Annotated in this window: 68 protein-coding genes, 1 tRNA gene and 1 pseudogene (1 of these 70 only partly in view); 45 read left to right on the forward strand and 25 right to left on the reverse strand. The window is 64.5% G+C overall.

The genetic code is table 11. The features are described 5' to 3' along the window. The 4 genes from N7640_RS00485 to N7640_RS00500 all read left to right on the forward strand — a co-directional run. On the forward strand, nt 1–482 hold the final stretch of the coding sequence (locus tag N7640_RS00485) for a TonB-dependent receptor (protein WP_279903259.1). It extends 1,732 nt beyond the left edge of the window; 482 of the gene's 2,214 nt are visible here — the last part of the coding sequence; its start codon lies off the left edge, out of view; it ends in the stop codon at nt 480–482. A gap of 157 nt (nt 483–639) precedes the next feature. Then, nucleotides 640–1,965, forward strand: a complete 1,326-nt coding sequence (locus N7640_RS00490; RefSeq protein ID WP_279903257.1) for an LLM class flavin-dependent oxidoreductase — start codon at nt 640–642, stop codon at nt 1,963–1,965. Between the two features lie 156 nt (nt 1,966–2,121). Further along, complete coding sequence (gene mgrA / locus N7640_RS00495; RefSeq protein WP_279903255.1) at nt 2,122–3,165, forward strand: L-glyceraldehyde 3-phosphate reductase; 1,044 nt, start codon at nt 2,122–2,124, stop codon at nt 3,163–3,165. Nucleotides 3,166–3,167: 2 nt separating this feature from the next. After that, entirely contained in the window at nt 3,168–4,103 is a 936-nt protein-coding gene (locus tag N7640_RS00500) for an aliphatic sulfonate ABC transporter substrate-binding protein (RefSeq protein WP_279903253.1), read from the forward strand. A gap of 86 nt (nt 4,104–4,189) precedes the next feature. Here the strand turns inward: N7640_RS00500 and N7640_RS00505 are convergent, their stop codons facing one another. Next, complete coding sequence (locus N7640_RS00505; protein ID WP_279903251.1) at nt 4,190–5,536, reverse strand: imelysin family protein; 1,347 nt, start codon at nt 5,534–5,536, stop codon at nt 4,190–4,192. Nucleotides 5,537–5,688: 152 nt separating this feature from the next. Between N7640_RS00505 and N7640_RS00510 the strand changes: the two genes are divergently transcribed. After that, nucleotides 5,689–6,261 carry a LemA family protein gene (locus N7640_RS00510; protein WP_220815518.1) on the forward strand — a complete coding sequence of 191 codons (573 nt, stop codon included), beginning with the start codon at nt 5,689–5,691 and terminating at the stop codon, nt 6,259–6,261. Between the two features lie 2 nt (nt 6,262–6,263). Further along, nucleotides 6,264–7,187, forward strand: a complete 924-nt coding sequence (locus N7640_RS00515) for a GIDE domain-containing protein (RefSeq protein WP_279903250.1) — start codon at nt 6,264–6,266, stop codon at nt 7,185–7,187. A 113-nt stretch (nt 7,188–7,300) separates the two neighbouring features. Here the strand turns inward: N7640_RS00515 and N7640_RS00520 are convergent, their stop codons facing one another. Continuing rightward, on the reverse strand, nt 7,301–7,798 hold the full coding sequence (locus N7640_RS00520; protein ID WP_279903249.1) for an RDD family protein: 498 nt from the start codon (nt 7,796–7,798) through the stop codon (nt 7,301–7,303). Between the two features lie 124 nt (nt 7,799–7,922). Beyond that, nucleotides 7,923–8,135 carry a cold-shock protein gene (locus tag N7640_RS00525; RefSeq protein WP_021700367.1) on the reverse strand — a complete coding sequence of 71 codons (213 nt, stop codon included), beginning with the start codon at nt 8,133–8,135 and terminating at the stop codon, nt 7,923–7,925. A gap of 472 nt (nt 8,136–8,607) precedes the next feature. On the opposite strand from N7640_RS00525, the gene N7640_RS00530 reads away from it, so the two are divergent. Further along, a complete protein-coding gene (locus tag N7640_RS00530) occupies nt 8,608–9,561 on the forward strand; it encodes a site-specific integrase (RefSeq protein ID WP_279903248.1) in 954 nt (317 codons plus the stop codon). Between the two features lie 337 nt (nt 9,562–9,898). On the opposite strand, the gene N7640_RS00535 is transcribed toward N7640_RS00530, so the two are convergent. The 6 genes and pseudogenes from N7640_RS00535 to N7640_RS00560 all read right to left on the reverse strand — a co-directional run bounded on the left by N7640_RS00535 (nt 9,899) and on the right by N7640_RS00560 (nt 13,609). Next, nucleotides 9,899–10,438 carry a hypothetical protein gene (locus N7640_RS00535; protein WP_279903247.1) on the reverse strand — a complete coding sequence of 180 codons (540 nt, stop codon included), beginning with the start codon at nt 10,436–10,438 and terminating at the stop codon, nt 9,899–9,901. Between the two features lie 91 nt (nt 10,439–10,529). After that, nucleotides 10,530–11,627 carry an RNA-directed DNA polymerase gene (locus N7640_RS00540; RefSeq protein ID WP_279903246.1) on the reverse strand — a complete coding sequence of 366 codons (1,098 nt, stop codon included), beginning with the start codon at nt 11,625–11,627 and terminating at the stop codon, nt 10,530–10,532. 7 nt (nt 11,628–11,634) lie between these two features. After that, a pseudogene (locus N7640_RS00545) lies at nt 11,635–11,736 on the reverse strand (DUF1566 domain-containing protein); the annotation flags it as partial. Nucleotides 11,737–11,897: 161 nt separating this feature from the next. Beyond that, on the reverse strand, nt 11,898–12,254 hold the full coding sequence (locus tag N7640_RS00550) for a four helix bundle protein (RefSeq protein WP_279903245.1): 357 nt from the start codon (nt 12,252–12,254) through the stop codon (nt 11,898–11,900). 50 nt (nt 12,255–12,304) lie between these two features. Continuing rightward, on the reverse strand, nt 12,305–12,919 hold the full coding sequence (locus tag N7640_RS00555) for a DUF1566 domain-containing protein (RefSeq protein WP_279903244.1): 615 nt from the start codon (nt 12,917–12,919) through the stop codon (nt 12,305–12,307). Between the two features lie 87 nt (nt 12,920–13,006). Further along, on the reverse strand, nt 13,007–13,609 hold the full coding sequence (locus N7640_RS00560; RefSeq protein WP_279903243.1) for a DUF1566 domain-containing protein: 603 nt from the start codon (nt 13,607–13,609) through the stop codon (nt 13,007–13,009). Between the two features lie 118 nt (nt 13,610–13,727). Here N7640_RS00560 and N7640_RS00565 point away from each other — a divergent pair, with 118 nt between their 5' ends. Continuing rightward, nucleotides 13,728–13,976, forward strand: coding sequence for a hypothetical protein (locus tag N7640_RS00565; RefSeq protein WP_279903242.1), 249 nt, complete (start codon nt 13,728–13,730; stop codon nt 13,974–13,976). A gap of 6 nt (nt 13,977–13,982) precedes the next feature. Further along, on the forward strand, nt 13,983–14,225 hold the full coding sequence (locus tag N7640_RS00570) for a hypothetical protein (RefSeq protein WP_279903241.1): 243 nt from the start codon (nt 13,983–13,985) through the stop codon (nt 14,223–14,225). 2 nt (nt 14,226–14,227) lie between these two features. Here N7640_RS00570 and N7640_RS00575 read toward each other — a convergent pair whose 3' ends face one another. The 8 genes from N7640_RS00575 to N7640_RS00610 all read right to left on the reverse strand — a co-directional run bounded on the left by N7640_RS00575 (nt 14,228) and on the right by N7640_RS00610 (nt 17,317). Further along, nucleotides 14,228–14,410, reverse strand: coding sequence for a hypothetical protein (locus N7640_RS00575; protein WP_279903240.1), 183 nt, complete (start codon nt 14,408–14,410; stop codon nt 14,228–14,230). 49 nt (nt 14,411–14,459) lie between these two features. After that, complete coding sequence (locus N7640_RS00580; protein ID WP_279903239.1) at nt 14,460–14,846, reverse strand: hypothetical protein; 387 nt, start codon at nt 14,844–14,846, stop codon at nt 14,460–14,462. Next, nucleotides 14,843–15,157 carry a hypothetical protein gene (locus N7640_RS00585; RefSeq protein ID WP_279903237.1) on the reverse strand — a complete coding sequence of 105 codons (315 nt, stop codon included), beginning with the start codon at nt 15,155–15,157 and terminating at the stop codon, nt 14,843–14,845. Before N7640_RS00585 ends, N7640_RS00580 begins: the two co-directional genes overlap by 4 nt. Before the next feature lie 27 nt (nt 15,158–15,184). After that, nucleotides 15,185–15,502 carry a hypothetical protein gene (locus N7640_RS00590; protein ID WP_279903236.1) on the reverse strand — a complete coding sequence of 106 codons (318 nt, stop codon included), beginning with the start codon at nt 15,500–15,502 and terminating at the stop codon, nt 15,185–15,187. Next, on the reverse strand, nt 15,502–16,065 hold the full coding sequence (locus N7640_RS00595) for a hypothetical protein (RefSeq protein ID WP_279903235.1): 564 nt from the start codon (nt 16,063–16,065) through the stop codon (nt 15,502–15,504). The genes N7640_RS00590 and N7640_RS00595 overlap by 1 nt, the downstream gene beginning before the upstream one ends. Beyond that, nucleotides 16,062–16,328 carry a hypothetical protein gene (locus tag N7640_RS00600; protein ID WP_279903234.1) on the reverse strand — a complete coding sequence of 89 codons (267 nt, stop codon included), beginning with the start codon at nt 16,326–16,328 and terminating at the stop codon, nt 16,062–16,064. The genes N7640_RS00595 and N7640_RS00600 overlap by 4 nt, the downstream gene beginning before the upstream one ends. Nucleotides 16,329–16,502: 174 nt before the next feature. Continuing rightward, complete coding sequence (locus tag N7640_RS00605) at nt 16,503–16,979, reverse strand: hypothetical protein (protein ID WP_279903233.1); 477 nt, start codon at nt 16,977–16,979, stop codon at nt 16,503–16,505. Between the two features lie 23 nt (nt 16,980–17,002). Continuing rightward, nucleotides 17,003–17,317, reverse strand: coding sequence for a hypothetical protein (locus N7640_RS00610; RefSeq protein ID WP_279903232.1), 315 nt, complete (start codon nt 17,315–17,317; stop codon nt 17,003–17,005). A 30-nt stretch (nt 17,318–17,347) separates the two neighbouring features. Here N7640_RS00610 and N7640_RS00615 point away from each other — a divergent pair, with 30 nt between their 5' ends. Beyond that, the gene (locus N7640_RS00615; RefSeq protein ID WP_279903231.1) at nt 17,348–17,647 is read left to right on the forward strand and encodes a hypothetical protein; all 300 of its coding nucleotides are present in this window, start codon (nt 17,348–17,350) and stop codon (nt 17,645–17,647) included. 10 nt (nt 17,648–17,657) lie between these two features. Here N7640_RS00615 and N7640_RS00620 read toward each other — a convergent pair whose 3' ends face one another. From N7640_RS00620 to N7640_RS00635, 4 genes are all read right to left on the reverse strand, one after another. Then, nucleotides 17,658–17,864: a hypothetical protein gene (locus N7640_RS00620; protein ID WP_279903230.1), complete on the reverse strand. Its 207-nt coding sequence runs from the start codon at nt 17,862–17,864 to the stop codon at nt 17,658–17,660. Between the two features lie 328 nt (nt 17,865–18,192). Beyond that, the gene (locus N7640_RS00625; RefSeq protein ID WP_279903229.1) at nt 18,193–19,131 is read right to left on the reverse strand and encodes a hypothetical protein; all 939 of its coding nucleotides are present in this window, start codon (nt 19,129–19,131) and stop codon (nt 18,193–18,195) included. Continuing rightward, nucleotides 19,124–19,591 (reverse strand): hypothetical protein, encoded by a 468-nt coding sequence (locus tag N7640_RS00630; protein ID WP_279903228.1) that lies wholly within the window; start codon nt 19,589–19,591, stop codon nt 19,124–19,126. The genes N7640_RS00625 and N7640_RS00630 overlap by 8 nt, the downstream gene beginning before the upstream one ends. Next, on the reverse strand, nt 19,572–20,045 hold the full coding sequence (locus N7640_RS00635; protein ID WP_279903226.1) for a helix-turn-helix transcriptional regulator: 474 nt from the start codon (nt 20,043–20,045) through the stop codon (nt 19,572–19,574). The genes N7640_RS00630 and N7640_RS00635 overlap by 20 nt, the downstream gene beginning before the upstream one ends. Nucleotides 20,046–20,154: 109 nt before the next feature. Here N7640_RS00635 and N7640_RS00640 point away from each other — a divergent pair, with 109 nt between their 5' ends. The 12 genes from N7640_RS00640 to N7640_RS00695 all read left to right on the forward strand — a co-directional run bounded on the left by N7640_RS00640 (nt 20,155) and on the right by N7640_RS00695 (nt 25,666). Then, a complete protein-coding gene (locus tag N7640_RS00640) occupies nt 20,155–20,358 on the forward strand; it encodes a Cro/CI family transcriptional regulator (protein WP_279903224.1) in 204 nt (67 codons plus the stop codon). 30 nt (nt 20,359–20,388) lie between these two features. Further along, nucleotides 20,389–20,694: a hypothetical protein gene (locus tag N7640_RS00645; RefSeq protein WP_279903223.1), complete on the forward strand. Its 306-nt coding sequence runs from the start codon at nt 20,389–20,391 to the stop codon at nt 20,692–20,694. A 245-nt stretch (nt 20,695–20,939) separates the two neighbouring features. Then, complete coding sequence (locus N7640_RS00650) at nt 20,940–21,365, forward strand: phage regulatory CII family protein (RefSeq protein WP_279903222.1); 426 nt, start codon at nt 20,940–20,942, stop codon at nt 21,363–21,365. Beyond that, nucleotides 21,362–22,105 (forward strand): helix-turn-helix domain-containing protein, encoded by a 744-nt coding sequence (locus N7640_RS00655; RefSeq protein ID WP_279903220.1) that lies wholly within the window; start codon nt 21,362–21,364, stop codon nt 22,103–22,105. The genes N7640_RS00650 and N7640_RS00655 overlap by 4 nt, the downstream gene beginning before the upstream one ends. A gap of 65 nt (nt 22,106–22,170) precedes the next feature. Continuing rightward, a complete protein-coding gene (locus tag N7640_RS00660) occupies nt 22,171–22,755 on the forward strand; it encodes a replication protein P (RefSeq protein ID WP_279903218.1) in 585 nt (194 codons plus the stop codon). After that, nucleotides 22,755–22,961: a hypothetical protein gene (locus N7640_RS00665; protein ID WP_279903216.1), complete on the forward strand. Its 207-nt coding sequence runs from the start codon at nt 22,755–22,757 to the stop codon at nt 22,959–22,961. The genes N7640_RS00660 and N7640_RS00665 overlap by 1 nt, the downstream gene beginning before the upstream one ends. Next, nucleotides 22,954–23,100 (forward strand): hypothetical protein, encoded by a 147-nt coding sequence (locus N7640_RS00670; protein ID WP_279903215.1) that lies wholly within the window; start codon nt 22,954–22,956, stop codon nt 23,098–23,100. The genes N7640_RS00665 and N7640_RS00670 overlap by 8 nt, the downstream gene beginning before the upstream one ends. Then, entirely contained in the window at nt 23,093–24,094 is a 1,002-nt protein-coding gene (locus N7640_RS00675) for a site-specific integrase (protein WP_279903213.1), read from the forward strand. Before N7640_RS00670 ends, N7640_RS00675 begins: the two co-directional genes overlap by 8 nt. 85 nt (nt 24,095–24,179) lie before the next feature. Further along, nucleotides 24,180–24,458 (forward strand): hypothetical protein, encoded by a 279-nt coding sequence (locus tag N7640_RS00680; RefSeq protein WP_279903210.1) that lies wholly within the window; start codon nt 24,180–24,182, stop codon nt 24,456–24,458. Continuing rightward, the gene (locus N7640_RS00685) at nt 24,455–25,033 is read left to right on the forward strand and encodes a hypothetical protein (protein WP_279903208.1); all 579 of its coding nucleotides are present in this window, start codon (nt 24,455–24,457) and stop codon (nt 25,031–25,033) included. Before N7640_RS00680 ends, N7640_RS00685 begins: the two co-directional genes overlap by 4 nt. 153 nt (nt 25,034–25,186) lie before the next feature. Further along, nucleotides 25,187–25,357, forward strand: coding sequence for a hypothetical protein (locus N7640_RS00690; RefSeq protein ID WP_279903207.1), 171 nt, complete (start codon nt 25,187–25,189; stop codon nt 25,355–25,357). Nucleotides 25,358–25,426: 69 nt separating this feature from the next. Beyond that, nucleotides 25,427–25,666, forward strand: a complete 240-nt coding sequence (locus tag N7640_RS00695; RefSeq protein ID WP_279903206.1) for a hypothetical protein — start codon at nt 25,427–25,429, stop codon at nt 25,664–25,666. A gap of 89 nt (nt 25,667–25,755) precedes the next feature. Here the strand turns inward: N7640_RS00695 and N7640_RS00700 are convergent, their stop codons facing one another. Together N7640_RS00700 and N7640_RS00705 are read right to left on the reverse strand one after the other, a co-directional pair. Beyond that, nucleotides 25,756–26,184, reverse strand: coding sequence for a type II toxin-antitoxin system HicB family antitoxin (locus tag N7640_RS00700; protein ID WP_279903205.1), 429 nt, complete (start codon nt 26,182–26,184; stop codon nt 25,756–25,758). Nucleotides 26,185–26,234: 50 nt separating this feature from the next. Next, nucleotides 26,235–26,417 carry a type II toxin-antitoxin system HicA family toxin gene (locus N7640_RS00705; RefSeq protein ID WP_279903204.1) on the reverse strand — a complete coding sequence of 61 codons (183 nt, stop codon included), beginning with the start codon at nt 26,415–26,417 and terminating at the stop codon, nt 26,235–26,237. Between the two features lie 90 nt (nt 26,418–26,507). Between N7640_RS00705 and N7640_RS00710 the strand changes: the two genes are divergently transcribed. The 22 genes from N7640_RS00710 (at nt 26,508) to N7640_RS00815 (ending at nt 50,133) form a co-directional block, all read left to right on the forward strand. Then, the gene (locus N7640_RS00710) at nt 26,508–26,909 is read left to right on the forward strand and encodes a putative holin (RefSeq protein WP_279903203.1); all 402 of its coding nucleotides are present in this window, start codon (nt 26,508–26,510) and stop codon (nt 26,907–26,909) included. Beyond that, nucleotides 26,902–27,255, forward strand: coding sequence for a phage holin family protein (locus N7640_RS00715; RefSeq protein WP_279903201.1), 354 nt, complete (start codon nt 26,902–26,904; stop codon nt 27,253–27,255). The genes N7640_RS00710 and N7640_RS00715 overlap by 8 nt, the downstream gene beginning before the upstream one ends. 189 nt (nt 27,256–27,444) lie before the next feature. Further along, nucleotides 27,445–28,236 carry a hypothetical protein gene (locus N7640_RS00720; RefSeq protein WP_279903200.1) on the forward strand — a complete coding sequence of 264 codons (792 nt, stop codon included), beginning with the start codon at nt 27,445–27,447 and terminating at the stop codon, nt 28,234–28,236. A gap of 160 nt (nt 28,237–28,396) precedes the next feature. Further along, a complete protein-coding gene (locus N7640_RS00725; protein ID WP_279903199.1) occupies nt 28,397–28,942 on the forward strand; it encodes a terminase small subunit in 546 nt (181 codons plus the stop codon). Continuing rightward, nucleotides 28,914–30,902 carry a terminase gpA endonuclease subunit gene (locus tag N7640_RS00730; RefSeq protein WP_279903198.1) on the forward strand — a complete coding sequence of 663 codons (1,989 nt, stop codon included), beginning with the start codon at nt 28,914–28,916 and terminating at the stop codon, nt 30,900–30,902. Before N7640_RS00725 ends, N7640_RS00730 begins: the two co-directional genes overlap by 29 nt. Next, on the forward strand, nt 30,890–31,117 hold the full coding sequence (locus tag N7640_RS00735) for a primosomal replication protein PriB/PriC domain protein (RefSeq protein ID WP_279903197.1): 228 nt from the start codon (nt 30,890–30,892) through the stop codon (nt 31,115–31,117). Before N7640_RS00730 ends, N7640_RS00735 begins: the two co-directional genes overlap by 13 nt. After that, the gene (locus N7640_RS00740; protein WP_279903196.1) at nt 31,114–32,757 is read left to right on the forward strand and encodes a phage portal protein; all 1,644 of its coding nucleotides are present in this window, start codon (nt 31,114–31,116) and stop codon (nt 32,755–32,757) included. Before N7640_RS00735 ends, N7640_RS00740 begins: the two co-directional genes overlap by 4 nt. Then, a complete protein-coding gene (locus tag N7640_RS00745; RefSeq protein WP_279903195.1) occupies nt 32,732–34,858 on the forward strand; it encodes a ClpP-like prohead protease/major capsid protein fusion protein in 2,127 nt (708 codons plus the stop codon). The genes N7640_RS00740 and N7640_RS00745 overlap by 26 nt, the downstream gene beginning before the upstream one ends. A gap of 78 nt (nt 34,859–34,936) precedes the next feature. Then, nucleotides 34,937–35,251 (forward strand): capsid cement protein, encoded by a 315-nt coding sequence (locus N7640_RS00750; RefSeq protein ID WP_279903193.1) that lies wholly within the window; start codon nt 34,937–34,939, stop codon nt 35,249–35,251. A 2-nt stretch (nt 35,252–35,253) separates the two neighbouring features. Continuing rightward, entirely contained in the window at nt 35,254–35,571 is a 318-nt protein-coding gene (locus N7640_RS00755) for a hypothetical protein (RefSeq protein ID WP_279903192.1), read from the forward strand. Continuing rightward, on the forward strand, nt 35,568–36,014 hold the full coding sequence (locus N7640_RS00760; RefSeq protein ID WP_279903191.1) for a hypothetical protein: 447 nt from the start codon (nt 35,568–35,570) through the stop codon (nt 36,012–36,014). Before N7640_RS00755 ends, N7640_RS00760 begins: the two co-directional genes overlap by 4 nt. A 27-nt stretch (nt 36,015–36,041) precedes the next feature. Beyond that, nucleotides 36,042–37,058: a hypothetical protein gene (locus N7640_RS00765; RefSeq protein ID WP_279903190.1), complete on the forward strand. Its 1,017-nt coding sequence runs from the start codon at nt 36,042–36,044 to the stop codon at nt 37,056–37,058. A gap of 80 nt (nt 37,059–37,138) precedes the next feature. Then, a complete protein-coding gene (locus tag N7640_RS00770) occupies nt 37,139–37,561 on the forward strand; it encodes a hypothetical protein (protein WP_279903189.1) in 423 nt (140 codons plus the stop codon). A gap of 59 nt (nt 37,562–37,620) precedes the next feature. Further along, a complete protein-coding gene (locus tag N7640_RS00775) occupies nt 37,621–40,980 on the forward strand; it encodes a tape measure protein (RefSeq protein WP_279903188.1) in 3,360 nt (1,119 codons plus the stop codon). Next, nucleotides 40,980–41,417, forward strand: a complete 438-nt coding sequence (locus N7640_RS00780; protein ID WP_279903187.1) for a hypothetical protein — start codon at nt 40,980–40,982, stop codon at nt 41,415–41,417. The genes N7640_RS00775 and N7640_RS00780 overlap by 1 nt, the downstream gene beginning before the upstream one ends. A 58-nt stretch (nt 41,418–41,475) precedes the next feature. Next, a complete protein-coding gene (locus N7640_RS00785; RefSeq protein WP_279903186.1) occupies nt 41,476–45,048 on the forward strand; it encodes a hypothetical protein in 3,573 nt (1,190 codons plus the stop codon). After that, nucleotides 45,048–46,016 (forward strand): hypothetical protein, encoded by a 969-nt coding sequence (locus N7640_RS00790; RefSeq protein WP_279903185.1) that lies wholly within the window; start codon nt 45,048–45,050, stop codon nt 46,014–46,016. Before N7640_RS00785 ends, N7640_RS00790 begins: the two co-directional genes overlap by 1 nt. After that, nucleotides 46,016–46,801 (forward strand): hypothetical protein, encoded by a 786-nt coding sequence (locus tag N7640_RS00795; RefSeq protein WP_279903184.1) that lies wholly within the window; start codon nt 46,016–46,018, stop codon nt 46,799–46,801. Before N7640_RS00790 ends, N7640_RS00795 begins: the two co-directional genes overlap by 1 nt. A 2-nt stretch (nt 46,802–46,803) precedes the next feature. Continuing rightward, complete coding sequence (locus N7640_RS00800; RefSeq protein ID WP_279903183.1) at nt 46,804–48,591, forward strand: hypothetical protein; 1,788 nt, start codon at nt 46,804–46,806, stop codon at nt 48,589–48,591. 287 nt (nt 48,592–48,878) lie between these two features. Then, entirely contained in the window at nt 48,879–49,403 is a 525-nt protein-coding gene (locus N7640_RS00805) for a hypothetical protein (protein WP_279903181.1), read from the forward strand. After that, entirely contained in the window at nt 49,400–49,801 is a 402-nt protein-coding gene (locus N7640_RS00810) for a hypothetical protein (RefSeq protein WP_279903180.1), read from the forward strand. Before N7640_RS00805 ends, N7640_RS00810 begins: the two co-directional genes overlap by 4 nt. Before the next feature lie 68 nt (nt 49,802–49,869). Next, nucleotides 49,870–50,133, forward strand: a complete 264-nt coding sequence (locus N7640_RS00815) for a hypothetical protein (RefSeq protein WP_347815586.1) — start codon at nt 49,870–49,872, stop codon at nt 50,131–50,133. A 15-nt stretch (nt 50,134–50,148) separates the two neighbouring features. Here the strand turns inward: N7640_RS00815 and N7640_RS00820 are convergent, their stop codons facing one another. Further along, the gene (locus tag N7640_RS00820) at nt 50,149–50,619 is read right to left on the reverse strand and encodes a hypothetical protein (RefSeq protein WP_279903177.1); all 471 of its coding nucleotides are present in this window, start codon (nt 50,617–50,619) and stop codon (nt 50,149–50,151) included. Nucleotides 50,620–51,082: 463 nt separating this feature from the next. Then, nucleotides 51,083–51,167: transfer RNA gene (locus N7640_RS00825), tRNA-Leu, on the reverse strand. Between the two features lie 189 nt (nt 51,168–51,356). Between N7640_RS00825 and N7640_RS00830 the strand changes: the two genes are divergently transcribed. Further along, complete coding sequence (locus tag N7640_RS00830) at nt 51,357–53,114, forward strand: cation:proton antiporter (protein ID WP_279903176.1); 1,758 nt, start codon at nt 51,357–51,359, stop codon at nt 53,112–53,114. Nucleotides 53,115–53,145 lie beyond the last annotated feature (31 nt).

A 53,145-nucleotide genomic window follows, 5' to 3' on the forward strand; every position in this document is an offset into this window, starting at 1 on the left:
GGGGCGTGGAACTGGACGCCAGCCTGCAGGCCACCCGCCAGCTCAAGCTGTCGGCGGCGCTGGCCTACACCCAGGCGCGGGTCGACCACTTCAACTGCCCGCCCGGCGCGGCGGCCACCTGCGACATCGACGGCGGCCGCCTGCCGTTCACCCCGGACTGGAAGAGCTACGCGCGCGCCGACTACAGCATCCCGCTGGACAACGGCCTGGATGTGGAACTGAGCACCGACTACAGCTGGCAGGACGAGGTGCAGTTCAGCCTCGACCAGAACCCGGACACGGTGCAGGGCGCCTACGGCATCTGGAACGCCAGCGTCGCCCTGGCCGACTACAACGCCGGTTGGCGCGTGGCCCTGCTGGGCAAGAACCTCGCCGACAAATCCTACGCCCAGGCCCTGGCCAGCGGCGGCAGCTATATCTACCGCGCGGTGCCGCGCGACGACCAGCGCTACTTCGGCGTGCAGCTGCGCAAGGACTTCTGAGCTTGAGGCGCCGTGGTGCGCGCGGCGCACCCTACGTTGGCCCGTGCACACGACCCGTAGGGTGCGCCATGCGCACCAGGCAAACGCCGCGTGCAGAACCCGCCCGAGCCGGCGCAGAACGGCCGGGCGGCAACGTCATCGATTCAGGTATCTGTTCATGAGCCAACCCCGTCAACTCAGCCTCGGCGCCTTCCTCATGGCCACCGGGCACCACATCGCCGCCTGGCGCCACCCGGACGTGGTGCCCAACCCGCTGGACTTCGCCCAGTACCGCCGCGCCGCGCAGATCGCCGAGGCGGCCAGGTTCGACGCCCTGTTCGTCGCCGACAGCGTGGCCGCGCCGACCGATGCCATCGCCAGCCGCACGCCGCGCTCGGTGTACTTCGAGCCGCTGACCCTGCTCTCGGCGCTGGCCGCCGTCACCGAGCGCATCGGCCTGGTGAGCACGGTGACCACCAGCTACAACGAGCCGTACCACGTGGCGCGCAAGTTCGCCTCGCTGGACCATATCTCCGGCGGCCGCGCCGGCTGGAACCTGGTGACCTCGGACGCCGCCGCCGAGGCCTTCAACTTCGGCCGCGACGCGCATATTCCGCACGCCGAGCGCTACGCCCGCGCCCGCGAGTTCCACCAGGTGGTGCGCGGCCTGTGGGACAGCTGGGCCGACGACGCCTTCGTCCACGACCAGGCCGGCGGCCGCTTCTACGACCCGGCCAAGTTGCATGTGCTCGACCACCACGGCGAACACTTCCGCGTGCGCGGCCCGCTCAACGTCGCCCGCTCGCCCCAGGGCCGGCCGGTGGTGGTGCAGGCCGGCTCCTCGGAGACCGGCCGCGAGCTGGCCGCCGAGACCGCCGAAGTGGTGTTCACCGCGCAGACCTCGCTGGCCAATGCCCAGGCCTTCTATGCCGACCTCAAGGGTCGCCTGGCCAGGTACGGGCGCGGCGAGGACGAGCTGAAGATCATGCCCGGCGTGTTCGTGGTGGTCGGCGACAGCGAGGCCGAGGCCCGCGAGAAATTCGAGCAGTTTCAGGAGCTGGTCGAGCCCGAGGTGGGCGTGGCCCTGCTCGGCCGCATGCTCGGCAACTTCGACCTGTCCGGCTACCCGCTGGATGGCCCGCTGCCGGAGCTGCCGCTGACCGACAACGGCCAGCGCAGTCGCCAGGTGCTGCTCACCGAACTGGCCGGCAACGAGAACCTGACCCTGGCCCAACTCGGCCGGCGCATCGCCGGCGGGCGCGGCCACCACAGCCTGATCGGCACGCCGGCGCAGATCGCCGACGAGCTGCAGGCCTGGTTCGAAGGGCGCGGCGCCGACGGCTTCAACGTGCTGGTGCCGCACCTGCCGGCCGGCCTGGAGGACGTTGCCACCAAGGTAGTGCCCGAACTGCAGCGGCGTGGCCTGTTCCGCACCGAGTACCGCGGCCGCACCCTGCGCGAGCACCTCGGCCTGCCGTACCCAAGCAACCCCTTCTTCACCTGACGCCGAACAACCCCCTATCCCTCCGGGAGAGAGCCGGGGTGAGGGTGCCATGGGCGACTCGGAGCAGCCTGGAAGCCCCTCACCCCTACGCGGGCCGCCCCGGCCCCTCTCCCGCAGGAGAGGGGAGACCGCACACCGATACGCCAAGGATTCCCCATGACCTACATCCCCGCCGCCAACCGCTACCAGCGCATCCCCTACCGCCGCGTCGGCCGCAGCGGACTGCTGCTGCCGGCCCTGTCCCTGGGCCTGTGGCACAACTTCGGCGACGCCACGCCTATCGACACCCAGCGCGCGCTGCTGCGCACCGCCTTCGACCTGGGCATCACCCACTTCGACCTGGCCAACAACTACGGCCCGCCCTACGGCAGCGCCGAAAGCAACTTCGGCCGCCTGCTGCGCGAGGACTTCCAGGCCCACCGCGACGAACTGATCGTCTCCACCAAGGCCGGCTGGGACATGTGGCCGGGGCCGTACGGCCAGGGCGGCAGCTCGCGCAAGTACCTGCTCTCCAGCCTCGACCAGAGCCTTCAGCGCCTGGGCCTGGACTATGTGGACATCTTCTACTCGCACCGCTTCGACGCCGACACGCCGCTGGAGGAGACCGCCATCGCCCTGGCCGACATCGTGCGCCAGGGCAAGGCGCTGTACGTCGGCATCTCCTCCTACTCGGCGGGCAAGACCCGCGAGATCGCCGCGCTGCTGCGCGAGCTGAAGGTGCCGCTGCTGATCCACCAGCCGGCCTACAACCTGTTCAACCGCTGGATCGAAAAGGACCTGCTCGACGCTACCGACGAGCTGGGCGCCGGCATCATCGTGTTCACCGCCCTGGCCCAGGGCCTGCTCAGCGACAAGTACCTCGACGGCATTCCGCAGGACGCGCGGGTCAACCGCCCGGGTGGCGCCTCGTTGCGCCCGGAGCACCTGTCCGAGGCCAACATCACCCGCGCCCGCGCGCTCAACGAGATCGCCGCGCGCCGCGGGCAGAGCCTGGCCCAACTGGCGCTGGCCTGGACCCTGCGCGATCCGCGGGTCAGCTCGGCGCTGATCGGCGCCAGCCGCCCGGAGCAGATCGTCGAGAACGTCGCCGCCCTGGATAACCTGGCGTTCAGCGCCGAGGAACTGGCCGAGATCGACCGCTACGCGGTGGAAGGCGGCATCAATCTCTGGGAAAAACCGTCCACCGACTGGCAGGAGTGAAGATGAAGACCATCCGATTCGGCGTCGCCGTGCTGGCGCTGCTGGCCCTCGCCGGCGTGGCGCGGGCGGCCGAGCCCGAGGTGCTGCGCATCGGCTTCCAGAAGGGCTCCACCAGCCTGGTGCTGGCCAAGGAATACCGAATGCTGGAGCAACGTTTCCCCCAGGTGCGGGTGCAGTGGATCGAGTTCCCGGCCGGGCCGCAGATGCTCGAAGCGCTGAATATCGGCAGCCTGGACGTGGGTTCCACCGGCGACATCCCGCCGCTGTTCGCCCAGGCCGCCGGGGCCGACCTGCTGTACATCGGCGCCGAGCCGCCCAAGCCGCAGGCCGAGGTGATCCTGGTGGCCAAGGACAGCCCGATCCGGTCGGTGGCTCAGCTCAAGGGCAAGCGTGTGGCGCTGCAGAAGGGCTCCAGCGCGCATAACCTGGTGCTACGCGCGCTGGCCCGCGAGGGGCTGACGTTCGCCGACATCCAGCCGATCTACCTGCCACCGGCCGACGCCCGCGCCGCCTTCGAGCGCGGCAGCGTGGATGCCTGGGCGATCTGGGACCCGTTCTACTCGGCCATCGAGCTGGAAGGCCGCGCGCGGCTGCTGGCCAACGGCGAGGGCCTCGACCTGAGCGGGCCCTTCGTGCTGGCGGCGCGACCGTTTGCCGAGGCGTACCCGCGATTCCTGCCCGAGCTGCTCGACGAGCTGAACCACGCCGAGGTGCTGACCCGCAGCGACGAGGCCGCCAGCATCGCCCTGCTGGCGCGGGTTACCGGCCTGGGCGAGGCGGTGATCGCGCGGGCCTTCAGCCACCGCCCGCCATCGCCGATCGGCCCGCTGACGGCCGAGATCGTCGCTGCGCAGCAGCGCACCGCCGACCTGTTCTTCGAGCATCGTCTGTTGCCACGCAGGGTGGATGTGGCCGCGGCCGTGCAGCGGACGGACTGAGCCTGGGAGAGGGGAGAGGGTAAAGCGGAGGAGGGAAAAGAACGGACGGGCCTCGTGGGCCCGTCCGTTTTACTGCTGGCGACCGATCAGAACTCGTGGTCGGCGGTGTCCGGGTTCAGGTCGCTGATACCCAGCACAGCGGAAGCCTTCTCGATGGAGCCGGTCTGCTTGACCAGCGCGGCGATGGCGTCACGCACCAGTTGCTGGCCGTCCGCGTTGTCGGCGGCGATCAGCTGGTCGAAGTGCACGTTGTTCTTCTCGGCGCTGTCGACCAGGGCCTGCAGCTTGGCCTCGGTGGTTTCCAGGTCGGCCTTGAGGGCGCTGTCGGCCTGGGCGTCCAGCTTGGCGACCAGGGAGGACAGGCTCGGGCCGGTCAGGGTGGTGCCGTCGACCTTCTTGTACTCGCCCAGGTAGATGTTGCGGATGCCCTTGCCGTTGTAGAAGTGCGAGTTGTGGGTGTTGTCGCTGAAGCAGTCGTGCTCGTCTTCGGTGGAGTTGGCTTCCAGGGCGACCTTCATGCGCTCGCCGGCCAGCTCGCCGAGGGACAGGCTGCCCATGCCGAACAGCATCTTGCGCAGGCCGCTCTCGGCCGACTCGGCTTCCAGCTTGGCGCGGTAGTTGTCGGCGACGCCGGCCTTCCACTGCTCGACCATGCCGTCCAGGTCGGCGACCAGCAGGTCGGTGGCGGCCTTCAGGTAGGTGCGGCGACGCTCGTTGTTGCCGCCGGTGGCGCCTTCGCCGGTCAGGTAGTCGGTGTAGGGACGGTTGCCGGCGCCCGGGTTGGTGCCGTTCAGGTCCTGGCCCCAGAGCAGGAATTCGATGGCGTGGTAGCCGGTGGCGACGTTGGCCTCGGAACCGCCCAGCTCGTTCAGCTCGGCCAGTTTCTCGCCAGTGATCTCGGTGACGTCGATCTTGTCTTCGCCGACCTGGATGGTGGTGTTGGCGATGATGTTGGCGCTGGCGCCCGGGTTGCCCAGCGCGTGCTGGTAGTCGCCGGCCACGTAGTCGATCAGGCCTTCGTCCAGCGGCCAGGCGTTCAGCTGGCCTTCCCAGTCGTCGACCACGGCGTTGCCGAAGCGGAACACCTCGGTCTGCATGTACGGCACGCGGGCCGCCAGCCAGGCTTCCTTGGCCGCCTTCAGGGTGTCTTCGCTGGGGTTGGCGAGGAAGGCGTCGATGGCGCTCTGCAGGCTCTTGCCGGTGCTGGCGGCGTCGCTGAACACGGCCAGGGCGAGGTCGGCGTAGTGGGCGACCACGGCCTTGGCGGCGGCTTCGTCCACTTTGTTCGCAGCGGCGGTGGCCGGGGCTTCGGTGTTGGCGGCGGCCGGCGCTTGAGCTTGCGGCGCGGCGGCCTCTTTCTTGTCGTCGCCGCAGCCGGCGAGGGAAATGGCGAGGGCCAGCAGGCTGGCGGTGGCCAGGGGCATGCGAGTCATGGCGGAGTCCTTTGCTTCTAGTGTTGGAAGGCGGGAAAACCGCCCAATGATGCGAAAGATTTTCATTAATTGCAAAGCCGTTTTCCCGCGCTGCGTTGAGAGGCGGGACGCGCTGTCGCTAGAATGCCGGCAGTCCACAAGGAGCGTTGTCCATGAGCCTCACTGCCGTCGTCGTACTCGTCGTGCTGTTCCTCCTCGCCGCCTGGGCGGTGGTCCTCTACAACGGCCTGGTGCGCCTCAAACACGGGGTGAGCAAGGCCTGGTCGAACATCGACGTGCTGCTCAAGCAGCGCCACGACGAACTGCCCAAGCTGGTGGAAACCTGCAAGCAGTACATGCAGCACGAGCGCACCACTCTGGAGCGGGTGGTGGCCGCCCGTAGCGCCGTGGCCAGTGCCCGCGAGCAGCATGACGTGGGCGCCCTGGGCAAGGCCGAGAGCACCCTGCGCGCCGGCCTGGGCCAGCTGTTCGCCCTGGCCGAGAACTACCCGGACCTCAAGGCCAACGAGAGCTTCCAGCACCTGCAGCAGCGCATCTCCGGCCTGGAGAACGCCATCGCCGACCGCCGCGAGCTGTACAACGAGGCGGTCAACCTGAACAACGTGCGCATCGAGCAGTTCCCCGACGTGATCCTGGCACGCCTGTTCGCCTTCAAGGAAGCCGAACTGCTGCAGTTCAGCGAGGAAGAGAAGGCCGACGTCGACCTCAAGTCGCTGTTCAACTGAGCATGGATGTCGGTGGGCTGGCGATCAGCCTGTTCTTCAGCGTCGGCACCTGCGCCGGCGGCGGCTGGTGGTGCATCAGGCGCCTGTCCGAGGCGCGCTTCCTGCTCAACACGCCGACCTCGAAGATTCGCTCGGCGGCGCAGGGCTATGTCGAGCTTTACGGTGTGCTGCATGCCCATGACGAAGGCGAGGTGCGCGCGCCGTTGTCCGGCACGTCCTGCCTGTGGTGGCGCTTCAAGGTCGAGGAATACAGCGAGCAGGGCAAGCGCCGCTCCTGGCGCGTGCTCGAGAGCGGCACCAGCGAAGCCTGGTTGCGCCTGCGCGACGCCACCGGCGAATGCCTGATCAACCCGCGCGGCGCGGAGGTGCGGCCGGTCGTCCGCGAAACCTGGTACGGCAACGAGCGCCGGCCCATGGGCAACCCCAACGGGCCGAGCCTGGGGCTGTTCGGCATGCTGCTCGGCGGTAGCGGCCACTACCGCTACATCGAGGAGCGCCTGCACGCCGACCAGCCCCTCTACGCCATCGGCAATTTCCGCACCCTGGGCGGTGCCGAGGCCTTCGACCTGACCCAGGCGCAGGGCGAGGTGATCCGCGAGTGGAAGAGCGACTTCGCCGGCCTGCTGCAGCGCTTCGACGTCAACGGTGACGGCCAGCTGGACACTTCGGAGTGGGAGCGCATGCGCCAGTCGGCGCGGGCCGAGGCCCAGCGTCGCCACGCGGCGCGCGGCGAGGCGCCGGTGCATCACCAGCTGAGCCGGCCGGGAGAGTCCTATCCCTTCATTCTTTCCAACAGCGGGGAGGACGAACTGGCGCGGCGCTTCTACTGGCAGGCCGCCGGCGGAGCGATCGTCTGCCTGATCGGTGCTCTGGCGACCGCCTGGCTGGTCAGCAACGTGCTGATACCGGGACTGGCTGCCGCCTGAGCGTTTGCAACCCGTTCACGGAGAACATCGGCTGGTCAGACGCCCCGTGGGAGCGGCCTTGGCCGCGAGCTTTTTCTCCCAGCCCCGAAAACAGCTCGCAGCCAAAGCTGCACCTATTTCTTGTGAATGCCCTTGGGCAGCTGTACCACGCGGCTTTCCGAATAGATGTCGTGCCAGCTGCGCTTCTCCTTGTCCCACAGCGCCCAGAGGAAGCCGAGGCCGAGGAACAGCCAGGAGCCGATGGCCACCACGAAGCGCAGCAGCGCCTGCCACAGGCTGATGGCCGAGCCGTCCGCGTTCTGGATGCGCAGGCCCCAGGCCTGCATGCCGAGGGTCTGGCCGTTGTGGGTCCAGAACTTAGCGAAGAAACCGAACAGGCTGAGCAGCACCAGGCTGGCCAGCAGCGGGTCGTTGTCCAGGGCGCCCATCTCGGACAGCTCCATCAGCCGTTCGCCGCCGTAGATCAGCCGTAGCAGGCCCTGCTGATAGATCAGGCCGACCACCATCACCAGCGCGACGCACAGCAGGAAGTCGTAGAACATCGCGGCGAAGCGGCGGATCAGGCCGGCGACGGGGAAGTCGCCCTGGGGGCGCAGCATGTGCTTGGGCATGGACAGCTCGACAGGGAAGGGAACCGCGCCGGATTGTACGGTCTGGAAACGCCGGGCACAAAAATCACCGGACACAAAAAAGCCCCTGATGTCGCCATCAGGGGCTCTTTCGTAGCAGCAGCGATTAGCCCAGAACCTGGACCTTGTCGGCTTGCATGCCTTTCTGGCCTTGCACGGCTTCGAAAGTCACTTTCTGGCCTTCTTTCAGGCTACGGAAGCCACTACCTTCGATAGCGCGGAAGTGCACGAACAGATCCGGACCGCTCTCGGGGGTGATGAAGCCGAAGCCCTTCTCGTCGTTGAACCATTTGACGGTGCCGGTTTGACGATTCGACATTGTCTTATTTCCTTGAAACTAGAGTTGATGACAGCCTCCCGGATTTTCAGGCGCGAGAGGGCTGGAACTGGTTGCAGAGAGTAAGAGAAGTCGAGCGGGATGTAGCGGATCTTGGGATCTACTGCACCAGGTCACGATTCAAGGCGACCCATGCAAACACAGTTGACCCACTCTACGCTAACTCAAACTCATTTGCCAAGCCCCCTGGAACAGGCGATTCCAGGGGCCTCGCAGGCAATTTGGGAGGGATATCGTGGTGCCCCGGGAGAGACCCTAAAGCGACCCGACAGAATATTACATTTTGAGGCTTTTGCCGTTATACCGTGGTTTATAAGGGTTCCGGGCGGTGCGTATCCCGACAGCACGCGGAGCGAAGCGGGGGTTCCGTGGTAGTGTTCACGCCAAAATCACGCCAGCGAGGGTGCAGAGTTTGGCGACGTACAGGAAGAGGAGCGGAGGCTGGAGAGCCGAGGTGTTCAAGCTAGGGGTAAGGGACTCGCAGACCTGGCCGACGAAGGCGCAGGCGGTGGCTTGGGCCACACAGCGAGAGGCCGAGATTCTGGCCGAGAAGGGGGCTCGCCGGACTTCTGACTTCACTGTGATGGAAGCTCTGAAGAAGTACAAGGCGGAGGTGTCGCCGAAGAAGGCCGGTCAACGGTGGGAGGAGATCCGAATAGATCGGTTCATTGCTCAGCTTCCGTTCGTCGGCGAGAAGGTCAATGACATCGAGGCAGACCATATTTCGGCTTGGCGCGACGAGCGCCTAAAGGAAGTCTCTGATCCGAGTGTGCGCCGTGAGATGACGCTGTTGTCCAGCGTTTTCGAGTGGGCACGCAGGGAGTGGCGGTGGATCTCGGTTAACCCGGTCAAGCAGGTTCAGCGGCCCAGCAACAACAGGCCGCGAGATCGCCGAATCAGTGACGCAGAGATCGCCCTGATTGTTGATGGGCTTGGCTATGTCGAAGGTCAGCCACCGGTCACGCAGATGCAGGAGGTGGCCTATGCCTTCCTGATCGCTATCGAGACTGCAATGCGGCAGGGGGAAATCCTGGGTCTGACCAAGCGCGCGACCCGCCTTCGGGAGAGGTATGCTCGACTGGCTATGACGAAGAATGGTGATGCCCGCGATGTACCCCTGTCTCGCCGGGCGGTCGACTTGCTGCAGGTGATGGTTGATGCAGCAGGAGACCGAGAGAAGCTGTTCAGCGTCAGTTCTGCCAGCGCAGACGCATTGTTTAGGAAAGTGCGTGATCGGCTAGAGATTGAGGGGCTTCGGTTCCATGACACTCGGCATGAAGCTACGACCAGACTGGCCAGGAAGCTTGATGTCCTCGACCTAGCGCGGATGACCGGCCATCGTGACCCGCGCTCGCTGATGGTCTATTACAATGCTACCGCCTCCGAGGTCGCCAGCCGGCTGGACTAGGCCGGCTTCCTGGCTGCCCGTGGCTTAGGCAGTTTGCTTCGGTTCTGTCGCGCCCAAAGGCGCACCTCGCCAGCAAACCAGCGCCGCGTCGCCCGAGGGCCTGTGGCGCACGGCTGAAGAGGTGTTGGGAAGTCAGGGCGGACAACCACCCTCCGCTCGACCGTATCGACCGACAACTTAACGTAGGCCGCCACGTCCTCAGACGTCCATAGCTCGTCCTCTGCTGGTACTGCAGGGCGCTTGAGTTGAATTACCAACTCCTGCAGCGCCACCAGCAGTCTGGTGTCGCTCATGCTACCTAGTTCAGTGCCGCCCACTGCGGGCGCTTGCTGACCACTCATGATTGCCTCCTGGCTACTGCCTGGCACTGCGACTCTGGGTTTTCTGGCGCGCCCACCAGGTACTGCCGCCACGGCACCTTCACACCGTCGACCAGAAAGCCCCAGGAGCCTTGCTTGCGGCCGGTGATGAACAGTGTGAACACACCGCCATCGGACACGCGGCTAATGTGGTGATATTCCCCGAAGGCTAGCGTCGCCGTGTCGCCTGGTCGGCGCGTATGGGTCACCTCTTCGTCGCCTACCAGCCGGCGTTCCTCGTACCAGCCGCGCAGGATGATCGTGCGGGCGTTCCATGGGTGGTCGTGCGGGTGGCGTTCCAGATCCTCGCGGAGGATGTGGTGCACACGGACCGACCACGGCAGCCAGCTGTGGCGCGCCGTGTTGTGTTCGAGGTTGTACGGGTTGAACAGCCACCAGCGCATCATGTAGCCGTCAAGGTGGAAGTAGGGGGTGCGCTTTGAGCGGCGAATCAGCCAGCCTGCAATGCGAGGCCGAGCCAGCAGCCGCGCGAGCAGATGCCAGAATAAGCTCTTCATGGTCAGTCCTTCGGTTTTGGTGGCGGGTTGCAACGTAGGCAGGGGCATTGAGCTGCCGGCCTGCGCGTGGATCGGCAGATGATCGGGGCGGTCATTTCTCTCTCATGGGATAGGTCTTGGTTAGATGGCTGTTGACGGCGAGGCCTCGCCCCAGAGCTACCCTTGCCAGCGAGGCCCTGTCCTTGTGGCTATGGCTGGCCTGGGTGAGCAGGCCGAAATAGCTGTTGGCGGTCTCGCGCAGATCCTCGGACGGGACTTGGGAAGTGCGCCGCAGGGCCAGTGCCACGGTGCGTTTGCGGGTGGTGCGGTGCCATGGCTTGATGACATGGCCTACGAAGTCAACGCCGCGATCTACCGGCTGCAGGATTGTCTTGCGAGGGTTGAGCCTGGCGCCCAGCGCGGGAAGGAATTCCTCAATCTCTGCCTTCCAGGCGTTCAGCTGCTGGGGTGACTCATGCAGCAGCACGAAGTCGTCGACGTAGCGCACGTAGTGCTTGCAGTGCAGCCGGTGCTTCACGAACTGGTCGAGCGCATCGAGGTAGATGTTCGCGAAGAACTGCGACGACAGGTTGCCAATCGGCAGGCCAAGGTGGGACGGCTGTGCTTCGAGGCGCTTGTGCTGGGGAACTTGGTTGAAGAGGTGGCGCGGGCTGCGCACCTCATAGTCCCTCCTCGGGTCATGCCAAAGCACCTGCAGAGCGAGCGACCGCCACCAGGGTTCGGCGATCCTGTCGGTCAGCTGTTTCGCGAGCACCTGCTTGTTGATGGATACGAAGAAGTTGGCCAGGTCGCACTTCAAATAGCTCACTGGCCTGGACCAGTTCCTGGTCGCGCTGCGGATCTTCGATTCCAGGCGCTCGGCCGCATACAGCGTGCCCCTGCCAGGTATGCAGGCGCAGCTGTCTGCGATGAATGTCCGCTCTATGCCGGCGCCGATCCGGTTGTACAGGTGGTGGTGGACAATCCGATCTGTAAAGGCCGAGGCCCATACCTCGCGCGGCCTGGGTCGCGTCACCACAAAGCAGATTGAGCGGCCTGGCCGGTATGAGCCGGCGATCAGGTCGCTGTGGAGTTGAACAAGGTTCCGCTCCAGGTCTGCCTCGAACGCCAACGCGCTTGCGCCGTTGCGCTTTGAGCGTCGGCAGTCGTAATAGGCTTGGACCAGATCGCGGAACGGGTAGGGGCTCACCGTCGAATCTGCGGACGGGGCGGACGCGGAACTCGTTGTTCTTGTCGTTGTTGTTCTGGTTGCCATCTTCGAAATTCATGTTGAAGGCGTAGTTGGCGGAGCGCTGCGACCTGTCGTGCTATCTACGTCGCCCGGGCGATTGCTCATCCAGGAAACTGCGCCGGGCCTCGCCGACCGTTCCGTCGGTGGTCCCCGTGCTGCGCTTGGCGGTGGCCCGTAGGCCAGCGGCACGACCAGATTCAAATCGCACAGACCTGGCCGCCTTGACGGTCAGGTAGCGGGCGCGGTTGCTGTTGCACGTTTCCAGGCATTGGCCTGTTTGCCGATGGAGGCTGTGAGCTGGATCGCCTGCGCGTGCTGCGAGACGCTGATGAATCGCTTCTCCTTGAACAACCGGAGCAGGAATTCAATCACCTGCACTCGCTCCACCAGGGTGGCCAGGTGGGCGCGCTTGTCCCTCGCAGCATTGGCCCTGGCTATCAGCACCATGACCTCTATGCACTCGTCCCTGACCTTGGCGCCGAGCCCGGCCTTGAAGTCGCGCGGGATGTTTCGCGTCACGTCGGTGGCGAGGCTGAGCAGGTCGAAGGCGACCTTATGGATGGGCAGATCCGTGTGCATTGCCATCGGCAAACCTTCCAGAAATCCGGCCGCGAGCGGCCGGTTAAATGAGCGAATTAATCAATGAGCACGCTGCGGACGGGGCGGACGCGGAACTCGTCGCTCTTGACGCTGATGTCCTGGTAGCCACCTTCGAAATGCATGTAGAAGGCGTAGTAGGCGGAGCGCTGCGTGCTAGACCAGTACCAGCGAGGTGCGAATGCTTCCGGGGCGCCGACCTTGAAGGCCTCGACCGTGGTTTGCGCTGGCATCTCTTCGGTATAGAGCTCGCCGGCTGGCACGCTGTGGTGGTTCTCGCCGTCTCGTCCCCAGCAGTAGTTCGCATCGTCCGTCGGCTTCAGGTTGCGGTACTGCAACTCCTGCACGTCGCGGGCGGGAATTGCCCAATCGTTGAAGCCGCCGATCTCCAGGGCCAGGACGCGCTTTGCCAGCTCGCTACCTGCTGCCGCCATCGCTTCGGTGTTGGCGCGGCTGTCGGTCATGCTGCCGGCGCCGTCGATCTTCTCGCCGTGCTCGCCCCATTCACCTTCCAGCTCATGCCCGGACGGTGCAGTGATGGACGCATAGCGCTTTCCATCCTGGATGTAGAAGCCGCTGACGAAGCCGCCCGCAAAGGTCTGGCCGATCTGCGGAAGTGCTGTTGCGGGTGCTGCCTGTGCTGCTGTTTGCATGGGTGGTTCCTCTTTGCGGGCAACAAAAAAGGCGCCGTTGCGCCCTGGGTTGGTGCTGGCCAGGCGGCCAAGTGAATTACCGAATGATCAAATGAAGAATCTGCGGACGGGGCGGACGCGGAACTCGTAGTACTTGCCGTAGTAGTGCTGGTAGCCATCTTCGAAAAGCATGGTGAAGGCGGAGGTGGCGGAGCGCTGCGTGCTCGACCAGTACCAGCAATCCTTGGCGAACAGATCGGGGGCATTCAGCCAGGCCTGATACAGCTCGGCGCAGGCTGGCAGGTAGAAGTCGCGGTGGTTGTCGGCCTGGTGCTCTGCGCAGGCCGTGGCGGCCGGATGGTCGCCCTCCAAGAGGAGGGCTTGCGTGTTCGCCAGGCCGTCCCGCTTGCTGGTCGCGTCGGACTCCTTGCCGCGGCCGCCCCAGGCGCGGTCGCCAAGATCCTGGGCGCCGACAATCAGGTAATGGGCCGGGGTTCCTTCCTGCTCAGGGACGAAGCCGGCGTTGTGGCCGCCCTGCCCGGGCCAGTAATCGCCGATGCGCGGGGCATTCTGCGCGGCGGCAGTGATTGCATCGTCCGCCACCTGCTGGGTGGCTCCGACCTGTGCCAACGCTGCGGCGATAAAGGTTGTTGCGACAACGTGTGCAGGCACCTTCAGGACAAGCCCTTCGGGGGTCTTCACCGTGATCATTTCTCGCTTCATGGGAGTAGTCTCGCGGTTGAGTTGAGAGCTGCTGGATGAACGGCCGTCGCCGGCCGGGCAATGGAATGCAAGAATACTGTTCGTTTGTACAGTATTTGGTGCGACTATGAGTTCGTTCGGTTTGCCTGGCTTCAGCCCTGTTGCAGATGCAGAGCTGCGGCGAGTCTGGAATGAGAACGCCTTTCCTGAGGCGCGCCATCTTGTGCTGGAGATAGTTCGCTACCGCAGGCTGCTCGCCGAGATCGATGGTCATTACGTGCAGATTCACCGGGCGTGGCGCGACACGGTGGGCGGCGACTTGGTGGGGCTTCACCTGCTCAAGCAAGTGATGCACCGGGAGCGCCACCGTGTGTGAGCTGCCATGAAAATCCCAGGCTGCCCGGTGTGCTTCCAGCCCGTCGACGAGAAGCTGTTCCGCGATGATGGCGTCGAGGTGATGTGCCGAGAGTGCGGTCACTTCATGCTCGGCAACGAGCTGGCGGCGCGCCTGAGCTGCTTCATGTTCGATACGCGCGCTGCACATCAGAGACTGAAGGAGCGCCGCCAGCACGACCCTGTACCTGTGCTTGGGGTCGGCGACGAGGACCTGCTATTCAGGAGGTAGAGCTAGCGCCCCTGGCGCAGATCTGCCAACTTGCGGGTAAGGTCCATGGTGGTACGTCGTAGGGCGCCGGCCTCTACCGGCGTTCGTTTGCCGCCGGCGGCTTTCCGGGCGGCGCGAAGCTGGCGCGCCGCGCGCAGGCATCGCGCAAGTTCGAGAATGGTCTGGTCGAGCGTGTGGTTGCGCATGGCTGCCTCGCCTCTATGTGGGTTAGAAGAGCCCCCAGGTCGGTCGGGGTCATGCCGCCTGTCCCTTCGTCGGCATCCAGTCAACGAAGCCGTAGCGCAGCGCCTTGGTCTTCTTGTCGATGATCGGCTTGCCCTGGGCATCGGTGAGCACGCAGCGGGCCTTGATGCGCATGTCGCGGCATTTGTCGGTGCGCCGAGCCAGGTCGATGAACTGCTGCGCGAACTCGGGCGAGTCGAGCAGCACGGACAGTTGCCGCACCTTGCGCCCGGCCATGATCACCTCGGCGCAGCGCTCGACGGCCTCCAGCCATTCGTCCATGGTGAGTTGCTGCTTACCGCCCGGGGTGTCTTTGTTGTCCCGGGTGGACGGGGTTTTCTTCTTGGCCTCCTCGAGCGCTGCGGCGCGAGTCATGCCGAACACGGCGAAGGTGCTCATAGGGCATTCTCCAGCTTGGTGAGGGCGAGCTTTACTTGGTCGTAGCGCTCCTGCAGGTCCTGCAGTTCCAGTGCTTCGCGGATGCGCGATATGCAGGCTTCGCATTCGTCCTTCAGGATGTTCAGGTCGTCTTCTGCCCGCTCTGCCGCTCGCTCTGCGTCTCGCGCTTCTTCCTCTAGCGCCGCCTCTCGATCCAGCCGCGCCGACTTGCCGCGCGCAAAGCGTTCGGCGAGCTCCTGTGCGGCTTCCGGGTGTATCGGGGCGTAGTCTTCAAGCTCTTCGTCGGTGCAGCTCTTCACGGGAAGTCCCATGGGGATCTCCTTGCGGCATTCGGCCGGCTACTGGTCAGCTTCATCCATGCGCGCCGCCGCCCGAGCTCCGGCCTGGCGCAGCGTGCGCGCTACGTTTTCGCTGATGTGGATTTCGTGGCGCGGAGCTGTGAGAAGGTGGGCGGAGCCCTCTCTGCCAAGCGCGTGCGTGTTGAGAATCATCAGGGACATGGCCTCGGCCATGGTCGTGACGTTGTGCCACTGCATCAGCTCGGCGAGCTGGGCCTTGGTACCGGGTGGCGCCGGCAGGCGAAGGTCTTCGATGCCCTTATCCTTGCGCCTGGCTGCTGATTCCGCAGACCTGCGCTGCGTGGTCTTGGCGGCCATCAAGAGCGCCCTGCGGGCTTGGCCTTTCGGCCGAGGCCGATGGTGCTATTGAACTTGCGTATGGCTCGGCGACTGTCCGCTAGGCCATCCCTGAACGCGATTCCCTGGCGCTTGGCCAGCGAGCGCAGAGAGCTGCGGGTACGGTTCATGAGTTCGGCGGCCTCGTAGATGTTGTGCGTGGCCGCCAACTGCTTGGCCTTTTCTATCTCCGCTTCCGTGTAGGGCCTGCCGCGCCCGCCCTCGAAGCGGATGCCGTTGCGCAGCGCTACGCTCTTCACTGTGCTGACGCCGTAGCCGATGGCCTCGGCGACCTGTTCGGAGGTCATGGTCTTGGCCAGCTCGCGGATGCGTTCCAGATGGTCGTCGATGCGCCCCTGCCGGCTGGGGCGAGGGCGTTTGACCTTGGTGCTGTAGCGCCGCGGCTTGCGCTCCGATGGTGGTGGCTCGCGGCGCGGCGGCAATGGAGCGATGCCCTCGAACCCTGGCACGACCACGACGGCGCCGCCGGCCGCCAGGAAGGCGGCCATCTTGTGCTGCAGGTCTGCGCCTGCCTGGGTGCTCATGCCGGCACCTGCAGGGTGCCGCGCTCCAGGGCCAGCGCAACGTCCATGGCGTCGGCGTAGCGCTCGCGGAATGCGAGGGTGCGGTGGGTGTCGGCGTCCTGCACCTGCACCATGTTGCCGCTGATGAACAGGCGAGTTGCCCGCGGCGGGTTGATCGGCGTCACCTGGCGGCGTGCCTCGAAGGCCATCCGGGCCTGGCCGGCCTGGCGGAGCAGTAGGGCGAGTTCGCGTGCCGCCTCGCGGCCGCGCTGAAGGATGTTCATGGCGTGTTCTCCGGGGTGGTTGCGTGCATATGTAGGCGGGGAAAAGAGCCCCGGCGAACCGGGGCAAGCACGTCACTTCAGGTGATGCTTCCCGCATCGGAGAGCGGTCAGGCGGTGCCGGCCGCTCTCCTGATGCGCCCTCCAGAGAAGGCGCCTAGCGTTCGAAGGAATGAATTACTGAAGGAGCAATCTGCGGACGGGGCGGACGCGGAACTCGCCGTCCTTGTCGAGGCTGAGCTGGTAGCCATCTGCGAAACACATGTAGAAGGCGTAGTTGGCGGAGCGCTGCGTGCTCGACCAGTACCAGTGATCTTCGTCCAGGTCATCGAGGTGGCCGGCTTGCTTCGCCACCATCAGGGCGTGGCACTCGAACGCGGATGGGATGTGCGCGTCGATTTCCAGCGCCTGCTTCGCCAAGGCGCTTCCGGCTTCCGCCATCGCGACGGTATTGGCGTGACCGTCGCCGTGGGTAGTGGGCACGTGCTGCCTGTACTCGCCCCAGGGGCCGACCAGCTCCGCTTCCGCCGGCAGGGCGACCAGCGCTACCTCTTGCGCGCCCTCTTGGCCGCCGATCCAGTAGCGGGCGATCAGCGTGCCGCCTTCGAGCGGTTGGCCGAAGGCGGGGAGGTCGGTGCGTGCGATTGTTTTCATGGGTTGCTCCTGTGGATTGGCCGTCAGGCCGCGCGGCGTGCCCACCAGCAGATGGGGCCGTTGGTGGTGTTGTGCATGGCGAGTGGGAACCAGCCGTTGCCGGCCGGCGGTTGCGGCTTCCAGTAGCTGAAGTCGGGGTCGTTGACGGCGAAGAAGCGCTCGGCGACTTCCGGGGCGGCGTTGCCGTCCAGCGGAGTGCCGACGACTTCCAGGCCCTGCTGCTGACGCCAGTGCTCGCACACCGGCGCGGCGCCGTCGGGGAAGTTCGGTAGGTCAGGGTGGCGCCAGGAGCCGTCGGGCTCGCGCACCACCTTGGTGGGCTTGATCAGGGTGGGCATGGGTGGGTCCTCTTGCTAGGATTTGCTGCAGTGATCAACGCAACGGAAGCGATCCGAATGGATGCGAAAAGTCTTGAAGTGCTGCAGCAGCTGAAGCAGTCCATGGAGGCCGACAAGCGCGTCGAGCAGGCCAAGGACTGGATTGAGAAGGTGTGTCGCTTCTGCAAGGCCACCTTCGTTGCCCACAAGGACTGGAAGCCTCAGCCCATCATGTGCAAGGGGTGCAGAACCGAGCGGAAGACCCATTACGAGGTGCCTGAAGGAGACACGCTCTTCACCGAGACTCGGGTCTTTCATGGTGGCGGACCCGGAACCGGGCGCCGAAAATGACTACGAGCTGCTAGTCGACGCTGACATTTCCTCCGCCTGGCCTCTCGATGCACTTCAGCATCTCGCGCTGGAGCTCTCCGATTGCCCAAGCGCACGCCATGATGGATGCCTCTCTACAGCTCGCGTTCTTGGATGCGAACCCTTCTATCTGGATGCCTTCGCGGGAGATTTTCACCACTCCCTTCTTGGTCAGCTTCATCGGTTCTACGTTGTTCATCGTCTTCTCCGCTTGACTTCCCAATGCCGCCTCCAGACACGGAAGCGGCATCAGTGAAATCGTTCTCGCAAGCCTCCGCGCCGATGACCGGTGGCGGACGCCTTGCGTGTTGCGGTGACGTCAACAGGATTCAAACGCCGTATGGCACCTGTTGATCTCTGCGGGTTGTTAAAGAGCGGTGGCCTTACGGCCTCGCCTTGAAATCCGGCGGTATTGAATTAACTATCTCTTGCGGTAATAGATATGTCAATACCTGCGGATTTAATATTTTTGGCGCACATGAAAAAGCCCGCTCTAGGCGGGCTTAATGGGGAGGTGAAGGTGAGGTCTAGCCTTCGGTCACCAGCTTGTAGGTCGACACTTCCTTGGCGGTAAGGGGGTCGATCCTGCTGTACATCATGGCCTTGAGCTTGACGTGCATGCCAAGTGTGTACTGCTGGATGTGGGCGAACTGCTGCTTGTTGTAGGCGATCTTGTACTTGCGTTTGTCCAGCTCGCTACGGATGTAGATGGCGCCGTTCTCCTTCAGATCAGTGATTCGCCCCTCAAGGTTGACCGGGACTGGTTCCACTGCCTCGAAGGTAGACAGGCGCTCATGTGCCTGGCGCACATCGTTGAGCGAGCCTCCCCACTGATAGACCCGGGCGTTTGGCGCCGGCCAGGTCAGCTCTGCACCAATGCCGCGCCGCTCCAGCTCACCCAGCATTTCACTGAGGGCCTTGGTGGCAGAGACGCCAATGACGCTCACCAAGTCCCGGATCTTCTCTTGGGTGGGGGCCTGGAGTACGTCGAAAATCTGCTCCAGAGCGCCCTCGAGTATGGATTCGCCAGCGGCATCCGGCGCCATGTTGCCGGCCAGCAGCAAGCGGGTGGACCCGGTTGCCAGGTAGGACAGGCGCAGGTCCATGTCGTGGGCCAGGCTGTCAGGTATGCCGTTTCTTGGCGAGCAGCCGTGGCGCAGATGGTAGGCCGCGTAGGTGAGCACTCGGTTGAGCTTGTCCGAGAGCTTGGAGAGCAGCGCCAGGGGAATGCTGCCATCCATTCTCATGCCCATCAGGCGCAGCTCGACCACCTCGTTCTGCAGCGCTTCCTTGGCCAGCCGCAGCTCTTGCTTGAGGTCTTCTTCATGGGCCTGCCAGGATTGCAACGAGAGCCTGATGGAGGGCTTTGCGCCGGCCGCCAGGCGATCCTGGTCGCGGGCTATGAATTCCTTGACCTGAGCAAGCTGGCGCTCAAGCCAATCTATGCGATTTGCTTGCTCAGTCATGGTTGATCCTCAGTTCGGCCAAGCCTTTTGGCGTCACCTCATCGCGCTGGGTTCCGAATTGCGCGGACCAGAACTGCAGCGCTTCGTTATCGTTGGATGCCGCCGAGAATACGTGGAGCCCGAAGCGGGTTTTCACCTGGTGCGTGTTGAGTAGACCGTTCAGCAGCTCAATCGATGACTCGGAAAGTTCGTCAACGCATTGGGCGTCATAGACAACCACCAGGTCGATATCGTCCGGATCGAGCTTGGTGCACATGAAAGAGCCATCTACCCAGATGAAGGCCTTCAGGCCGGCGCTCTGCAGTAGCTCCAAGTATACGGTGAGCGCGTTGTAGAGCGGCTGCCTTCTGGCGGATTCCGGGAAGGCGTCCACAGTCAGAACGCGCAATGTTTCGAGCGAGTGGGGGTGCAGGCCTTCATCCGCCAGGAGTGGCGGGAAATCAATCTTTGGCTGTTCCATTGTCCGGAATCAACAGGTCCATTGCTTGCTTGAGCTTCCTTGCCTGTTCCGGCGTAAGCCTGAGCATCATGTCGGCGACCTCGTCGACGTCTGCCCGTTGTTCGGCGGGGGCCGCCTCATAAAGGTCGTCTTGGTATGAGCGTGGTGAATTGCCGATTCCGCCATGTGCCGCTGCTGCCATTGCGGCGATTTCCTTGGAAAGTCTCGGACTGAAGCTCTCAACAGGAACCCCCAGCAATCCGGCAACGACCGAGGCAAATCGCGCGTTCAGGGCGTTGTAACCATTCAAGTAAGAGCTAACGGCCCCCTGACTGATTTCAAGTGCGTCGGCGATCTTCCCTTGGCTAAGACTGTCCTTTCTGCTTTTTCCCTTGTTGAAGTCGTCCACTGCAGCCTTGAGCGCCAAGCACTCGGCCCTTTCCCAATCTTCAATTTCGCGTTTCTTCTCGGACATGTCGCAATCCTATTCCCGGCGGGAATGGTTATCCATTACCGCGGGATTTGACTTGTGATAATCCGGCGGTAATACTTCTCGCGCACAGCACTTCCCGGAGAGAAGGTTCATGCGCCGCATCCCCCTAAATGAATTCGCAACCGAGAAAAGCCAGGTTAATGCGGCCTCCCTGCTCGGCATGACTCAAGGAGCGCTGAGCAAAGCGCTTCGCGTAGGTCGTGACATTTACGTCACCGAGCACGACGACGGCACCTACTCGGCCGAGGAGGTGAAGCCATTCCCCTCCCAGGGCCAGCCTCGGCTGGCGTCCTGACATGCACCTGCACAGGGAGGCTCACCACCCATGATCATCGACATTTTCCTGGTTGCCGTCGGCTCGGTCGGGGCGGCCGGTGTGATCGCCATCGTCTGCCATGCGTTCGGCTACGAAGCGGGCCGCAACAAAGCGCTTGATGACCGCCTCTATCCGGATGCCGACGCCCCATACGTGCACTTCGCGCGCGGGATGGACCGTTTCGAGGATCGCCTCGATTTCCTCCATCGGGCGATCAAGCGCTTGCATGAGATCGAGTCAGCCAAGGCCGAGAAAGCCAAGGATCAGGGCGCCCGCGACGAGCCCGATCAGCCAGAGGGCAACGGTCTTGATTGACCCTTGCCGGCGCTCCCAGCAGAGCCGAAGTGGTGTGATCCCGCCTCGGCCCTCGGGAAAGTATTCCTTGTCCCAATGCTTCTCCTTCCAGCGCTTCCAGCGCCTTTTCAGCCAGTTCATGCCAGGCCTCCGTGGCCGTTCTGAGTGGAATCAAAACGATACCACGGGGCTCCTGGCGCCAATTTGAGTGCAGTTTGCCGGCGGCTTGTCGCCGGCTCCACGGAAAGAGCAGAGAGGTTTTACGAATGGACCAGTTCCTGCGGGCGTGCCATGCCGCCGTGCATGACGCCGAGCCGAAGCGCCTAGCCGCTCAGATGGGCTTGCCGCACATGAGCTTGCTGCAGCGCGCCAACCCGGACAACGACGCGCACAAGCTGACGATCAATCAGCTGTTCCAGATCCTGATGCACACCCGGGACATGCGCCCGCTCCAGGCGCTGGCCGAGGAGTTCGGGTTCGATCTGGTGGCGCGCGAGGGGGCGGCGCCGAAGAACCTGGCCGCCGCGTTGCTGCACATGCACGGCGAGGTGGCCGATGTGACCAAGGCAGTGACCGAGGCCCTGGCCGATAACGTCCTGACCCGGGAGGAGCGCCAGGGCATTTGCACCGAGATTGGCGAAGCACGCAAGAGCCTGGATGTGCTCGAGGCGTCGGTGAAGGAGGCGTCGTGAGCGTTCAAGCGATGACTTGGGCGCTCGAGCAGCGCCTGGTGGCCGATGCCTCCGCCCGGCATGTATTGCTGTGCCTGGCGAACTACGCGGACAAGGACGGCCGCAACGCCTTTCCCTCGGCTGCAAGCCTGGCCGAGGACACGGGGCTTTCCGAGCGCACGGTGCGCTACAAGCTGGATTCCCTGGAGTCGGCCGGGCTGATCGCGCGCGGAAATCAGGCCATTGCGCTGGCCCATATCGAGCGCCGTGACCGCACCCCGGTTTGCTATGACCTGATGATGCGTCGGGGTGCAAACCCTGCACCCCGCGATGAGGTGGTTGCGGGGTGCAATGGTTGCACCTCGGAGGATGCCACGGGGTGCAATCCACAACAGAACGGGGTGCAATCTACGACAGAACGGGGTGCAGCGGTTGCACCCAATCCGTCACTGAACCGTCAATTAACCGAAAAGCCACTGCGCGGCGTCGGCGAGTTGCAGCGGTCGCCGATGGTCGAAGGCTGGCAGCCGGACGAGGGGCAGTTGGTGGCCCAATGCCGGATGCAGGGTGTCGACCGGGAGTTGATCACCGAGGCGATGGTGCAGGAGTTCGTGGCGTTCTGGCTTACCCGCGCTGTGGCCGACAGCGCTGGTGGCTGGTGTCACCGCCTGGTGAAGCGGGCTCGGGCCGTTGCGCTGCAGGCACCACCTGCCCCTGCGGCGCCCCAGGGTGATTGGGCCGCCGGCGGGGTGATCCTGTGAGGCCCGCTGGCGAGGTGGCGAAGCACCTCCGGCCTGGTGCTGTGCAGCCGCCGGCGGCCGCAGTGATGCAGGTCGATCCGGCCACCCGGGCGGTGGTCGATGATCTGTTCGAGCGCCTGAAGGCGCACTTCCCGGCCTGGCGGCAGGCGTGGGCCGAGGAGGCCGACCTGGCTGCCGCGAAGCGTGAATGGCTGGCAGAGTTCATGCGCGCAGGCATCCGTTCCCTCGAGCAAATCCAGTGCGGCCTGCGCCGTGCGGCGCGGTCCCGTTCGGCGTTCGTGCCTGCACCCGGGGTGTTCGTGGATTGGTGCTTTGCGCCGGAGGCGTTCGGCTTGCCGGGTGTCGAGAAGGCCTATCGCATTGCGCTGCGCAACACGCATCCGGCTCAGGCCGGCTGTGCCCGCTGGCCGCATGCCGCGATTTATCACGCCGCTGTCGCCTCCGGGTATCTGGCGCTGCAGCGGATGGACCGGAAGGTCGGCATGGAGGTGTTCCAGCGCAAGTACCTGGAGCAGTGCCGGAAGCTGGGGCGCGGCGAGGAGTTGTCGCCGGCGCCGGTTGCAGCGCTGGCCCAGGAGTTCCGCAAGGGTTCGCCGGAGGTGGCCTCCGCCGCGCTGGCGGGTATTCGTCGACAGTTGGGGGTGAGCTGATGGCTATTCGGCACTGGAACGATTTTGACGATATTCGAGGTGACGTGATGACTTGGATTGTTGCTCTGCTGATCGGTTGGCTTTGCGGCTGGTGGCACGCACATAGCGTCGTGGCCACGGAGTGCCAGAAGCTCGGCAAGTTCTACGTGGGCGACACGGTTTACGAGTGTCAGGCCATACGGGCGAAGGAGAAGCCTGGTGCCTGAACGCAACGACTCCGCCGAGCAAGAAGCCGCCGCCGGCGGATCGCCGGAGGCGCCGGCACGTTCCTGTGGCGGCGCGGGCGTCTGCCAGCTGTGTGCTGACGACAAGGCCCGCCCGGCGGCGGAGGTGCATCGTGGCTGAGCGTGCGGTGGGGCGCGGGCGAGCTACCGCACCGCTGCGCCAGGTCGGCCAGGTGGTGGGGTGGTGGGTGGAGCGGTTGGAGGGCAATCGCTCGGTGTCGGCCAGTTACCGGGCGACTATGGCCAGTCTCGCCCGGGTGCATGTGATCCCCAGACTTGGGCGTGTCACGCTGCGGCAGCTCGACCGGGCGACGGTGGATGACTTGCTGGTGTGGCCGATGCAGCAGACGCATTCGCCACACACCGTCCACAAGGCCCTGCAGGCCATGCTGGCGGCGCTGGCGCTGGCGGCCAAGCAGAAGCGCATCGAGCGCAACCCGCTGGAGGGTGTGAGCTTCCGCGACTTCTGGTCCGGCAAGCTGCAGCCGAAGCCGGCCGGCCTGCTGCCGGTGGCGGTGACTGAGCTCCTGGCGCGCCTGGTGAGCGTCTTCGAGTCCCGGCCGGTGGCGGGGATGCTGGCCCTGTCGATGCTGGCGAACGCCACGCGCATCGGCGAGACGTGCGCCGCCCGCCGTGCGGACATCAGCCTGATTGACCGGGTGTGGATCTTCCCCGCGGCGAACACGAAGACCCGGCAGGAGCTGGTGGTGCCGCTGACGGCGCAGACCTGCGCGCTGCTGTCCCGTTACTGGCAGGCGCTGCCGCCGGGGCGCCAGGGTAGCCCGTGGGTGTTCCCCGGCCCGAACGGGAAGCCGCTCAGCGCGAATCAGGCCAGCAGGCTGATTGCCGAGGTGAGCGGGGGAGAGTGGACAAGCCACGACCTGCGCAAGCTGGCCCGCACAGTGTGGGCGGAGATCGGCGTGGATTACCTGGTGGGCGAGATGATGCTTAACCACTCGGTGGGCACCCTGGCAAAAACCTACATCAAGACCACCGCTGACCAGCTCCGCCGCGATGCGCTGGAGCGCTGGCACGAATGGCTCGACGTGCGCGGTTTCACTGCTGCACATGGCCTGAAAACTGGCAAAACCGCATTTTCCTCGGAGTGCCGCTAGCCCAGCAGTGGCGCGGCTTTCCAGCGTTTCTGGAATTTCCACCAGAGGAAGATGCAAACGGCCTGCAGGGCCAGGAGGTAACCCGATGAGCTCTACCGTACCGATGTCGCTCCGCAAGGCCCTGGAGCCCTTCGAGGGCCAGTTTCTGAAGAAGGCCGGCAAGATGCTGGCCGAGGAGAAGTTTGGCGGGCGCGCCGCCATGGCCGACCTGCTGGACATCGTGGCCAGCTGGCACGCCTTCCGGGGCACGATCAGCTTCAGCGACTACGCCCGCCGCTGGGTTGAGGAGGGGAACGCCGGCAGCCCTGCATCTGATCGCCTGCTACGCCTTGCCTTGAGTCTTGATCCGAAGGGGGCTGCATGAAGCCTGTGTACCGCGATGTCAGGACCGCAATCGCTCGCATCATGAGCATCGAGGCCAACGACGGCACCGCCAAGGCGCCATGGCAGCGCCGCTACCAGGCACCGGGAAGCGAAGGCGCCCAGATGCTGGATGATCAGGAGTCCCTGAGCCCAGAGGAGCGTATGGCACAGGACAGCATGGCCAGGGGGGTGGCACACCGGGTTCTCCCGCCTGAACAGTGGCATGCGCTGGTGGCGAAGTATTCGATCAACGATAGCGAGGTGGGGGAGTCGGTCCGCTGGCTGATTCCGCGCGTGGTGAGTCCCGCTCACCACCTGTTCAAGACGAAATGCGTTTTCGCTTGGGCCCACCCCCAGAAGGCCGGCACGGAAGGGGCGAAGACCTCCCGCTATGCTGCTCCTGGGAGCTTCTACGATGTTTCGACGTGGGACAGTAGCGGCACGCCAGATCGGACCTTGCGGCGCTGGCGTAAGGTCACCGAGCTCTGGCTGAATGATCGAGTCAACCACGGGCACCAGACACTCGACGTGGCGTTCACCGCGGCGGGGCTGATGTTCCGCGGGGATGTTGCTTGACAGTGACCGTGTGACCGTTTTAGATTCTAACCTGCGGTTCGGTGCGCTCCAGAGGTGAGAGCCCGAACAGATCAAAGCCCGGCCATTGTGTCGGGCTTTTTCGTTCCCAGGGCCCGGCCATCACGCTGGGCTTTGTCGTTTCTGGAGTCCGGGATGGCGCTAGAGCAACGCATCAGGCGTTGGTGCCGAGAGGCAGAACGGCGCGGCCGGAAGCTGGAGCGGATACTGATCCACCCCGACGACCTGGCCGAGGCCATCACGCTGTACCCCTGGCTACCGATCAAGGTACTTGGCCAGGACACAAACACCGAGGCCCAGCCATAGCGCTGGGCTTTTTCGTTTCAGCAGGCGATAGACAGATAGGCCCCTCCTGCACCACCAGAGGAAACCACTATGTCGCATCGCATGCGCTGCAAGATGATCTGCCACTCCGTCACCCCGAACGAACATAGCAACGGTGAGCTCTGCACCGTCGAGCTCGGCGCGGTGTACTCGGAGAAGAAGGAAACCGAGGACTACATCTACGGCAAGGCCACGCCCTACGGGTCGTTCCGCGCCGGCATCGTCACCGAAGTGGCGCAGAAGATGGAGATCGGGAAACCCTACTACGTGGACATCTTCCCGGCCGAGTAGCCGGCTCTGCCCCTGGCTCGGGGCGTTTATTGTTCTGGTCTGCTCTGGCAGGGAGCAGGCCGCAGCCCCGGACATCCGGGGCGTTTTCTTCAAGCCGCGTCGACCACCTGCAGTTCGATGCGCTTGCCCATGGCTGCCAATGCGCCCTCGAGGAGATCGATCTTGGTGGGGTGCAGGAAGTCGACGAGGCGGGCGCCCTGGATCTGGGCCACGCCCAGGAGGCGGCACAGATCGGCCTTGCGCATACCGCGTGCGACCATCTCGTTCCACAGGGCGATCTTGGCCACGGTCACGGTTGGCAGGTGAACGACTCGCTCGCCTGGCTCAGGTGCTGACGCGGCCGGGATGGCCCGGCGCTGGTCAACGTAGATCGACAGTGCTGTTTCGATAGCGTCCACGGCTTCGGCCATGGCATGCGCCTCGTCGTCGCCATAGCTGTTCAGCTCAGGCAGGTCGCGACAGAACACGGCCAGGCCTGGAGTATCGTCCCGCTCGAAGCGGATTGCGTAGCTGTACATGGTCACTCCTATGCGGGTGATCGTTCAGTGTCCAGATGCACCAAGGGGGCTCACTTGAGCCCCAGTTGCTTGATGATCGCTTTGCGGGTCGGTTCCGGCATTTCCTTGGCTCCGTGGTCCGCGAAGACTGTTTGCTTACCCTTGTAGTAGACCTTGAAGTGGCTAGTACCTCTGCCGGCTACGACGGTCACCCCTCGGGCTTTCAACCATCTTCTGAACTCGCTGAACTTCATCACCTCATCTCTGTTGTTGGGATGGATCCAGTATACAACAATTTTGTATCAATACAACAAGATTGTTCCATTTCTTCTAGGGGATCATTCATGGCTGAGCCGAGCGCGGTCGCAGTGGCGGCAGTACCGAGCGCACTCGGTATCGGCGTGGCTTCATTGTTTCCCGGGGTCGACCTGAATGCCGTGATCGGCGCATGGGCCGGCGCACTGTTCTTCGTGACCTGGGCACGTGACCTCTCCGGCTGGGGTCGCCTGGCCTATCTGTTCGTGTCCTGGGTCGGCGGGTACTACATCGCCGCCGAGCTGATGGGGCGCGCCGTGACGCAGTACAGCGGATTGCCCGCACTGCTCGGCGCTGCCTTCATCGTGACTGCGCTGATCGGCGTGGTGGAGTGGGGCAGAGGCGGGCTCATGCCTACCTGGCTCCGCGCTGTCATTGCCTGGGCACGCCGCGCACTGACCCCGCCGGGATCGGGAGGCAGCAATGGGTAACACCGTGTTCGTACTGCTCGACTTGTGGACGGTCGCGGCTGCCGTGATCTGCGCCGCGATCAGCATCCGCATCGTGTGCTGGAAGCCGAACGGCGAGCGGTACCGCTTGGGTCAGTCCCTGGCCGCCTGGTTCATGGCTGCATGCTCAGGCGCCTATGCGCTGCATGTGGGGCTGTACACCCTGTACGCCCGCCCAGTCGCTCCAGTGTCGCCGATGCTGGTTGCCCTGCTGCTGGTTGTGATGGTTCAGGTCTACCGAGCACGCGGCAACGTGGCTGCGTTCTTCCGTGTGGAGTGGAACCCGTCGCCCTGGTCTGGGCTGGATCGTAGGAAGGCGCCGAGATGAAGGCAAGGCCAGTGCAGATCACCGTCCGCATCTATATCGCCTGGTGGTGGCGTGTGTACGTGGCCGGCGTGCTGCTTACCTCCCGCCTTACCGGCTTGAGCCCTGACCCGAGCAAGGTTCTGCACTGGGCGAACAGGGCGATCAAGGCCAGGGTGAAGACACACAAGTGCGGTTAGGAGGGGGAGGCGCATGCGCGGAACGATCAGCGCCGCCGATCTGGATGACGCGGCGGCAGGCCTGCAGGTGCTGGGTAGTGGCCTAGCCGAGGCCGCCTTGGCCGACGCCCTCAACCACACAGCGAATCAGGGTGGGCAAGCGCTGACCCAGGCGATGACTGATGTGTTCGATAGGCCAACGCCCTGGACGCTGAAGTCTACGCGCATCCTGAACGCCACCCCGCAGAGGCTGGAGGCGGCCCTATGGGTACAGGACCAGTCAGGCGGCAAGAACCCATTCAGCGCAGAGGACTACCTGCTGCCCCAGGTGGATGGCGGTGACCGGATCACCCGACGCTCTGAGCGGATGCTGAGAGAGGCGGGCATCCTGCCGTCAGATCGGTTCGTTGTCCCTGGTGCAGGGGCAAGGCTGGACGCCTACGGCAATATCCAGCGTGGGCACCTGATGCAGATCCTGTCGGGCCTCAAGGCCGTGCATCGATCAGGCTCAGACCACAACGCCACGGACAGCGCCAGGTCGGCGCGCAAGGGGCACGCGCGTGCGTTCTTCGTCATGAAGCGAGGGAGCAGGGCAATCGGTATTGCCGAGCGCAGGGGCAAGGAGGTGGCCATGGTGCTGGCCTTCGTGCGTCAGCCTCAGTACCGGGAACGATACAGGTTCCACGACATAGCCCGCCGCGTTGCCGAGAACGATGGTCAGTTGGAAGCGAACATAGACAAGGCGATAGCGGATGCCCTCAGTGGTCGACTGCCAACGAACTTCAGTCGTCGGAAGCGCGACCGGGCGGGGAACATCATTCGCTGACCCCCGTGGCCTGGCCACCCCCTGGCGACCCCTCGGACGCACCATGACGGTGCAGAAAATTCGGGCGGGTCCTCCCAGGGGGGAGGGGGCCAGAGGGTAATTCGAGCCCCGCCTTCACGCGATGTATGACTTTTTTCCGAAGGTTGGTTGTTGTTTTGTCATGAGCACAGAAGACCTCCAGAAAAAGCGCGGATGGCTGAACAAGTCCGAGATGGCCGCAAGCCTCGGCATCTCCCCGCAGGCCTTTGAGAAATGGGGCGTTGAGCCTGCCGCAAAGATCGGTCGCGAGGTGTTCTTTACCGCCCAGGCGGTACTCCAGAACCGGCTTGACTACGCGGCCGGGAAACAACAACCAGCAGGCGCCGACGGTGCCGAGATCGACCCGCTCGCCGATTACAAGCTGACGCTTGAGCGCACGCGCCTGACAGCGGCCCAGGCCTATGGCCAGGAGCAGAAGAACAAGGTGAAGGACCGGGAGCTGGTGCCCGCCCCGTTCGCTACGTTCGCCCTGGCCCGGATCGCGGCCAAGATCGGCTCCAAGCTGGAGACCGTCTGCAAGACCGTTCGCACCCGATTACCTGACACCCCGCCGGTAGTGCTGGAGGCCTTCGAGCACGAGATTGCCGAGGCCCGAAACCTGGCCGTCGACTTCGCCGACGACTTGCCGGAAATCCTGAATGAGTACCTCGCAACCCTGGATGACTGAGCTGCGGAAAGCAGTCGTTCTGGGTTTGCAGGGGATGTACAAAGAGCCGCCGATGACGGCGGTGGAGTGGGCCGACAAGCACTTCTATATGTCGGCCGAGTCCTCGTACAACGAGGGCCGCTGGAAGACCGCGCCGTTCCAGCGCGCGATCCTGAACGCGATGGGGAATGACCTGATCCGGGTCGTCAACTTCGTGAAGTCGGCGCGCATCGGTTACACCAAGATGCTGATGGCCGACATCGGCTACAAGATTCAGCACAAGCGCCGCAATCTGCTGATGTGGAGTCCGACCGACCCGGACGCCGAGAAGATCAGCAAGAGCCATGTCCTCGGCCTGGTGCGTGACGTGCCGGTGCTGCTGGCCCTGGCGCCCTGGTTCGGGAAGAAGGACAGCGACAACACGCTTGACACCAAGGTGTTCGCCAACCGGCGCACCCTCTGGACGCTCGGCGGCAAGGCGGCCCGGAACTACCGCGAGAAATCGGTTGATCAGGTCATCTACGACGAGCTGTCGAAGTTTGACGGGAACATTGAAAACGAGGGTTCGCCGACCTTCCTGGGGGATCAGCGCCTTCGGGGTGCGGTGTATCCGAAGTCGGTTCGGGGTTCGACGCCTGGCGTTGAGGGTGAATGCCAGATCAGCAAGGCGGCCGAGGAGTCGCCGCGCCGCCTGCGGTACCACATCCCCTGTCCGCACTGCCAGCATGAGCAGGCGCTGAAGTGGGGCGGCAAGGACTGCGAGTTCGGGCTGAAGTGGACGACGAACGAGCTGAACGAAGCGACCGCGGCCTGGTACGTCTGCGAGCACTGCGCCGCGACGTTTGAGCATCAGGAGATGGTGCTGGCGGCCGAGCGTGGCCGCTGGATATGCGAGGCGACTGGCGTCTGGACGCGCGACGCCATGGAGTGGTTCGGCGAGGACGGCCAGGCCATCAGGACCCCGCGTTCTGTGGCCTTCTACTGCTGGGCGATTTACAGCACATGGACGGGCTGGATCGCCCTGGTTGACGAGTGGCTGAAGGTCAAGGGCGACCGCGCCAAGCTCCTGACGTTTACCAACACCATTCTCGGCGAAGTCTGGATTGAGGATCAGGCCGAGCGCGTGGAGTGGGAGCAGCTTTACGGCCGCCGCGAAATATACCCCTGCACCGACCGTGTGCCTGAGCAGGCGCTGGGCTTGTTCGGCGGCATCGATACCCAGGACGACCGCTACGAGGGTCGGGTGTGGGCGATCGGCGCCGGCGAGGAGAAGTGGCTGGTTCGTCGCTTCATCCTCAACGGCGACCCCGCCAGCGTCGAGCTACGCCGCAAGGTCGGCGTCGAGCTGAACCGGGAGTTCAAGCGCCCCGACGGTACGCCCATGAGGGTGGAGCGATGGTGCTGGGACGCCGGCGGCCACTACGCCGACGAGGTGCGCGAAGAGAGCATCAAGCATGGCGTGCGCTGGGTGATCCCGATCTTCGGGGCCAGCACCTACGGCAAGCCCATCGCCAACTTCCCGCGCCGCCGGAAGAACAAGATTTACAAGACCGAGGTCGGCACCGACAACGCGAAGGAGCTGATCTACGGCCGCCTGCGCATCGAGGTGCCGCAGCCGTGGGCATCGACGCCCGGCTGCATCCACTTGCCGCTGATCGACTGGTGCGACGAGGACGAGCTGAAGCAGCTGACGGCCGAGCGCAAGAAGCTGGTGATAGTGAAGGGCAAGCGCGAGTCGCGCTGGGACGCCGGCGGGCGCCGCAACGAAGCGGGCGACTGTCTGGTGTACGCCCTGGCCGCACTGCGCATCAGCCAGCAGAACTTCGGGTTTGACCTGGAAGCGCTGGAGGCTGCCCGCGTAGCCGCGGCCAAGCCGGTGGAGGCTGAGGTCGTCGAGCGAGAAACAACACCCCCCCAATCCGCCCAGGACGTGAACGCTGCGTTCCTGAGCACAACAGGTAACGACCCATGGCTACCGTAACGCTCGAAAAAGCGCGGCAGATGCTCAAGGCGTATCTCGACGCCGAGTTCGCAGTAAGCGAGGGGCGGACCGTCTCCTTCGGCGGTCGGTCCCTGACCTCGTTCGACCTGGCCGAGATCCGCGCCGGCCGGCAGGAATGGGAACGCAAGGTCAAGGGGCTGGAGCGGGCCGCCGCTGGCGGCTCCGCCTCCTACAAGCTGGCGACGTTCGATTGAACTGGCTCGACAGGCTGTTGGCGCCGCTGGCGCCGGGGTTCGTGGCGCAGCGCTTGCGCCACCAGGCGGTGATCCAGGCCTACGAGGCCGCCCGCCCGACCCGCACCCACAAGGCCAAGGGTGAAGCGCGTAGCGCGAACATGGCGCTGCAGGCCGCCGGCCGCTCGCTGCGCGAGCAATGCCGCTGGCTGGACGAAAATCACGACATCGTGACTGGCATCTTCGACCGCCTCGAGGAGCGGGTGGTGGGTGGTGCCGGTATCGGTATCGAGCCGCTGGTGCTCGACCTTGCCGGCGAGGTGCATCTGGAGTTCTGCGCGCAGATCAAGACGGCTTGGGCCGAGTGGTCGTTGCGCCCGGAAACCTCCGGCGAGCTGAGCCGCCCGCAGATGGAGCGGCTGATGTGCCGCACCTGGCTGCGCGACGGCGAGGGGCTGGCGCAGAAGGTGATGGGCAACGTGGCGCACTACCGCCACCTGACCCGGGTCCCGTTCGCTCTGGAGCTGCTTGAGCCGGATTATCTGCCGTTCGAGTTGAACGACACGGCGAAGGGCATCATCCAGGGAATCGAGCGCGACGCCTGGCGCCGGGTGCGGGCCTACCACTTGCTGAAGGCTCACCCGGGCGACATGGGGCATGGCATCTACCAGGCCACCAAGCGGGTCGAGGCCGAGCGCGTTATCCACATCGCATACCGCAAGAGGATCGGCCAGAACCGCGGTGTCCCACTGCTGCACGCGGCGCTGATCCGCCTGGCCGACCTGAAAGACTACGAGGAGAGCGAGCGGATCGCGGCGCGCATCGGCGCAGCCATAGCCTTCTACATCAAGAAGGGCGAGCCGCAGGACTACGAGGCTCCGAACGGCGACATCGCCAAGCGTGGTTCCTTTCCCATCGCGCCGGGGATGGTCTTCGACGACCTACGCCCCGGCGAAGACATCGGCATGTTCGAGAGCAACCGGCCGAATCCGATGCTGGAGGGCTTCCGCAACGGCATGTTGCGCGCGGTAGCGGCTGCTGGCCGGTCGGCCTATTCGACCGTCTCCCGCTCCTACGATGGCACCTACTCGGCCCAGCGCCAGGAACTGGTCGAGGCCCAGCTCGGTTACGACCAACTGCAGCATGAGTTCATCGATTATTGGTGCCGCCCGGTGTACCGCACCTGGCTGCCGCTGGCCATCGCCTCCGGCGTGCTCAAGCCGCCTGCCGATGTCGACCTGAACACGCTCTACGCCGCCGTCTACCAGGGGCCGGTCATGCCGTGGATCAACCCGATGCACGAGGCTCAGGCCTGGGAGCTGCTGGTCAAGGGCGGCTTCGCCGACGAGGCCGAGGTGGCCCGCTCGCGTGGCCGCGATCCGCAGGAGCTCAAGCGCTCTCGCATCGGCGAGATCAAGAAGAACCGGGAGGAGGGGCTGGTGTTCAGCTCCGACGCCTTCCACGACGTGCCGGTACCGGACCAGCTCACCGCGGTGGAAGCGGTGCAGAAGGCATACCTCGGCGTCGGGAAGATGATCACCGCCGAGGAGGCCCGCGAGCTGGTCAACCAGCACGGCGCCGGCCTCAAGAACCCGCCCCCCGACTTCACCGAAGACAACCAGAAAGGAGGCGCCCATGGGGAGCCATCGCAACCTGAGTAACGCCCTGCTGGCTCCGCTGGCCATGGCAGTGGCGGCCGGCGCCGCGCTGACCGAGGAGAACAAGCCGAAGGAAAGCTGGTACAGCATCAAGGCCCTGAGCCGCGGCGTCGCCGAGATCCTGCTGTATGACGAGATCGGCATGTGGGGCATCACCGCCCAGCAGTTCGCTCGCGAGCTGAAGGCGCTGGGCGACTTGTCGCTGATCAGCCTGCGTATCCACTCGCCCGGTGGCGACGTGTTCGAGGGCACGGCGATTTACAACCTGCTCAAGCATCACCCTGCCCGGGTGGAGGCTCACATCGACGGCCTGGCCGCTTCGATGGGCTCGGTCATCGCCATGGCCGCCGACACCATCTACATGCCCGAGAACGCGCTGATGATGGTTCACCGCCCCTGGGGCATTCAGGGCGGCGAGGCGGACGATATGCGCCGCTATGCCGACCTGCTGGAAAAGATCGAAGGGACCATGGTCGCGGCCTACATGGCGAAGACCGGGAAGTCCGAAGAAGAAATCAAGGCTCTGCTCAAGGCGGAGACCTGGATGGATGGCCGCGAGGCTGTCGAGGCCGGCTTCGCCGACCAGCTCACCGAGCCGCTCGCCGCGGCAGCTCAACTTACCTCCAAACGCATGCAGGAGTTTGCCCACATGCCCGAAGCACTGAAGACCCTGATGCAGCCGCGCGCGTCCACCCCGACGGCCGCTGCTCCGACTCCGCCGGCCGCGCCGGCGGCACCCACCGCTCCCGCTGCCCCGGCAGCACCTGTCGCCGCTGCGCCGGACGAGGCCTCCATCCTGGCCCGCGCCCAGGCCGCCGAGACCGCCCGCCGCGACGGCATCCGCGCCGTGTTTACCCCGTTCGCTGCCGCCCATGGCGACATGCTGAACGAGCTGCTGCTGGACCAGGGCGTCACCGTCGAGCAGGCCCAGGCCAAGCTCCTGACGGTTCTCGCCGGCGGCGCCACTCCGTCCGAAGGGCCGCAGGCCCGCACCGGCGCCAATGCCCACATCTTCGCCGGCAACGGCAATCTGGTGGGCGACTCCGTGCGCGCTTCCGTGCTGGCCCGCGCCGGCCTGGAGCAGATTCAGGCCGACAACCGCTACAACCACATGAGCCTGATCGAGCTGGCCCGCGCCTCCCTGGTGGATCGCGGTATCGGTGTCGCCAGCCAGAACCGTATGCAGATGGTCGGCCTGGCCTTCACCCACACCACCAGCGACTTCGGCACCATCCTCATCGATGTCGCCCACCGCTCGCTCCTGGCGGGCTGGGAGGAGGCCGAAGAGACCTTCCACCTCTGGACGAAGAAGGGCCAGCTGAGCGACTTCAAGACCATGAACCGCGTGGGTCTGGGCGAGTTCCCCTCCCTGCGAGAAGTTCGCGAGGGCGCCGAATACAAGTACGTGACCGTCGGCGGTCGCTCGGAAGTCATCACCCTGGCCACCTACGGCGAGCTGTTCAGCATTACCCGCCAGGCCATCATCAACGATGACATGAACCTGCTGACCGACATCCCGCGCAAGATGGGCATGGCGGCCAAGGGCACCATCGGCGATCTGGTGTATGCGGTGCTCACCAAAAATCAGGTCCTTTCCGACGGCAAGGCCCTGTTCCACGCTGACCACAAGAACCTGCAGACCGGTGCCGGCTCCGCTCTGTCCATCGAGTCGCTGAGCAAGGCCAAGACTCAGATGGCCACTCAGAAGACCGCGGGCGTGGAGGGTGGCGCACCTCGTACCCTCAACATCCGCCCGGCCTTCTGGCTCGGTCCGGTGGCGCTGGAAGACAAGGCCAAGCAGCTGATCCGCTCGGCCTCGGTGCCCGGCGCCGACGTGAACTCCGGCATCGAGAACCCGATCCGCAACTTCGTCGAGGTGATCGGCGAGCCGCGCCTGGACGATGCGTCGGCGACTGCCTGGTATCTCGCTGCGCGCCAGGGTTCCGACACCATCGAGGTGGCCTACCTCGACGGCAACGAACTGCCCTACATGGAGCAGGAGCAGGGCTTCACCGTCGACGGCGTGGCGACCAAGGTCCGCATCGACGCCGGCGTGGCGCCCATCGACTTCCGCGGCCTGCAGAAGGCGAACGGCGCCGCCTGATCGGCAACCCTCCGACAAGCCCCGCCCAGCGCGGGGCTTTTCGTTTCTGCTTCCCCCTATGCCTCAGGAGAGAACCTCATGGCTAAGAACTACGTGCAGGACGGCGACTCGCTGACCCTGATCGCTCCCGCCGGCGGCGTCGTGTCCGGCAACCCCTATGTAATCGGTGCCCTGGCGGTGGTGGCCCTGGTCACCGCCCCGGCTGGTCAGCCCTTCGCCGCCAGGGCGACCGGTGTCTTCCGCCTGCCGTGCGCCGCAGGCCTGGCCGTGGGCGTCAAGGTCAGCCTGAAGGACGGCGGCCTGGTCGCCGACGGTACCGCCTCCAGCGCGCCGTTCGGCAAGCTGACCCAGGCCGAGGCTGACGGCGTCGCCGACTGCCGCCTGAGCAACTGACGATGGAAGGTCGGTTCGCGCGGTCGCTGGCCAGGCTGCACGCCGCTGGCTCGGCCCGGCTTGCCGATTCGCTGGTAGACCACCTCGACGCCGCTGGCGCGGTGTTGGTGGAGGGGCTGCCGGCGTTTGTGGAGCGAGAGGTTGAGCGGGTCGATGACTTGAGAGACGCGGTTGATCGAGTGATGACCATCGAGGTGTTGAAGGCCTCCCTCCAGCCATACGACCGAAAAGGGTCGTTTCGGCTGAGTGGGCAGGTGCTGCACCTTGATGGCATCGCCTCCGATGACGGCTACCGAATCAACTTCTACGTGGTGCCATGACCATGCCCAGAGACGTTCAGAGCGAAGTGGTCGCCGCGCTGCAGGAGCTTTTGGCTCCAATTGCTCGTGTCGAGGATGGCGACGTGCGCGCGATCCTCGATGTTGAGGATAACGATCTGCCGGACGAGTTCATCGTGCTGCAGATCGGGACCACCGATGAAAGACTCCAAGGTGCGCCGCGCATGCTCAACAGCTTGCCGGAGACGGCGGTGATCAACATCGTGCTGGTCAGCAAACAGCGCCATTACGCAGCGACACTGCGAGCCATGCGCCTGGCCGTAAAGGTGGCGCTGAGAGGCCGGCTCGTAGACCGGCCTCTTGGCGTGGAGGGCGTGAGCAGTATCGAGTTCCAGCAGCAGACACCCACCTATCCCCCACCAGGCAAGCGCTACGCCGCCTACGTGATGCCCCTGCAGATCAACTACACCCAGCCGCTCGCTTGAGCGGCTTTTCTTTTTCAGGAGAACCCTATGCTCTATGCACCTGATCGCTCGCTGATCGGCTTCGGCGTCACGAGCAACAAGCCTTGGCAGAGCCAGCGCGGCCTGCGCGAGGTCGGCAACAGCACTGACCTGAAGCTCCAGCACGCTACCGAGAAGAAGAGCCTGCGCAACTTCCGTACAGGTATCGGCAACAACAACTCGAAGAGCCAGGTCACCGCCGTCACCGGCAGCTTCGTGCTGTACGACATTGGTCCGGCCCAGCTCGCGCTGATGGTCCGTGCTGTCGTCAAAGGCGTCGCCGCCGGCCCTGTAGATAATGAGCCTCATCCGTCCGAAGGTTTCGCTGGCGAGATGATCGTTTTCCGCAATCTGGTCGATGTGACCCAGCCGGTAACCATCCTGTCGCCGCCGGCTACCGCTTCCGTAGCGCCAGCTTCCGGCAACGCCGGTACCGGCACGCTCGGCGTCGTCACCGTCAACGGCGCCGCTGCAGGTGCCTACGAACTGGAGTTCTCCAGCGCTACCGCGTTCACCGTCACCGGCCCGGACACCACCAGCCTGGGCAGTGGCACCGTGGGCGCTCAGTTCTCGGCCGGTGGCTTGTCCTTCACCGTCACCGCAGGCGGCTCGGCCTTCGTCGCCGACGATGCTTTCACCATCACTGTGGCGGCCGGCGAGGAGATGGAGGCGGGCGTGGATTACGTGGTGACCCACTACGGCATCCAGCTGAAGGAGGGCTCGCCGATTGCTGGTCGCGGCGTGATTGCCAGTTACACCCGGATCAAGGCCGACGTGTCCGAGATCCTGCGTGGCGCTACCGTCGAGCAGACCCTGCACTTCGCGGGCATGAACGACGCGCAGAACGGCAAGGCCTACGACGTTACCCTGCACCGCGTCCAGTTCGACGACATCGCCGAGCTGGCGCTGAGCGGCGCCGAGTACGCATCGTACAACGTGACCTTCGAGGCCCTGCAGGACTACACCCGCGTGGACGACCCGAGCGATCCGCTGTCGCAGTTCTACACCATCCGCCAAGCGGCGTAATGGTGCCGGCCAGGGATGGCCGCCAAGGATGGCATTGAGCTACATTCCCTCCCTGAACAACCCTCGGGAGGGACCCCTTTATGCTGTGCCCCGCATGTAATCACGAAGCCCCTCAGTCTGATTTCGGGGAGCCTCTCCGCTGTCCGAGCTGCGGTGCCTACTACGCTAAGGCGCTCGCCGCAAAACAACGCCGGGATGTGGAGACGGCCGAGAAGGTCCAGACTGCTGCCGAAACGGCTCGGGAGATCAACAGGGCGCCGCCTCCGAAGGCTAAGGGCTTTCGGGTCGCGGCCGATCATGTAGAGGTGGCAACCCGCGGGCTTGATGGTGTGCAGCCTGTGGTGGTCGTAGACATCCAGATGAGGTTCTGGTCCATGATGGTCTTCATGATCAAATGGATGTTGGCGGCCATTCCCGCGCTTATCGTCTTCATCGCAATCATCAGCGTGCTTTCAGCTGTGTTCGGAACCTTCTTCAGCGTGTTGTTCGGCTTGCCCAAGTGAAGGCTCCATGATCTGTCAAACCCGCCACGGCGGGTTTTTTATTGCCCGGAGAAAAGTGCATGGCCATCAAGGACCGCCTGATTCAGTTCATCTTGCGTGGCCGCGACGAGATGTCGCCAGAGGTGAAGAAGGCCACCGAGGCAGTCGAGGAACTGAGCGAGGAGGCCACCCGGCTCGGCGGGGCGCTCGACAACGCCAAGTCAGCGCAAGGGCTTGGCCTGGCCCTGGAGCGCGTGCGCAGGGACGTGGGTCTGGCCCAGCGCAGTCTCGACCAGGCCGAGCGTCAGGTGGTCGACCTGCGGGAGGCGCTGAACAAGAACCCGGACGCCGCCGGCCTGCAGCAGTCGCTCAAGGATTCCGAGCGGGAGGCGAACCGGGCGCGCCGCACGCTCAACGCGCTGGAGGCCCAGCTGACCGATGCTGAGCGCGCCGCACATGGCGCTGGCATTGATGTGCATAACCTGAGCGACGAGCAGCGCCGGCTCGGGGTCGAGGTGGATCGTGCCCGTACAGCGGTGCGGGATAACAACCAGGTATTGCAGCAGGCGCGCCGCGATCTCGCCGCCGCCAGTCGCGCAGCGGCCGAGCACACATCGCGCCTCGCAGCTGTGCGCGATGGGATGGCGCGCGGTGCTCGCCAGGTCCTGGGCTACGCCGCCGCATACGTCTCGCTGAATGCCGCGTTCGGACTCGTCCAGAAAGGGCTGAATCTGGTCCGGGATGGCATCAACTCGATGCTGGACACCGGCGACCAGTTCGAGCTGCTGGGCAAGCGGATGGCGTCCCTGATGGGTAGCGTCGCCGAGGGCGAGCGCGCCACCGCCTGGATCAAGACATTCGCCAAGGACACGCCGCTGGAGCTGGCGGAGGTGTCCGAGGCTTTTGCTCTGCTGAAGTCCTATGGCCTCGACCCCATGGACGGCAGCCTACAAGCCATCGTCGACAAGAACGAGCAGCTTGGCGGCGGCATGGAGCGCCTGCAGGGCATCAGTTCGGCGCTCGGCCAGGCCTACGCGAAGCAGAAGCTGCAGACCGAGGAGATCCTGCAGCTGGTCGAGCGCGGCGTGCCCGTGTGGTCGATGCTGGAGAAGATCACCGGCAAGAACGCCGCCACCCTGCAGGAGCTGGCCACCAAGGGGCGCCTCGGCCGTGACGTGATCGCGGCGCTGATCAAGGAGATGGGGCAGAGCGCCCAGGGCGCTGCTGCTGAGGGTATGGGTACTCTGACTGGTTTGGTCAGTAACCTGCGCGATACCTGGTCTGACTTCCTAGATCGCATCGCCAAGAGTGGAGCGCTCGAATACGCCAAGCAGCAGCTGAAGGACGTTGCCGACAACATAGATCGCATGGACAAGGACGGTCGGCTAGACAAGCTCGCGAGCGCATTGAGCAAGGCCTTCACTGAGGGGGCGGAGAAGGTAAAAGGCTTCGCTGTTCGGTTGCTCGATGTTGATTTCGACAAGCTGGCCGATGACAGCACCCGGTGGTTGAACGGTATGGGTGAAGACCTGGACAAGGTCATCGCTGGGGTTGATACATTCACTGAGAAAACTCGCACTTTCTGGAATGTGCTGACGCTGGCTGGAAATTCCGCTGACGCATTCTGGGGCGCGTTCAAGCTAGGCATCCTCGAAACTGCCAGCATGCTTGCCAGTACGCTGCCTGATGCCCTCGGCGGATCCAAGTGGAAGGAGCAGATCGACCAGATGGCGGCTGGCGTCCGCGCTGGCATCAAGACCTCCATCGACGGTGTGGTGACTGATTTCTCGGATCTCCGGGATTCAGTCGCAGGGATGGGTAAGGATGCGGTCGACACCGCCAAGGCTGGCGCCAAGGAAACCACCGAGGCGATTAAGTCAGAGCTCGAGCAGCAACGCATGCTCGACCAGGCGCACGCCGATCAGTTGGTCGCAACTCAGCACAAGGTCAGGGATGAGGCAATTGCTGCAGCTGTTGCCGGAACCGCCGCGATTGAGGGTATCGGTAACGCACTTTCTCTGATTGATACGGCCAGGACAGCGGAGCAGTTGGAGGGGCTGCGCAGGGCGCTGCTTTCAGCATATCAAGCGGGCATCCTGAGCCAGCAGGAGTATGCCCAGGCCACCGGAGTTCTGAACGGCCGCCTGAAGGAGCTCGGCTCCAATGCCGGCGGTGCGGCCAATCTGGTGTCCGACCTTGAGGAAAAGCTGGCCGATCTCGCGTCGGTGCAGGCGGCCATCAGCAATGCGAAAACCGATGTCGACATCAACGCCATCAAGAAATCCCTGCGCGAGCTGTATGAGGGCGGGAAGATCACGGCGCAGCAGTACAATCAGGAGCTGCAGAAAACCGCCGAGCGGCAGAAGGAACTGAAGGCGGCCGTAGGCGATGGCGCCAAGGCCCAGCGGGATAAGAATCAGGCTGAAAAAGAGGCCATTGTCACCAGCGAGCAGCTGCGTCGCGAAAGCGGCAAACGGATGGAGGCCGAGCGCCAGGCTGGCGACGAGGCCATGCAGCGGCGGCGGAAGGAAAGCTCGGATGCGCGGCAGGACATGGGCGCCATGGAGGGCTTCTTCGGGGGCGTCATGACCCGGGTCCGCGAGCCGCTGGCGCAAATGAGCCAGGCCGCGCTCGATGCCTTCAACAAGCTGCGGGGCCTGTCCTCGGTTGACATGGGGATCGACACCAGCGACCTCGATGCCACCACCGCATCACTACAGCGCGTGAACAAGGCCCTCGGCGAGATCTCCGCTGCACAGGCCGAGAACACCCTGATGAGCTCGTTAGGGAAGTGGTCGCTGGAGATGCAGCGCAACAGCCTGCAGACCCAACAGGGTTTCCTCCAGCAGAAGCGCGGCCTTCAGGATCTGATGGCGAGCTACAACCGGGGCAGTCTCACTCTGTCGCAGTTCATTGCCCAGGCGAGCAGCGCCCGCCGGACCATGAACCTGTTGGATGAGTCGGACCTTGGGTCGCTCGAATCTGCGATTCAGTCCGCGAAGCAGCAGATGCAGAGCATGGCCGACTCGACCCGCTCTACGCTCGACAGCCTGCAGGACGAACTCGACCAGCTCGAGGGCAAAGAGGACGCCATTGCCCAGCGCCGTTTCGCCAACCGCAAGAAGGAGTTGCAGGCGCAGCTTGCCGAGGCGCAGTCGACAGGCTCACAAGAGGCCATCGCGAATGCCCAGCGGGCAATCGGCTTGCTCCGCGACGTGGAGGAGGCAACCAGTCTGCAGCGACAACAGCAGGAGCAGGCAAAGCGCGTGGAGGCCAGCAAGCAGGCGCAGGCCAATCAGCCGGTTCCGAGGCAGCTGCCGGCGCGCGTCATTCGCCTGGAGTCGTCGCGGGGCCAGGTCGCGCAGGTGGCTGTAGATGACGAGGCCAGCGAAACCGCTTTGATCAGCATTCTTGAAGACGCTGCCGGGAGGGCGTTGTGATGATGTATCCGTTGACGCTAGCCGGCATCGACCTGGCAAACGATCCGGAGTTGAGCGGCGACCAGCTGCAGTGGGTTGAACAGTTCGCGAGCTGGGACCCGATTGAGCAGAACCAAGACCGGACCCTCGGTGGCGCGCTGATCATTCAGGAGGGCATCAAGTTGTACGGCCGGCCGATCACGCTTGCCAGCAACGAAGGTGCCTGGTTCCCGCTGTCGATCGTGCAGCAGCTGGAGGCCCTGCGCGATCAGGTTGGCATCGTCATGCCGCTGACCCTGCAGACTGGCGAGCAACACTACGTCACATGGAACAGAGCGGCGGGGCCTGCGGTTGAGGCTGTGCCGCTGTTCCGTGGGGTCGTGTACGGGCCGGACGATCTGTTCAACATCACTCTGCGCCTGATCACCGTTGCACCCCCCGCGCCGCCGGCGCCTTGAGCGCTTCGCCACCTCCCTGAGCCCGCCCCGAGCGGGCTTTTTTTTGCCCGGAGTTTCTATGTCAATCAGCACCGCAGACATCAAACTGCTCAAAAGCCAGCGCCTTTCTGACGAAGCAGACGGCGGCGGCCGCGCCACCGGCGAGGCGGTCGTGTCCGATCAGGTCAACAACGTGTTCCCGGACATCTCGCGCCTCGCGCGCACCACTGGCAACATCAGCCTGCGCAAGCTGTACGGCGGCCCGGTCACACAGAACTCCGACCCATGGCTTGGTGCCCATGCCATCGTCGGCGATGACCCTGCCGACCCGCGCGTCAGCGTCCTGCTGTTCAACACCGGCAGCTCGACCGACCAGCGCGCGGCGGCGCGCGATGCCATCGAGAGCTATGTGGCTGCCGCCACCCCGGCCTCGTTTGATCTGCTCGGCACCCAGTTGGCCGGCCAGCGCGCTATCGCCTGCGTGCAGCGCGAGGAGCAATCCGTCCCCGAGGTCGGCGATGTGTTCCAACTGATCACGCCGACGCATGCGCAGTACGTGCGTCTAACTGCTGTCGAGCAGCGGCTGGAGACGTTCGTGTACGACTTCGGGTCGGGCTCGTTCTCGTCGTTCATCCGCCGCCGCCTCGACATGTCTATCAGCGCGCCGCTGCTGTATGAGTTCCCAGGTGGATCGCCGACCCCGGCCGGCACCTCGCCGGCTACAGATGGCAAGGCCAAGGCGCGCGTGCTCGGCACCCAGGTCGCCGACGCCGCCCGTTACTACGGCATCAGTCGACTTGCCCAGGCGGTCGCCATGGGTGCGCTGTCGCTGTCCGTTGACTCTGTGTACAGCCAGCTCGTGCCGAGCACCACGAAAGAGACCGCCCTGGTCGACCAACTGGCCGGTTACCAGCGCCAGGCCTTCATCGCTGCCGGGCCGGCTCGCTCTGTCGCCCTGACGACTGCGGCGACCTCGACCGCTGGCGAGTGCCGCACGTATCTGGGTACCGGCTGCGCGCCTGGTTCGCTGTCGATCACCGCCAACGGCGGCACATTTGCCGACAACTCGCGCGGCGGGCTGCGTCATGTCAGCGGCGCCAACTGGATCAGCGCCGGCACCGTCGACTACCAGACCGGCGAAATCACCATGACCCGCGCCGGCTCGGCCTTCGTCGGCTCGGCGAATGCCTCCTATCGCCCTGGCGCTGCTGCCCTGGGCGAGGCCATTACCGATGGCATCGAGATCACCCTGGCAAGCCGGGGCTACGTGTACACGTTGTCGCTGTCCGACGCGCTCCCGCGTCCGGGCACGCTATCTGTCAGCTACATGGCGCTGGGGCGCTGGTATGAGCTGCGCGACCTGGGCGCCGGCCTGCTGGTCGGCGAGGGTGCCGGCACTATCGACTTCACCACCGGCAGTGTCTCTATCACGCTGAACGCCCTACCGGACGTGAACAGCGCGCTGGTCTACAGCTACATCTCCAGTGCAGATGGCGACATCAAGAGCCATTCCGGCACGTCCGTTGTTCCGCGCGTTGAGGTCCGGCATACACTGCCCGATCAGGACGTGATGCCGGGCAGCGTGACCGTGACGTTCGCCGCCGGCACTGTGCGCACCTTGTCCGACAACGGCGGCGGGCAGCTCAGCGGCAGCGGTGGGACTGGGACGATCAGCTATGCGACGGGCGAGATCGTCATGCAGCTGAGCGCTACTCCGGTTGGTGTCATCGACTACGCCTACGAGATCGGTGATCCGGGCGGTGCGGTTGGCGGCCCCATTCCTGCGACCATCGACGGCACTGGTGTTACTACGTTCACAGTGCCAGGCGCGCCGCTGACCCCTGGCTCTGTCCGGGCCGAGTGGATGACCAGTCGCCGGCAGCCAGTGCCGGCGGGCGTGCAAGGGCTCACGGCGCTACCGGTCTACAACGGCACGGTCGAGATGAGCTGGTCGGCCCAGGACGATGGCGCGGGCGGCTGGACCGGACCAGACGGAGCACTGATCGGCACCATCGACTACGCAACGGGCGCCTGCTCCCTACAGGTTGCACGCCTGTACGACTACACCGAGTACAACTACGCCAAGAGACAAGACGGCAACAAGCCGTGGATGAAGCTCGCCGTCTTCAAGACGAACGTGCAGGTCCGCGAGTCATTCGGCGGCACGATGAACATCCGTGCCATGGCTGATGCGATCACCACGGAAGTCGGGTCGAGCAGCACCACCGCGCCGGAGCTGACTATTCAGCTGTTGCCGGGCATGCAGGGCGCCATCATTCCGGGCAGCCTGTTGTTTACTTGGAACGGCGAGACCTACACCGACCGCTCGGGCACGCTGTACAAGAACGTCAACAGCACCACAAACGCTGGCCTAGCCGTTGGCGTTGTCGACTACGCGGGCCGTTCTGTCGTACTCAACGCCTATGCCGGCAACGTGGGCGGCGTTGTGTCGATCCTCGCTTGCCTGACTTCGGTAACGGGCTACAGCGTTTCTCAGGTGACGTTCCGTACCTCGGGGGCGCCGCTACGTGCCGGGAGCATGCAGCTCACTGTCGTGCGTACAGACACCGCGGCTATCGTCACCGCGACATCAGATGCCAACGGCTATTTCGCTACGGGCATCGTGCATGGCCGCGTCGATGCAGCTACGGGCATCGCTCGTCTGCGCTTCACGTCTGACCCTGATGACGAGACGGGCGCAAGTGACGTGCCGGTGATTCCGCTGCTGACACGCTATAACGCAGTAGTGCAAACACGCCTGCCGCTGGATGCCGGCCTGCTGGGCCTCGACCCGGTGCGCCTGCCGGCAGATGGGCGCGTGCCGATCTATCGGGAAGGCGATGTGCTTGTTATCCATCACACCGCTGAAACGGTGGTGCCGTCTCCCGTGCCGGGCGGCACGCTGACGCTGGATCGTGGCAACGTCGCCGAGATCCGCGTTGTCGGCGCCAACGGTGCTGTGCTGCGGGCGCCATCGTTCTCGGCTGATCGCGAGGCTGGGGCGCTCACTTGGGCTAACCCGCTCGTGCTGCAGGATGAGGAGGGCGGCCCGGTCACGCAGCCGCTGCTGGTACGTGATCGCGTGGAGCACATGACGCTGTGTACAGAAGTTCAGATCACCGGCGAGCTGGGCATCAGCTCCCCGGTGCCGTGGACCCTGCCGGCTGGCACGCGAGTGTCGAGCGCGCTGACCTGGGGCGATCTGCGGTCGCGCCTGCACAACTGGTTCACGCAGCAGACGTGGAACCAAGGGGCGCCGAACTGGACTGATGCGCCAATCGGCAACACGACAACAGCGCAATACAACAGCCTGAGCTATCCGCAGGTGATCACCAACGCTGGCGGGATCGATGGCCGCTGGGCGCTGGTGTTCACATCGAGTACCGCGTTCAACGTTGTTGAGCAGCAGCTGGGCGTTATCGCGACAGGCAGCACGACTGCTGACTGTTCGCCGATCAATGCGCTCACCGGCCAGCCCTATTTCACGATCAAGAAAGAGGGTTGGGGGTCGGGCTGGGCAGCGGCCAACGCTGTGCGATTCAACACCGATAGCGCCTTGGGCTCGATGTGGGTTGTGCGCACAGTGCTGGCGGGGCAGGGCACCGTAGACGATGACCGCATTGAATTGCTTGTAAGAGGGGATGCTGACTGATGACTGTTCGTTACTATCACCGGGACCAGACCGGCGCCCCTTCCTACACAATCGGTACGTCCACCATTGCTGTCGGCTGGGCGGCCTTCAAAGCCATTGTCAAAGCCTGTTTGGTCAGTGGCTATGGGGCGTATCCGGCTGCGGGCTGGGAGCTGATTGCCGAGGAAACGAACTGCCTGGTTCTTCGCAACGGCCCACACTCCGGTTACATCGGGTTCTCCGTGCAGGGCGAAAACCAGTCGATGCGCATCTTCCTGCTGAACTCGTTCACTGGAATTGTGAGCGGAGTTCCAACGGGGGCAGGACGGAAGACTGGTACCGCCACTGGAGAGACTGTTCCCCATCGGTGGAACCTGCTGTATGGCGCCGCACAGAACGCCAACCACAGCTGGTCGATTTTTGCAGACGAGAAGACGTTTCTACTGCAAATGTGTAACGACAACTCCGGGACGGTGACCAGTCTTACCGGCACCACTCAGTCCAATTGCTTGTATGCAGGTGAAGATACGGCCGGCAACTTTATTGCCATGGGTGGCCAGAACGCGTCGAGTCCTTCTTCCTCTACAGGACCGTTCGATAGTAACGGAATGACTGTCCTCAAAGACCCGGTCACAGGTTTGCTAGTGGATACAGGAAGCATCTCTGTTCACTGCCCCCTGGACTGGAACCTGTCATATGAACTTGGTAGGCGACTTCCACTGCTCCCTGAGATCAACCTAACTAGGACTGTATGGGCAAAGTTGGGGGGGCCTGCAGCTGGGTACCTACGTGGAATTGCTCAACACCCTGCCTTTGTTCGTATCTACCCGGGGTACATTGGGGAGGCACTAGGGGTGCCCGGCTTGAATTCACGCAATGTCAACTCAACGCCGATCCATCTCGGAGACTCAAACCTCTACCTTCTAACGGCAGCGGGTTCAGGCTCCAGTTATGGGCGCTTCCACACTAACAACCCGGCATTCTGGTAATGACCACTCTCATTGTGTCTCCCTTCCAGTCCGGGCCGCTGCCCGGATATGTCGAGAGCCCGAAGGTGCCCGTGCGCTTCCGGGTCATGCGCGACGGCGAGGTCACTAGCGGCGTGAAAAACCTGTTCTTCTACCGGGGCCGCAACAGCCTGGAGAAACTGGAGCTGCACTTCTGGGCTGAGCCCGGCTTCGGCGAGTTCACCCAGACTGAACGCATCGAGGTAGCAACGCTTTTGGCCCAGGGCGAATGGCTGGTGACTGGCTATGACGATGCCGCCCCGAGACGAGTTCGCTCTGCATGGCTGACACTGGTCGACGGTACCCTGCTGTTCAACATCACCAGCGGCGAAGGCGCCGCCCCTGGCGAGCCTGGCCATATGACCGGCGTAGTTCGCGTCGACCGGATGCCTGCAGATCGAGAGATCGTCGTGATCGAGCGGCCTGTTGACGGCGAGTGGCGGGTTGCCGGGCATGGCCCGACGCCCGGCGGCTCTGGCGTCATCGATGTGCGGGTGTTGGGCGGCGACGTGTACGCGGTATGCCCTGACGCATGGGGCGCGACGTTCGCTCCGTCGCTACCTGTCGCCGTCGGGCAGCGCATCCGGCCGTCGCAGTTCGGCGGCTGGGTCTACGAGATCACCGAGCCGGGCGTGTTGCCCGCGACTGAGCCCACCTGGTGGCCGGCCGAGGGTGACAACGCATCGCGGCCGCTCGGTACTGCCCGTGCGGTTGCCCGTCGCTACTACCAGCCTCTGGCCGAAGGGCCGCTGCCCGTCGAGGTTTAACAATGCCGATGCTTTCTGTCCGGGTCGGGAGTGCCTGGGGCGCCGCCGCGCCCGCTGATCGGCGCCGCGATGGCCTGCCCTGGTCTGCGACCCTGCAGCGTGACATCCGGCGCGGCGCTGGCTGGAGCATTGCCGAGCGCGCTGACCGATCTGCGGTGCGGGTGCGGTGGGCGTCTGCCCTGGCTGCCGATGCTGGCGGGCGCATGGCGTGGGAGATCGCCGATGCCCTGGCTGCAGATCCGCAGCGGCTGCCCTGGGGCACAGTGCCGGCGTGCGATGCCTCGGCGATAGCGCGCTGGGACAGATCGATTCAGACTCGCGACCTGATGCTGTCACTGATCTACAACCCCAAGCCGGCGGTCAGGGATGTGCCCGTAGGGATGCCGACCCGCCGGGTCAACGAGTTCGGCCCGCGCTACAACGCAGCGACCGCTCTGCAGGACAGTCTCTACATACCGGGTACCGGACCGCTGGTGTTCAGCTTCGGCGGGCGGCCGTACTTCCCGCCAACCTCGGGCGCGGTCTACTTCGACTTCCGCTATGAGCCGGAGCGCCCGCGCATCCAGCCAACCGACATGAGCAGCGGCGGCATTCGCTGGCAGAGTGCGCGCCGGCTGGAGGTGGCCAGCCGGTTGCCATGGGGTAAGGCCACACCCACGGACGGGCCGCTGACCGGGCTGCCGTACATCGACTACCCCGGCCCGGTGAAGCCGCTCCCCGAGCCGCCGGCCGATCCCACAATCTTGGACACCTACATGATTGCAAACATCGTCAACGTCGTGGCGCTGCCGTCGCGTACGCCCGTGGAGTTCAAGAACATCCGCATCAGCCTGGACAAGGACTCGTTCAGCTGGAAGTTCAGTGGCGACGTGTTCACCCGTGCCGCCCTTGACCTGGTGAAGCCGGCCTCTGCTGGAACGCTGTTTGAGGTGAGCATCAACGGCTATACCTTCGTCATGCTGTCGGAGCGCTACAGCCGAAACCGCAAGTTCGCCGCCGAGGCGTACAGCATCACGGCCGCCAGCCGCACACAGTTGCTGGCCGAGCCGTGGGCGCCGTTGCGTTCTGGTTTGAACTCAGCGCCGATCACCGCCCGCCAGGCCGCCGAGGAGCAGCTGCTCTATACCGGCTTCGCCGTGACATGGGATGCCGAGAATGTCGGCCCTGCTGACTGGGTGTTTCCGCCTGGTGCGTTCAGCTATCAAAGCCAGACCGCTATCCAAGTGATCGCACGCATCGCTGAGACTGTCGGCGCGTTCGTGCGCCCGTCACGCGACACCGACGAGATCGAGGTGCGCCCGACATACGAGGCCGCGCCTTGGGCCTGGGGAGATCCTGACGCACCGATTGAACGGATCATTCCGCCGATCATGATGACTGACCTGTCAGGAGAGTGGACTCCGCAGCCGGCCTGGAACGCCTGCTACACATCGGGCACCTCTCATGGCGTATCGATGCTCGTCCGCCGTGCCGGTACCGCCGGTGATCTGCCGACGCCTGACGTTCATGAAGACTGGCTGACGGATGAAGGCGCGAACCGCCAGCGCGGCATCCACGAGCTGAGCAAGGGCGGCAACATCGAGATAGTCGGGTGCCGCATCCCGCTGTTCCACGCGAGCGATGATCATGGGGTGGGCCTGGTCCTGCCTGGCATGTTGTGTCGTGTGCCGGAAGAAACCGGCCCCTGGATCGGCCTATGCCTCGGCCTGGAGATCACGGCCGAGGGCACAGGAGCGTCGCGTGTTTGGCAGAGCCTGAAATTGGAGCGCCACCACTCATGGCCACAGTGAACCCGTGGAAGCGATTTGTTGGCCTGCTGCCGGGAGGCGTGCGGACCGTTGCGATTGTTCGGAGCATCAACACAGCTGCCGGGATCAGCGAGGTTGAGTTGCGCACCGGCACCCGGATAACTGTCCGCGGCGTGGATGTGCCAGAGGGGAGCAGGGCGTACATCGCCGACATGGTGATCACCGGCCCCGCCCCGGATTTACCTCACATGGATGTGGACGTTTAGGCATCACCTTCAACCCATCAAGCCCGGCCCTTGCGCCGGGCTTTTCATTTCTGGAGCACCACAATGACTCTCCGCGAAATACGCAACGGCCCGCTGGCCGAGGCGCTCTTGCTGCTGCCCGCTCGCATGACCAAGCCCGCGGCCGAGGTCCAGCTGCTGGCCACCCACCTGCAGGAAGCGCCGAACGGCGAGCAATGCCAGCTGCCGGCCCGGCCCGGGAAGTGTGGCCCGGCCCGCGGCATCTTCCAGTTCGAGCGCGATGGCGGTGTGGCCGGTGTGCTGCAGCACCCGCAGAGCCGGCAGCACGTCCTCGCGGTGTGCCGGGAGCTGGGCGTGCCGGCCACGGTCCAGGGCATCTACGACGCCCTGCCGTCGACGCATGACGTTCTCGACTGCGCCCTGGCTCGGCTTCTGTACTGGACCGACCCCGCGCCGTTGCCCGAGCTGGGCGACGTGGAAGGCGCCTGGCGCTACTACCTGCGCAACTGGCGGCCTGGCGCGTTCACTCGCGGCACCGAGAAGCAGCGCGCGGATCTCCGCCGCAAGTGGGCGGTGAACTACGCCAGCGCCCTGGAGGTGGTGCGGTGAGTGGCCTACTGAAACTCCTGCCATCCTGGGCATGGGTGGCGCTGGGCTGCCTGGTGCTGGTCGGCGTCGTCGGTGGTGGCCTGCTGCTGCGCGTCGCCGGCCTGCAGGGCGAACTTGCTGATCTGCGCAAGGTGCAGCTCGACGACACCGGCAAGCTGGCCGCGTGCCGGGAGACCCGCACCAACTTGCTCGAGCAGATCATCGAGCAGAACCAGGCGCTCGCTGGCCTGCGCGCCGCCGAGCAGGACCGCGCGCAGCGGGCGGAGCAGGCGCAGCAGCAGGCCCGCGCCCAGGCCGAGCAGGACTACCACGCCGCGAATCGGCTGCTGAGCGAGCGCACTGGCGGTGACGCCTGCGCGGCGGCCGAGACGGTGATCGACAAGGAGCTGGGGCTATGAGGGTGCAGGTGCTGGGAAAAAGTGCAGGTGCGGCGAAAATCGGCAGGTGGTGCGGGTGCATCCTGCCGCTGGCCGCTCTGCTGCTGGCCGCTCTGCTGCTGGCAGGGTGCGCTGGCCAGCGGCCGGCCGCGCTGGAGTCGCGCGTGGTGCGTGTCGAGGTTCCGGTGCTGGTGCCGTGCCGAACTCAGCCGGTGGCGGTGCCGCCCTGGGCTGCTGCTGGTCTGCGGAAGGGCGACAGCTTGGAGGTCAAGGTCAGGGCGTTGCTGGCCGAGCGCCGTCAGCGCATCGGCTATGAGCGGGAGCTGGTGGCGGCGGGCGAGGCCTGCAGGTAGTCGGTCATTCTTTTGCTAAGGCTTATCCGAAGCAGGCGCCGCGGCGCCTTGTGCGCTATTCAATATCGCGGCATTGATTGCTGACTTAGCAATATCTTTCACGGCATCCTGAGATACAGTCCAGGCAATACCTACCCCGCCGACAAGAATGGGCATCAGGATAAGGCCGACCTTCGTTGCCACGGAGAACTTGGTGGATAAGCTGCTAAGTCCGGAGGATACCTCCTCCATCTTCCCATCAATCCTAGATTTTTCGTCCTTGGAAGCAGCTTCAATGCGCTCCAGGGTTACTGTTAGATGCTGAATGCTGGACGTAAGGCCGCCGACATTGCGCTGAAGCTCCATCACCGCCTGCAAAGTAAAGCTATGGTCGACCATCAGCGGGGAAGGGTTTGACGCCGGCAAAAAATCCGGAGTACTTGGCCCTTTTCCATGCGGTGATTTCGATCCTGCCATTGCTAGGCTTCCCAGTGATTCTTGATCCATTCCCAGGTATCAGTGCTGGTCCTACCGTAGTAGGAGCTGATGGCAAGAACGATCGCCAATCCATTCTCGCCCCCAGTGATCTTAAGAAGGTCGCTCAGCTCGGTACTGGTTCCCCGAAAGGAAACCAGATACTCCTTTTGGGGCAGCTGCAGATACTGTAGAACGCCGGAAGATCGTGCGGCATCGAGCGCGGGGCCAAGCTTGTGGTCAAGCCTGGTTGGGATGACAGCAAAGACTGACATGACTCTCCCTGATTCCGTTCTAGCGTAGATATAGTCGCGAATATAGACACCGAGTGCTCGGTCGACAATATCTGAATGCGGAACTGTGTGACGGTGACAGTACACCGAGTTGGCGCGCCAGGCAGGAGGCGTCGGTCGGAGTAAAATTCGAGCGCGCTACGCCATAATTACGCCAAGCAGTAAGTTTAAGCTATAAAAATCAACTGCTTAGCTTCTGATCGTGGTGCCCCGGGAGAGACTCGAACTCTCACTTCTTTCGAAAACGGATTTTGAATCCGCCGCGTCTACCGATTCCGCCACCGAGGCACGATGGGCGCGCAGTATAGGGAGGCGCCGGAAGGCGGTCAATTGCGCTTCGGTTCTGCCATCTGAGCTTACAAAATCCTGGACCGGCATCGATAAGTCCGGTAAATCAAGATGTTAGGCTTTGACATCTATTTTCGCGGTGGCCGCGCACGTGGCGCCGGGGCGCTTACACAGGGGAGGGACGCCGCGATGCATGCCGTAAGCTTCATCCAGGATCTGGCCGTGATCATGCTGGTCGCCGGCGTGGTCACCATTCTGTTCCATCGCATGCGCCAGCCCGTGGTGCTCGGTTACATCCTCGCCGGCTTCCTCATCGGCCCGCACACGCCGCCCTTCGGCCTGATCCACGAAGAAGAAACGATCAAGATCCTCGCCGAGCTGGGGGTGATCTTCCTGATGTTCTTCCTCGGCCTCGAATTCAGTCTGCGCAAGCTGTTCAGCGTCGGCTCCACCGCCTTCATCGCGGCGTCGCTGGAGATCGGCCTGATGCTGTGGATCGGCTACGAGATCGGCAGCTACTTCGGCTGGAGCAAGATGGACTCGCTGTTCCTCGGCGGTATCCTGGCGATCTCCTCGACCACCATCATCATCAAGGCGCTCAACGACCTGAAGCTGAAGAACGAGCGCTTCGCCCAGCTGATCTTCGGCGTGCTGATCGTCGAGGACATCCTCGGCATCGGCATCATCGCCCTGCTGTCCGGCATCGCGGTGACCGGTTCGGTGGAGACCGGCGAGGTGTTCGCCACCGTCGGCAAGCTGTCACTGTTCATGATCGTCGCGCTGGTGATCGGCATCCTGCTGGTGCCGCGTCTGCTCGCCTACGTCGCCCGCTTCGAGAGCAACGAGATGTTGCTGGTCACCGTGCTGGGCCTGTGCTTCGGCTTCTGCCTGCTGGTGGTCAAGCTGGAGTACAGCATGGTGCTGGGCGCCTTCCTGATCGGCGCGATCATGGCCGAGTCGCGCCAGTTGCCGCAGATCGAGCGACTGATCGAGCCGGTGCGCGACATGTTCAGCGCGATCTTCTTCGTCGCCATCGGTCTGCTGATCGACCCGAACATCCTCATCGAGTACACCGTGCCGATCCTGGTGATCACGGTGGCGGTGATCGTCGGCAAGGTAGTGTCCTGCGGCCTCGGCGCCTTCATCGCCGGCAACGACGGGCGCACCTCGCTGCGCGTCGGCATGGGCCTGTCGCAGATCGGCGAGTTCTCCTTCATCATCGCCGCGCTGGGCATGACCCTGCAGGTCACCAGCGACTTCCTCTATCCGGTGGCGGTGGCCGTGTCGGCCATCACCACGCTGACCACGCCCTACCTGATCCGCGCCGCCGACCCCTTCTCCAACACCCTGGCGCGGCTGATGCCGGAGCGCATTGCGCGGATCTTCAACCTGTACGGCGACTGGCTGCGCAGCATCCAGCCCCAGGGCCAGAACGTCATGCTGATGAGCATGATCCGGCGCATCCTGCTGCAGGTGGGCGTCAACATCGCCCTGGTGGTGGCCTTCTTCCTCGGTGCCCGCTACTTCGCCGCGACGCTGGAGGGCTACCTGGCGCCCTGGGTCGAGGGGGAGAACGTCCAGCGTTCCCTGGTGTGGGGCGGCGCGCTGCTGGTGTCGCTGCCGTTCCTGGTCGCTGCCTACCGCAAGCTGAAGGCACTGGCCATGCTGCTCGCCGAGCTGGCGGTGCGCCCGGAGAAGGCCGGCCGGCATACGGTGCGCGTGCGCAAGGTGATCGCCGAGCTGATCCCGCTGTTCTCCCTGGTGGTGATCATGCTGCTGCTGATGGCGCTGTCGGCCAGCATCCTGCCGACCGTCGAGGCGCTGGTGGTGATCGGCCTGGTGGCGGTCGGCGCCATCGCCCTGCTGTGGCGCTGGCTGATCCGCCTGCACTCGCGGATGCAGATCGCCCTGCTGGAGACGCTGGAGCAGGACAAGCACGGGCATTGAGGGCGCCGGGCACCGGGGTCCCGGCGAGCCG

The sequence above is a fragment of the Pseudomonas sp. GD04015 genome (assembly GCF_029837675.1).
Lineage (GTDB): Bacteria > Pseudomonadota > Gammaproteobacteria > Pseudomonadales > Pseudomonadaceae > Aquipseudomonas > Aquipseudomonas paralcaligenes.

Coding starts and splice junctions, on each gene's coding strand:
- N7640_RS00570 (WP_279903241.1), top strand. CDS start 13,983: ATGAAAATCCCAGGCTGCCCGGTGTGCTTCCAGCCCGTCGACGAGAAG.
- N7640_RS00585 (WP_279903237.1), bottom strand. CDS start 15,157: ATGGGACTTCCCGTGAAGAGCTGCACCGACGAAGAGCTTGAAGACTAC.
- N7640_RS00730 (WP_279903198.1), top strand. CDS start 28,914: ATGAGTACCTCGCAACCCTGGATGACTGAGCTGCGGAAAGCAGTCGTT.
- N7640_RS00630 (WP_279903228.1), bottom strand. CDS start 19,591: ATGGAACAGCCAAAGATTGATTTCCCGCCACTCCTGGCGGATGAAGGC.
- N7640_RS00805 (WP_279903181.1), top strand. CDS start 48,879: ATGACTCTCCGCGAAATACGCAACGGCCCGCTGGCCGAGGCGCTCTTG.
- N7640_RS00560 (WP_279903243.1), bottom strand. CDS start 13,609: ATGATCACGGTGAAGACCCCCGAAGGGCTTGTCCTGAAGGTGCCTGCA.
- N7640_RS00650 (WP_279903222.1), top strand. CDS start 20,940: ATGGACCAGTTCCTGCGGGCGTGCCATGCCGCCGTGCATGACGCCGAG.
- N7640_RS00720 (WP_279903200.1), top strand. CDS start 27,445: ATGCGCGGAACGATCAGCGCCGCCGATCTGGATGACGCGGCGGCAGGC.
- N7640_RS00690 (WP_279903207.1), top strand. CDS start 25,187: ATGGCGCTAGAGCAACGCATCAGGCGTTGGTGCCGAGAGGCAGAACGG.
- N7640_RS00515 (WP_279903250.1), top strand. CDS start 6,264: ATGGATGTCGGTGGGCTGGCGATCAGCCTGTTCTTCAGCGTCGGCACC.
- N7640_RS00590 (WP_279903236.1), bottom strand. CDS start 15,502: ATGGCCGCCAAGACCACGCAGCGCAGGTCTGCGGAATCAGCAGCCAGG.
- N7640_RS00640 (WP_279903224.1), top strand. CDS start 20,155: ATGCGCCGCATCCCCCTAAATGAATTCGCAACCGAGAAAAGCCAGGTT.
- N7640_RS00685 (WP_279903208.1), top strand. CDS start 24,455: ATGAAGCCTGTGTACCGCGATGTCAGGACCGCAATCGCTCGCATCATG.
- N7640_RS00625 (WP_279903229.1), bottom strand. CDS start 19,131: ATGACTGAGCAAGCAAATCGCATAGATTGGCTTGAGCGCCAGCTTGCT.
- N7640_RS00595 (WP_279903235.1), bottom strand. CDS start 16,065: ATGAGCACCCAGGCAGGCGCAGACCTGCAGCACAAGATGGCCGCCTTC.
- N7640_RS00755 (WP_279903192.1), top strand. CDS start 35,254: ATGGAAGGTCGGTTCGCGCGGTCGCTGGCCAGGCTGCACGCCGCTGGC.
- N7640_RS00775 (WP_279903188.1), top strand. CDS start 37,621: ATGGCCATCAAGGACCGCCTGATTCAGTTCATCTTGCGTGGCCGCGAC.
- N7640_RS00830 (WP_279903176.1), top strand. CDS start 51,357: ATGCATGCCGTAAGCTTCATCCAGGATCTGGCCGTGATCATGCTGGTC.
- N7640_RS00660 (WP_279903218.1), top strand. CDS start 22,171: ATGCAGGTCGATCCGGCCACCCGGGCGGTGGTCGATGATCTGTTCGAG.
- N7640_RS00550 (WP_279903245.1), bottom strand. CDS start 12,254: ATGGCAATGCACACGGATCTGCCCATCCATAAGGTCGCCTTCGACCTG.
- N7640_RS00695 (WP_279903206.1), top strand. CDS start 25,427: ATGTCGCATCGCATGCGCTGCAAGATGATCTGCCACTCCGTCACCCCG.
- N7640_RS00565 (WP_279903242.1), top strand. CDS start 13,728: ATGAGTTCGTTCGGTTTGCCTGGCTTCAGCCCTGTTGCAGATGCAGAG.
- N7640_RS00505 (WP_279903251.1), bottom strand. CDS start 5,536: ATGACTCGCATGCCCCTGGCCACCGCCAGCCTGCTGGCCCTCGCCATT.
- N7640_RS00780 (WP_279903187.1), top strand. CDS start 40,980: ATGATGTATCCGTTGACGCTAGCCGGCATCGACCTGGCAAACGATCCG.
- N7640_RS00490 (WP_279903257.1), top strand. CDS start 640: ATGAGCCAACCCCGTCAACTCAGCCTCGGCGCCTTCCTCATGGCCACC.
- N7640_RS00605 (WP_279903233.1), bottom strand. CDS start 16,979: ATGAAAACAATCGCACGCACCGACCTCCCCGCCTTCGGCCAACCGCTC.
- N7640_RS00710 (WP_279903203.1), top strand. CDS start 26,508: ATGGCTGAGCCGAGCGCGGTCGCAGTGGCGGCAGTACCGAGCGCACTC.
- N7640_RS00510 (WP_220815518.1), top strand. CDS start 5,689: ATGAGCCTCACTGCCGTCGTCGTACTCGTCGTGCTGTTCCTCCTCGCC.
- N7640_RS00610 (WP_279903232.1), bottom strand. CDS start 17,317: ATGCCCACCCTGATCAAGCCCACCAAGGTGGTGCGCGAGCCCGACGGC.
- N7640_RS00580 (WP_279903239.1), bottom strand. CDS start 14,846: ATGAGCACCTTCGCCGTGTTCGGCATGACTCGCGCCGCAGCGCTCGAG.
- N7640_RS00820 (WP_279903177.1), bottom strand. CDS start 50,619: ATGGATCAAGAATCACTGGGAAGCCTAGCAATGGCAGGATCGAAATCA.
- N7640_RS00770 (WP_279903189.1), top strand. CDS start 37,139: ATGCTGTGCCCCGCATGTAATCACGAAGCCCCTCAGTCTGATTTCGGG.
- N7640_RS00765 (WP_279903190.1), top strand. CDS start 36,042: ATGCTCTATGCACCTGATCGCTCGCTGATCGGCTTCGGCGTCACGAGC.
- N7640_RS00645 (WP_279903223.1), top strand. CDS start 20,389: ATGATCATCGACATTTTCCTGGTTGCCGTCGGCTCGGTCGGGGCGGCC.
- N7640_RS00635 (WP_279903226.1), bottom strand. CDS start 20,045: ATGTCCGAGAAGAAACGCGAAATTGAAGATTGGGAAAGGGCCGAGTGC.
- N7640_RS00700 (WP_279903205.1), bottom strand. CDS start 26,184: ATGTACAGCTACGCAATCCGCTTCGAGCGGGACGATACTCCAGGCCTG.
- N7640_RS00795 (WP_279903184.1), top strand. CDS start 46,016: ATGACCACTCTCATTGTGTCTCCCTTCCAGTCCGGGCCGCTGCCCGGA.
- N7640_RS00525 (WP_021700367.1), bottom strand. CDS start 8,135: ATGTCGAATCGTCAAACCGGCACCGTCAAATGGTTCAACGACGAGAAG.
- N7640_RS00800 (WP_279903183.1), top strand. CDS start 46,804: ATGCCGATGCTTTCTGTCCGGGTCGGGAGTGCCTGGGGCGCCGCCGCG.
- N7640_RS00665 (WP_279903216.1), top strand. CDS start 22,755: ATGGCTATTCGGCACTGGAACGATTTTGACGATATTCGAGGTGACGTG.
- N7640_RS00520 (WP_279903249.1), bottom strand. CDS start 7,798: ATGCCCAAGCACATGCTGCGCCCCCAGGGCGACTTCCCCGTCGCCGGC.
- N7640_RS00725 (WP_279903199.1), top strand. CDS start 28,397: ATGAGCACAGAAGACCTCCAGAAAAAGCGCGGATGGCTGAACAAGTCC.
- N7640_RS00715 (WP_279903201.1), top strand. CDS start 26,902: ATGGGTAACACCGTGTTCGTACTGCTCGACTTGTGGACGGTCGCGGCT.
- N7640_RS00745 (WP_279903195.1), top strand. CDS start 32,732: ATGGGGAGCCATCGCAACCTGAGTAACGCCCTGCTGGCTCCGCTGGCC.
- N7640_RS00620 (WP_279903230.1), bottom strand. CDS start 17,864: ATGAACAACGTAGAACCGATGAAGCTGACCAAGAAGGGAGTGGTGAAA.
- N7640_RS00555 (WP_279903244.1), bottom strand. CDS start 12,919: ATGCAAACAGCAGCACAGGCAGCACCCGCAACAGCACTTCCGCAGATC.
- N7640_RS00750 (WP_279903193.1), top strand. CDS start 34,937: ATGGCTAAGAACTACGTGCAGGACGGCGACTCGCTGACCCTGATCGCT.
- N7640_RS00600 (WP_279903234.1), bottom strand. CDS start 16,328: ATGAACATCCTTCAGCGCGGCCGCGAGGCGGCACGCGAACTCGCCCTA.
- N7640_RS00790 (WP_279903185.1), top strand. CDS start 45,048: ATGACTGTTCGTTACTATCACCGGGACCAGACCGGCGCCCCTTCCTAC.
- N7640_RS00705 (WP_279903204.1), bottom strand. CDS start 26,417: ATGAAGTTCAGCGAGTTCAGAAGATGGTTGAAAGCCCGAGGGGTGACC.
- N7640_RS00680 (WP_279903210.1), top strand. CDS start 24,180: ATGAGCTCTACCGTACCGATGTCGCTCCGCAAGGCCCTGGAGCCCTTC.
- N7640_RS00535 (WP_279903247.1), bottom strand. CDS start 10,438: ATGAAGAGCTTATTCTGGCATCTGCTCGCGCGGCTGCTGGCTCGGCCT.
- mgrA (WP_279903255.1), top strand. CDS start 2,122: ATGACCTACATCCCCGCCGCCAACCGCTACCAGCGCATCCCCTACCGC.
- N7640_RS00500 (WP_279903253.1), top strand. CDS start 3,168: ATGAAGACCATCCGATTCGGCGTCGCCGTGCTGGCGCTGCTGGCCCTC.
- N7640_RS00575 (WP_279903240.1), bottom strand. CDS start 14,410: ATGCGCAACCACACGCTCGACCAGACCATTCTCGAACTTGCGCGATGC.
- N7640_RS00785 (WP_279903186.1), top strand. CDS start 41,476: ATGTCAATCAGCACCGCAGACATCAAACTGCTCAAAAGCCAGCGCCTT.
- N7640_RS00735 (WP_279903197.1), top strand. CDS start 30,890: ATGGCTACCGTAACGCTCGAAAAAGCGCGGCAGATGCTCAAGGCGTAT.
- N7640_RS00760 (WP_279903191.1), top strand. CDS start 35,568: ATGACCATGCCCAGAGACGTTCAGAGCGAAGTGGTCGCCGCGCTGCAG.